Here is a 47,012-nt window from a genome sequence, read left to right on the forward strand (position 1 = left end):
CGGCTGACCCCCGCGGGCCCCGGTATGGCCGAACGCCCCACGCTCGTCCTTCTGCACGGAGGGCCGGGCGCCGACCATTCGCCGTTCAAACCGGCCTTCTCCAGGGCAACGGAGTTCGCCCAGGTCATCTACCTTGATCAGCGAGGCAGCGGCCGCTCCGACCGCAGCCACCCCGGCCTCTGGTCGTGGGAGCGATGGGCCGACGACGTCATCGACTTCTGTGACGCCCTCGACATCCCCGACCCCGTCCTGGTGGGAACGTCCGCCGGCGGCTGGGTCGCCTTGATGGCCGCCATCCGCCACCCGGACCGCGTCGCCCGGCTGGTCCTCGACAGCGTCATGCCAGGCCTGCCCGAGGAGCGGCTGGACGTCTTCGAGCGCCTCGGCGGAACCGAGGCCCGCGAGACGGCACGCCGATACTGGAGCGGCGAGAGCGCCGAGACGATCCGTGAGGCCTGGGAGCGCACCTGTCTGCCGCTTTACTCCCAGCGCCCCGGCGGCGACCCGGACGGCGAGAACCGGCTCAAGCGCATCGAGTGGAACCACGATGTCCTCGAACGGTTCCGGCACCACCTGGCCGAGAACTTCGACGGATGGACCCGGCTCGACCAGGTGACCTGCCCGACGCTCGTTCTCGCCGGCGAACACGATCCCGTGGCCACCGCCCCCGCCGCGAAGCGTCTCGCCGCCGGGCTCACCCACGCCAAGACACACCTGCACATACTCCCCGGCACCGGTCACGGAGTCTTCCGCGAGGATCCCGACCGGTCCTTCGAGCTGTTGCGTGACTTCGTGGATCCGCGCCACGCCTGACCAACACCGAAGAGGGCAACGCCGTTGCCCAACGGGCGCCGGCCCCGCTCCGGATGGGCCGCCACGGGGCGCGCGGCATCGCGGTCGGCGGAATCGGCAGCGGGGCGGGAAGGGCCGGAAGGGCTGTGGGCGCACAGCGGTCAGCCCTCGTGGCCCTCGTGGCCCTCATGGCCCTCATGGCCCTCATGGCCCTCGTGGCCCTCGTGGCCCTCGGGAAAGGTGAACTCCATGAGGAGGTTCTCCGCTTCGCACGACACCTGACGGAAGCCGGCCTTCTCCCAGGCGCGCACGGCCCGCACGTTCGCTCTCACGGGATCGACCGTCACGCGCCGCCAGCCGAGATTCCCGCCCAGGTGCGCAAGGAGCGCGCGAGCGGCATCCGGCCCCAGGGCCCGGCCCCGCGCCTCCGGTACCAACACCAGGTCGATGCCGCCTTCAGCCGCGCCGGCGTGCCAGTACTGCGCGTAGCCCACCGGTGTGCCCTGCGCCAGTACGAGGAACGACTCCACGCGCGGCCGACGCCGCCCGACGTACTTCTCGGCCACCTCGTCACGCGACAGCGGTACGCCGCCCCAGTGCTCGACGAAGTCCGGGGAAGCGAACCATGCGGCCAGCAGGTCCACATCGGCCTCGGTCGTCGGGACGAGACGGGACAGCACTCCGTCGAGAGCCGCGCCCTCGGTCATCAGCCCTGCTTCGGCAAGGTGAGGATTTCGGCTCCGTCCTCGGTGATGGCGATCGTGTGCTCACTGTGTGCGGTCCGGCAGCCCGTCGCACTGCGGAGCGTCCACCCGTCGGCGTCGGTGACGAGTTGAGCGGTGTCCGCCATGACCCACGGCTCCAGCGCCAGCAGCAACCCGGGGCGCAGGGTGTATCCACGGCCCGGCCGGCCGGTGTTCGCGACGTGCGGGTCCTGGTGCATCGTCGATCCGATGCCGTGACCTCCGAACTCGGTGTTGATCGGGTACCCCGCCTCGGTGAGGACGGTCCCGATGGCGTGGGAGATGTCGCCGATGCGAGCGCCGGGTCCGGCAGCGGCGATTCCCGCGGCCAGCGCGCGCTCGGTCGCGCTGATCATCGCGACGCTCTCCGGGGGCCGCGCGTCGCCCACGAGGAAGCTGATGGCGGCGTCGGCGGCGATTCCGCCCTGGGAGACGGCGAGGTCGAGGGTCAGCAGATCGCCGTCGGCGAGGCGGTAGTCGTGCGGCCGTCCGTGGAGCACGGCGTCGTTGACGGCCGTGCAGATGTAGTGGCCGAACGGGCCGCGCCCGAAGGACGGTGCGTAGTCGACGTAACAGGACGTGGCCCCGGCCTCGACGATCATGGCCTTGGCCCAGCGGTCGATGTCCAGGAGGTTCGTGCCGATGGTGCTGCGGCTCTTCAGCGTCTGCAGGATGTCGGCGACCAGGGCGCCTGCGTCCCTTGCCCGGGCCAGCAGGGTGGGGTTCAGAATCTCGATCACGTGGCGCCCTTCTCGCGCTTCCAATAACTATACCGGCCATACTGTACCGGTATTAGAATCGTGGTCATGGTCAGATTGCCGCTCACCCCCACAGAGATCGAACGCGGACAGCGCCTCGGCTCCCTCCTGCGACGGGCCAGAGGTGAGCGCTCGATGCTCGATATCGCGCTCGCCGCACATGTCTCACCGGAAACCCTCCGGAAGATCGAAACGGGCCGCGTGGCCACCCCCGCCTTCCCGACCATCGCGGCGATCGCCGATGTCCTCGGCCTCTCCCTCGATGCGGTGTGGGCCGAGATCAGCGGGCCCGAGCGCGCCCTGAGCCCGGCCGGCTCCGGTCACCACGCACCGGAGCGGTTGGCCTCGTAAGCCGCCCTCCCGCAGGGCGTCGTGGCCGCGGGAGAGGGGCGAGCGGGCCCGGTGCAGCAGTGCGCGTGCGCGTCCAGGACGCGTGGCCGCCCGTGGACGGCCCGGGGCAAGCAGCGACGAGGCCAGGGTGCGGGGCGTCAGCTTCGCGGCCGGGAAGCGCGGCCCAGGGCCCGGGAACACTGTGCGACGAGGTCGCCATGGGCGCCGCCGCTCCCGCCCTGGCCCGGTGCGACCACGCGCGTCGGCAACACCTCCGCCGCACCGGGACAGTTCGGCGGGAGTCTCCGGCCACCGGTCTCAGTAGCTGACGCTGACGATCTTCCAGGGGGTCTTCGCCGAGTACGTGCCCGGCTTGAGCTCGAAGGTCTCGCCGTAGCAGCCGGAGTCGCTGTAGAAGGTCGTCACGAACCTGCTCTGATTGGAGGCCGAGCGACCGCTGAAGGGGAAACAGCCGTGGTCCCCGGCGGTGCTCTCCTTGTGCATCTTGCCCTTGAGATTCGGCTTGGACCAGCCGCAGATGTAGTTCTTCGGGCACTTGGTGGCCGCATGCGCGGCGGTGGGCACGGTGAGCGGCAGCAGGGTCGTCAGCATGGCGCAGGCCAGCACCGAGAGGCGTTTCTTCACGCTGTTCCTCGTCCCGTCCGTGGTGTTTTCCCTCTTCCGCCCATGTGAGCACGGGGTGCGGGACCTGCGGGGAGGCGTTTTCCGGCCCCCGGCCGGGAGCGCAGGGCGTACGGGAGCCCGGGCGGGGAGCGGGGACAGCGGACGAGTGCGCCGGGCTCCGCCGTGCCCGGAAGCCTTCCAGGGATGGCGGAGCCGGGCGCGGCGGATCAGAACTCGTCGGCGCCGTTGCGGAGTTCCATCGTCCAGTAGCCGGTCTTCGCGACCGCGTCGTCGACGGCGATGCCGCCCCGGGGCGCCTTGACGACCTTGGAGCCCTCGGCGGGGCCCTCGGGGGCGAAGAGGTTGACGTCGAACGAGGTGACCACGTGGTTGTCCTCGTGGACGCCGCCGTTGTTGATCCGCACTGCCGCGTAGGCGGGCTCACCGGCGTTCAGGACGACGGGGGTGCCCGGCTTGCTCTTGGCCACGGCCGGGACGTCCTTGGCGGTGTGGATGTCCCCGAACGCAATCAGCGGGTACCGGAGCAGGGTGCAGGCATGGCCCGAGGTGTTGACGGCGGTCAGCGTGAGGTGCGTGGTGGGCGTGCCGTCCTGCTTCTCGGCGGTGATCTTCACATCCTCGAAGGTGCAGGCAGGCGCCTTGCCGCCGGTCGTCTTCGTGGCGCCGGTCGTCTCCGCGGCGCCGGCCGGCTTCTCGGCCCGGGCCGGGGCGACCGGGGCGTGCGCATCGCCGCTCCGGGCGGGGGAGCCTGCCGCGCCGGCCTTCTCCGCAGGGGCACCGGCGGCGGCCGGTGCGGCCGCGGCGTCTCCCTTGTCCTTGGCGCCGTCACCATCGCCACCGCAGGCGGTGAGGGTGAGGCCGAGGGTGGCGACGGCGGCCGCGGCGAGGACGGCAGGGCGGCGGATGGCGGTACGCATGTGATCTCCCGTTTCATGGTCTGCATGCCAGGCGCGGGCACCTGGTCACCCCCAGCTTGAGGCCGTGCCCTGGCGTTCCGCTGACGTGCCGCTGATGCCTTGCTGGTGTCGATCCGTGCAGCTCAGAGCGGGTGCGGTGGGTGCCGGCAGTCGGCTGCGGGACGGGCTCCGGGCCGCACGACGGATCGGCGGCCGCTCCCTGGTACTCAGAACTGCCGCAGATGGTCGCGGAGGCGGCGGGCCACCTGGCCCATGAGGGCCTCGGCGTCGGGCTGGGCGCTCGCCGGGACCAGCGACTCGGTGAGCACGGCGACCGCGAACATCTGGCCGTCGGCGTGCTCGACCACCCCCGCCTCGTGCCGGAGATTGAGCAACGTACCGGTCTTGGAGGACCAGGTGGTGGCGTCGGAGCTGAAGTCCGGGGCGAGGCGGTGGCGGAGCAAATGGTGGCTCATCAGCTCCCGGACGCGCCCGGCGGTCTCCGGCGGGATCGCCGACGGCGTCCACAGCGCCTGGAGCAGATCGACGTAGGCGCGGGCGCTGCCGGTGTTGGCGCGGGTCGTGTCGAGTTGCGGTACGCGGTGGCCGCGGCCGCTGGTGCCGGCGTCTATGGCGAGGGCGTGCGCCAGATGGGCCTGCCCGGCCTCGAACCGCTCCTCGGGGGTCTCGGACAGCTCCCGCATCCCGTGCCGGACGGTGATCCCGACGAGGCCGAACTCCTGGAGGATCGCGGCGACCCGGGTGGGCGGGGTGAGGCCGAACAGCGCGTCGGCGGCCGTCCCGTCGCTCACGCACGTACTCAGGTAGAGCAGATCGTCGAGGGCGATCCGTACGGGGTGGCGGAAGCGGCTCAGCCCGGTGGGGCCGGGCGTGGTGATCCGGCCCGGTGCCACGTCCAGCATCGTCGCGCCGTCGAGTTCGCCCCGGCGGATGCGCTCGATCGTCGCCAGCGCCAACGGCACCTTGACCAGGGAGGCCACCGGAAGTTGAGCATCCGGCTCGATCCCCAGCTCCTCGCCCGTGTGCAGGTCACGGACGAGGAGGCAGCCGTGCAACCCGCCGTCGTGCAGGTCGCGACGCAGCTCACGCAGCAGCGCTTCGGTACTCATGGACGGCTCCGGGCGGTAGGGGCGGGGACGGTGGCCACTCCGGGCGGCGGACGCCGGGTGGCCTGCGGTGGGTCGGGCGGCCTGTCTTCGCGATGAGGGTCAGGTACCGGTCGGCGCGGGGTGGTTCGAGGGGCGCGTCCGGCCGGACCGGGCTCCGTGGCCGTTCGCGGTCCCGGGCCTCATGCGTTTGCCCCGTCGCTGCCGGCCCGGTCGGCGCCGAGGCAGCGGGCGAGGGCGTCGCCGAGCCGTGCCGCCATGTGCCGGCCGGATCCCTCCGCGGCGGCGAGCGCATAGCCGCGGGCGAGCGTGATCCCGCCGAGCGGCCGCCAGTGCAGGGCCAGTTCCCTGGCCTGTGCCGGGGAGCAGAGCAGCAGGTCACCGCTGGTCAGCACCTCCGCTGCCGCCGTCGTCAGATCGGGCGCGGTGACGAGCTGGGCGGGCCGCAACCCCACCGCGTCCCGCAGGCGGGTGAGCGGATCGCGGATGTGCGGGACGTCGTCCTCCGGCTGGATCCAGACGCGCCGGACCGGGCCCGAGGCGGCGCGGCCCACCCGCAGCGTCTCCAGGTGAACGCGGCGCGGACCGGAACCGTCGGCGGCGGCAAGGCCGAGCGGCACCGTCCAGGGCGCGCCGTCCGGCGGCACGGCGAGCACTCCGGCACGTACCTGGTGGGCGTGGAGGAGTTCCTGCCGCCGCGCCGGATCCTCGGGGCGCAGGTCGAGGGTGACGCCGTGCCCGCGCGCCTCGGCGACGAGACGGGCCCGGTCGGCGGTCGGGCAGACGGCGGGGACCGCGAGCCGCCACGGCCTGCGGCGGGCGGCCTCCGCCTCGTGCAGCAACACCTCGGCGGCCTGGACGAGCTGCCGGGCGACGGGGAGCATCTCGCGGCCGAACGCGGTCAGCACGACTCGCCGCGCGGTGCGCTCGAACAGCTTCTCCCCGAAGTGCTCCTCCAGCGCGGCCACCCGCCGGCTCGCCACCGACTGGGACATCCGCGCGGCCGCCGCCCCCACGGTGAAACTGCCGCGCTCGCTGACGCTGACAAACGCACTGCACGCCCCCACCAGATCCACGACCGGACTCTATGCCAGATCCGCATGGAACCGCGCGTCGGCGTATTGGACCGCATGGCAGGCGGGGGCAAGAGTGGCTGCGCAATCCCCATCACCCACCGGGACGGGCCCGCCCGTCCCCGATGCGCCCTGCCCGCAAGGCGCCAGGAGGTCAGACCATGCAGTCGTCCCGTACCCGGGGTGCTGTTCGCGGTGCGCTCGCCGCGCTTCTCCTCGTCCCGCTCGTCGCCTGCGGCTCCGGCAGCGCCGAGGCGGAGGCGTCCACACCGTCCCCGAAGGCGACCCCGTCCGCCGCCCGGCCGTTCGCCCAGGACCTGCAGCAACTGGAGCGGAAGTTCTCGGCACGGCTGGGCGTCTACGCCATCGACACCGGCACCGGCCGCGAGGTCGCCTACCGCGACGGCGAACGCTTCCCCTTCAACTCGACGTTCAAGGCGCTGGCCGCCGGGGAGGTCCTGAAGCAGCGCACGCTGAACGGGATGAACGACGTGGTCCGGTACTCCCAAGGCGATCTCGTGCCCAACTCCCCCGTGACGGAGAAGCACGTCAAGACCGGGATGACGCTGCGGGCGCTGTGCGACGCCGCCGTCCGCTACAGCGACAACACCGCCGCGAACCTGCTGTTCGACAATCTCGGCGGCCCCAAGGGGCTCAACGCGGCGTTGAAGAAGCTGGGCGATGACGTGACGCGGATGGAGCGCATCGAGCCGCTGCTCAGCAACTGGGACCCGAGGTCCACCCGGGACACCACCACGCCCCGGGCCCTGGCCAAGGATCTGCGCGCCTACGTCCTCGGCGACGTGCTGCGCCCGGCGGAGCGCAAGCAGCTCACCACCTGGCTGCGGACCAACACCACGGGCGACACCCTCATCCGGGCCGGTGTGCCCAAGAGCTGGGTGGTCGGCGACAAGACCGGCATGGGCAGCAACTACGGGACCCGCAACGACATCGCCGTCCTGTGGCCCGAGCGCTCCGCCCCGATCGTCGTGTCGATCCTGTCGAGCCGCGACGCGGCGGACGCCACCCCCGAGGACAAGGTCATCGCCGAGGCCGCGTCGGTGGTCGCCCGCACCCTGAAGTGACCGGCGGCGGCGAACAGCTGCCACCGGGAGGGTCACACCATGAACGGGGTCGCACCGCGCCACACGGTGCGGCCCCGGCCTGCCTCCGGCCCCTGGCCCTGTCGAACGGGGCCACGCCCGGTCGGTCCTGGCTCCGTCGAACGAGCCGCCGCCCCGGGCCGCTCACCGCCACGCTGCGCCTATCCGGCAGTCGCCCAAGGGGCAGTGGCCCCTCCGCGCGCCCTACGGGTACCAGGGCGGACGCCCACCGGCGGCCCATCGGCCCAGCGTCCGGCCGTCGACGAGACGCAGCGGCTGGTCGAGTTCGGCGTTGGCCCGTTGCGCGTCCTGGGTGAAGTCGCTGGTCGTGACGATGAGCGCGATATCGCAGCGGTGGTAGGCACGGTAGGTCCCGTTGACCTCGTAGACGACGGGCGCGCCGACCCGGTTTCCCGCCGCGAACCGCTTGCACTGGACCGCGATCCGACGGCCGTCGGTGAGCTGTACGAGAACATCGAGCGCCCGGTCGTTGGCGCCGCCGGACACCGTGGCAGCGCGGACACCCGGATCGCGGCGCGCGAGATCCGCGACGGCATGCTCGAACTGGCTCCCGCTCATGTGCTGATACGCCGCGATGCTGTGCGTGCCATCCGCACGACCGCCGGCACGCGCCCGCGGCACCAGGAACCGGCCGCCGCGTACCCGGTGGACGGTCACGATCCCCCCGAGCACCAGGACCGCGAGGAGACCGCAGAGGACGGGGTACGCCCGGATCACCGCGATCATCGCGAGGAACGCGCCCACGGCGACGGCGAAGCGCCCCGGTGTCATCTCACGTATCCAGCGCCGCACGGTACGCCGCGAGGTCCGCGCAACCGGCCGACGGCGAACGGCGGAGGGCCGTCGGGCACCACCGGTCCGTCGGCCACGGGTCGAGGTACGTCGTCGTGCCGGTGCAGCCATCGGTCTCCCCGCTTCGATGGAGGCAGGTCACGTCCGGTCGCGCGCCTACCGGGCAATCTCTGCAGTGTGCTGGGCCCGCGGGCCCGACCGGTACGAAGCCCGGTACCTTGGCCGGTTGTCATGCCCGGCCGACCTGGTTGCCGTCCTTCCCCGCCCGTTCCTCACCCTGGGCAATGCCCGGGTCGTGGAGGTGCGCAATGGGCTCGGCGGACGGTCGGCTGTGCAGGGAGATGGCCATAGGGAGGTCCGCGCGTACACGTTCGTCAAAGGCCCCCTTCTGGCTCCATGACCCCTTCCCTGCACCTTTTCTTCGCGCCCCAGGAGTGGAGCCTCTGGCCGGCCTGAATTGACGTGCGTCCGCCGGAAATTCGGGAGCACCTCGCGTCGGCACGCCGTACGGTCGGCGCATGAGCGATCCCGATGGCTACTTCGGAGAGCAGGTCGCGGCCAGGTACGACGATCCGTCGTCGGAGATGTTCCAGCCGGAGACCGTGAACCGCACCATTGACTTCCTGGCAGCGCTCGCCGGCGACGGACGCGCCTTGGAGCTGGGTATCGGCACGGGACGCATCGCCCTTCCCCTGACGGAGCGGGGCGTTCCCGTCCACGGAATCGACATGTCGCGGGCGATGGTGGCCCGGATGCATGCCAAGGAAGGCGGCAGCGCGATCGGCGTGACGATCGGAGACTTCGCCACGACGACGGTGGACGGCACGTTCTCCGTCGTCTACCTGGTCTTCAACACGATCATGAATCTGACGACCCAGGCGGAGCAGGTCGCCTGCTTCCGCAATGCCGCCTCGCATCTCGCCCCCGGTGGCCGCTTCGTCATCGAGGTGTCGGTCCCGGACCTGCGCATCCTGCCGCCCGGCCAGACCACCGTGCCGTTCCGGATCGGTCCGACCCGCTGGGCGTACGACCGGTACGACGTCGCCACACAGGCGATGAGTTCGAACTATGTCGAGGTCGTCGAGGAGCACGGCCGGTTCCGGTCCATTCCCTTCCGCTACGTCTGGCCATCCGAACTGGACCTGATGGCCCAGCTCGCGGGCCTTCGCCTCCAGGAGCGCTGGGAGGACTGGACCCGTGCGCCCTTCACCCACGAAAGCCGCCATCACGTCTCGGTCTGGGAGAAGCCTCTCGCCTGAGCCTTCCGCCTGATGCTTCGGAGGACAGGGCAGCGGGAGCGGAGGAGGTCACGGCCGGATCCGCCGTGAGCCAGCCCCTCCTGCCGCGGCTCACCGTCCGCTTCCTCTCCCCGCCGGCCGTTCTCAGCCGTGCGCAGGGCCTGCGGCCGTGCTACCGGTGGGCTGCTGCGGACCTTCCCAGCACGCCAGCACGTCATCGGTCCGGGTCACCGTGGCCACCAGGGCCAGGGAGTGACGGACCAGTTCGGGGACGTACCCGGCAGGAACACCCGCGATCGCGTCCTCGGGGACCACTGCCACATATCCGGCGTTGACCGCGTCGAACACGGCATTCGGGATCGCCACGTTCGCCGACACTCCCGTGATCACCACCGTGCGGCAGCCGAGGTTGCGCAGCAGGGCGTCGGCATCCGTACCGGCCAGCGGCGACAGGCCGTGCAGCCGCCGCACCACAAGGTCGTCCTCCGACACCGCTATCGGCACGGCGACCTGGGCCGCCGGGGCGCCGATGACCTGCTGTACGGGCAGCCGCTCGGCGGCCCGGAACAGTCTGGCGTTGCGACTGGCCCCTCTACCGTCCGGGCGCCGCACCGCGAGCGCATGCATCACCTGAACTCCGGACCCGTGCGCCGCATCGACCAGCCGCGCCACGTTGTCCAGCGCCCCGGACTCCCTTGCGGCCGCCGCGAGTTCCGGCAACGCACCGTCCGGCCCCACCACGCCCTGCTGGCACTCCACCGTGAGCAGCACCGTTGTCGCCGGGTCCACTTGCGCCATGAGCCGCGCATCCACGCCCATCCCGCCCCACCCTCTCGCGCGCTCGACAGCCTTCGGACCGGTGGCGCCGGCCGGCTGAGCCCGCCCTCAGCCGCACCGGCCCCATCGGGGTCCTCACCGCATGCCCTTGCATCCGGTCTCGCGCGCCCGCATCATTCCTGACGCTGCATCAGTTTTCAATTGACAAGGTTCAAAAGATCGACGGCGCAAGAAACGCCGCGTCAGTTCCGTACGGAGTCGACGCAGGTACTTCCCGATCACCTCCCCTCAATCACTGCACCACGCGCCCCCAACCGGCGGCCGAGACGAAGGCGACTCACATGGCGGAGACCACGGAACACGACGGCATCACGGACACCCAGCGGCGCGGGCGTCGGATCATGATGACGAGCGACGAGCGCGACGCCTTCCTCGCCACCCGGCGGACCTGCCGCGTCGCCACCGTGAGCGGGGACGGCACTCCGCACGTCGGCGCGCTCTGGTTCGCCTGGGACGGCACGGCGCTCTGGCTGTATTCGCTCACCCGCAGCAAGCGCTGGCGGCAACTGCGGAACGATCCTCGGCTGTCGGTGGTGATCGATGACGGCGAGGCGTACGGAGAGCTGCGCGGCGTCGAGCTGACCGGTCGGGCCGTCTTCGTCGGGGAGGCGCCGCGTACCGGTCAGCCGTGCCCGGAACTCGACGTCCCCGAGCGGCTCTTCGCGTCCAAGTACTTCGGTATGGAGAGCATGCCGCACGACGGTCGTCATGCCTGGCTGCGCCTCGTCCCGGACTCCGCCGTCTCCTGGGACTTCCGGAAAATGCCGACCGGTTGACCACACCGGCTCCACCTCCCTCTGCGCTCCGCGCGCGCCTGTAGCTCGTGGCATCTCGGTTCTTTTCATGCCTTCACGCTAAGTTCGGCGCTGCCGCCGGAGATCCGGGAAATCCCTTATTTCTCTCGGGGGTCTCCCTGAGTCATCCCTGAGCCGGCTTCCGCGCAAGCCGCGCCGAAGAGTGCAGGTGCCGCCCTGCGCGGGCGATGTCAGTGGTCTCTGCGACAGTGGACGGGTCAGCTCGACAGGGCCGGTCGGCGCCGTCTCGGCCGCGGACCGGCAGGCGGCTGCGGCCTTCTGCGGCCGGGCGCCGACGAGGATGGAGGAGTTGCGGTGAACGTGTTCTTCCCCGCGCTGCGTGACGGTTCTTCCGCACCGGCGCTGCGCTTCGGCGACCGCGCGCTGAGTTATCGCCAACTCGGCGCAGCCGCCGTTCCGCTCGCCGAGCGGCTCGGCGGCCGGACGCGCGTCGCGGTGTGGGCGACTCCGACGCTGGAGACATCAGTGGCCGTGGTCGCGGCGCTGCTGGCCGGGGTGCCCGCGATCCCGGTGAACCCCAAGATCGGCGCGAGCGAGTTGGCGCACATCGTGGCGGACAGTTCCCCCGACCTCGTCCTCACCGAACCGGGCGCCCTGCTGCCCGATGCGCTCGCCGCGCTTCCTCGCCTCGACATCAGGATCGGCGCCACCGAGCAAGCCGCCGCGCGGGAGACGGACGACCGGAACGCCGTCGGCAGCGGGGCGGAGAGTGAGTCGGATCCCACGACGGAACCAAATGTGCCGGCGCCCCACAAGGTGCCGGTGCTCCCGCACGAACCAGGAGACGAAGCTCCCGCACTGATCGTCTACACCTCCGGCACCACGGGACCGCCCAAGGGCGTCGTACTCCCCCGTCGCGCCCTCGCCCACACCCTCGACGCCTTGGAGGACGCCTGGCAGTGGACGGCCGACGATGTGCTCGTCCACGCCCTTCCGCTCTTCCATGTCCACGGCCTCATCCTCGGCGTCCTGGGGCCGCTGCGACGCGGCGGCAGCCTCCATCACCTGGGCCGGTTCACCCCGGAAGGGGTGTCCCGCGGTCTGTCCGGCGGCGGGACGATGTTCTTCGGTGTGCCGACGATGTATCACCGTCTCGCTGCGGAGGTCGGTGACGATCCGGCGCTCGCCGAGGCGCTGGGCGCCGCTCGTTTGCTGGTCTCCGGGTCGGCGGCACTGCCGCTGACCGACCACGCACGCATCACCGCGGCGTGCGGTCGCCGGGTGATCGAGCGGTACGGCATGTCGGAAACGCTGATGAACACCAGCGTGCGGGCGGACGGCCCCCCGGCCACCGGTTCGGTCGGAGTGCCGCTCCCCGGCGTCTACCTCCGCCTGGTCGACGAGGCGGGCCAAGTCATCGAGAGCGACGACGGCGACACGGTGGGCGAGATCCAGGTGTGCGGCCCGAACCTCTTCGTCGAGTACCTCAACCGCCCGGACGCGACCGCCGAGGCGTTCGACGGCGGGTGGTTCCGCACCGGCGACATGGCGGTGCGGGACTCCGACGGCAATTACCGCATCGTCGGCCGGAAGGCGACCGACCTCATCAAGAGCGGCGGATACAAGATCGGCGCCGGCGAGATCGAGAATGCCCTGTTGGCACACCCTGCGGTGGCGGAGGCGGCTGTCACCGGTGAGCCGGATGAGGACCTCGGCGAGCGGATCGTCGCCTGGGTGGTCCTGGCACCCGAGGCCGCGTCCCCCTCCGCCGACGAACTGTCGGACCATGTCGCCCACCAACTGGCCCCGCACAAACGCCCCCGCACCGTGCATTTCCTTGACGCGCTCCCGCGCAACGACATGGGGAAGGTCCTCAAACGCCAACTGGGTGGGTGACGGCTCGGACCGAAGCTCCCCCGCCCTGCATCGCTCGGTGTGGGGTGGCCCAGATCCGGCATCGTGGTGCCCACGACACCACGGCCGTTCACCCAGTGGCGCTGCCCGGACGAAGCGTCGAGGACGGATCGGCCGCGCCTTCCAGCTCCTGGCCCGCCGTCTGCAAGGCGTTGACGGCGGCGCGGATGGAAGGGCGGCGGTCCGCATCCGCGCGCCAGATCGCATACACGTGGCGGCGCATGGCGTGGCCCACCGGCACCACGCTCACCCCTTCCGGCACCGGACCGCGCCCCAGACGCGGCGCGACCGCCACCCCCAGACCGGCGGCGATCAGGGCGAGTTGAGTGTGGTGCTCCTCGGCCATGTGCGCGATGCGCGGCTCGATGCCCTTGCTGCGCAGGGTGAACATCAGCCAGTCGTGACAGAACTCCCCCTGCGGCCAGGAGATCCAGGCGTCATCGGAGAAATCCTCCAGTTCGACGGTGCGGCGGCCGGCCAGCGCATGGTTCGAGGGCATGGCCACATCCGCCGGATCGTCCAGCAGCGGAGCCTTGGCGAGACCGTCGGGCAGGGAGAGCGGGCGGTTGTACCAGTCCAGCACGACCGCGAGGTCGATGTCTCCCCGCACCACTCCCCGCACCGACTCGTCCGGCTCCATCTCCGTCAGCCGGGAGCGGAGTTGCGGATGGGCTCGGCCCAGCCTCACCAACGCGGACGGAAAGAGTCCCCGGGCAGCGGTCGGAAAAGCGCCGAGCCGAAGCTCTCCGACGGCTTGACCACGACGTGCCTCCAGCTCCGCCTCCGCCAGCTCGACCTGGGACAGAATGCGGGCCGCATGGTCGGCGAGAAGCCGGCCCGCATCGGTCAGGCGGACACCGCGGCCGTTCTTCGCCAGCAGCTGCTGCCCGGTCTCCCGCTCCAGCTTGGCGATCTGCTGGGAGACGGCCGATGTCGTCACATGCAGCCCGTCGGCCGCGGCGCTCACCGATCCGTGCCGCGCCACCGCGCTCAGCGTCCGAAGGCGATCCAGGTTCAACATGTAAGCAATGCTAAGCGATACCTCCCATATTTTTTCGCTTGTGCTACGAAGTTGCACCGCCCATCGTGGTGCGCATGAGCACCACCGCCTCCCGCGCGACGCACGCCGCCGCCCCTGCTTCCTCAGCCGCCTCCTCACCCGCCGGCCCGCCGCCCGCCACCGGCTGGCGGCTGCGTTTCGCCGTCCTGGCCTTGATCTGGGGCTTCAGCTTTCTCTTCATCAAGGTCGGCACCGAGGGCTTCGCGCCGCTCCAGGTGACGCTCGGCAGGGTGGCGTGCGGCGCCGCGGTGCTGCTGGCCGTACTCGCCGTGAAGCGCCAGCGCCTGCCGCGCTCGGCACGCACCTGGGCGCATCTGACGGTGGCAGCGCTCTTCCTGAACGCACTCCCCTTCTCGCTCTTCGCCTTCGCCGAGCTGACCATTCCCTCCACGCTGGCCGGCATCTGCAACGCCACCTCACCGCTGTGGGGCATGGCCCTGTCGGTGGTCGCGCTGTCGGAGGATCGCCCCACGCGCCGCCGGGTGGCCGGTCTGGGCGTGGGATTCCTGGGCGTCCTGACCGTGCTGGGTGCATGGCAGGGCTTCACGGGCACGGATCTGACGGGCACCGCCATGGCGCTCGGCGCTTCCCTGTGCTATCCGATCGGCTGGATCTACGTACGCCGCACGCTGGGCGGCTCCCAGGATTCCCATCTGTCCGTCTCCAGCGCACAACTGCTCCTCGCGACCGCGCAGCTCGCGGTGGTCACACCGCTGTTCACCAGCGCACCGACCTCCTTTCCCCTCTGGCCCGTGCTCTCCGTGATCGCCTTGGGCGCCCTCGGTACCGGCATCGCCTTCCTGCTGCAGTACGGACTGGTCGCCGAGATCGGGCCCACCACCGCGCAGATGGTCACCTACTTCATCCCCGTGATCGCCACGGCCGCAGGGGTGGCACTGCTGGGTGAGCGGCTCAGCTGGAACACGCCGGTCGGCGCCCTGATCGTGCTCGCCGGCGCCGCCCTCACCCAGAGCAAGCCGCGCCGCTCCACCCCGTCATCCGTCGTGGCCTCCGGCCCGGGCCGCTCGGCAACGCCTCCGCACGCGACGGAACGGTCCGACGCCGCCGTACACACCGCCGCCGCCCCCACCGACATGCCCCTCGCACCGCGATCCGGCCCCTCCACACCTCTCCCCGATGCGGCTTTGGCAGGCGGGGCGCCGGAAGAACGCTGACCTGGGAATCGATGACCGGCCGGCGTCCGCCCGGCCACCTCGTCCGCCCCCGAGGGGCCGCCCACGCGCGGCCCCTCATTCATTCGTAGCGCCGCGCCTCCCCGGAACCGATGGCGGCCACGACCGCCTCGGCCAGCGACTCGATGTCGGCAGAGGCCAGTCCCGAGATCGTGATGCGGATCGCAGGCGGAGACTGCATACGGAAGCGCGCACCGGGCGCCACCGCCCAACCGGCATGCAGCAGGCGGGCGACCGCTCCCGTCTCGTCGGGTACCGGCACCCAGACGTTCATGCCGCTCCGGCCATGGGCGGGCACCCCGCGCACGGCCAGCGCGCGTATCAGGGAGTCCCGCCGCTCGGCATACGCGGCGGCCACCACCGCCGGGTCGACAGCGGAGCTGCGCCACAGGTGGGCGACGGTGTCCTGCAGAAGATGGCTCACCCACCCCGGCCCGAGACGCTGCCTGCCCCGGACCCGGTCCACGGTCGCCGGATCGCCGGTCATGACGGCCAGGCGCAGGTCCGGGCCGTATGCCTTGGCCGTCGAGCGCACCAGCATCCAGTGGTCGGTGACGCCCGCGAGCGGGTGGAGAGGGAGATCGACGATGCCATGGCCGTGGTCGTCCTCGATCAGCAGGACTCCGGGATGCGCCGCCAGCAGACTCCGCAGCTCGGCGGAGCGCGCCCGGCTCACGGCCGCTCCGGTGGGGTTCTGTGCCCGGTCCGTGACGACGACGGCCCGCGCCCCCTGGTCGAGCGCCTGCGCCAACTCCGCCGCCAGCGGCCCCTCGTCATCGACGGCAACCGGGGCGGGCCGGAGGCCGAGTGCCGGGATGAGGTCCAGCAGGCTGCCCCAGCCCGGGTCCTCCACCGCCACCGTGTCCCCCGGTCGTAGGTGCACGGCGAGCGTGCGCTCGATGGCGTCGAGCGAACCGCTGGTCAGCGCTATCGGCCCGGCCGGAACGCCGTCCGCGGCCAACGCGGCGAGCGCCATCTCCTCAAGGGCGCCGTCGACCGGCGGCGCACCGTAGAGCACCGGCCGCTCCGCGCTGCGCACGGCGGCGGCCGCCACCGCCTCCCCCCAGGACGGAAGAAGCGCCGCGTCGGGGTTTCCGGCGGAGGCGTCCCGGACGCCCGGAGGCGCCTCGACCCGGATCGCGTCGCGCGCCGTGCTCGCGGGACGCGGGCGCACCCGGCTGCCACGCCGCCCGGCCGTCTCGATCACCCCGCGGTCCCGCAGCGTGCGGTACGCGGCAGCGACCGTATTCGGATTCACCTCCAGATAGACGGCCAACTCCCGGAGCGGAGGGAGGACTTCGCCCGGTTGGAACTCACCGGCACCGACGGCTCGCTCGACGCTGGCGGCAATTTCCGATGCGCGCCGCCCTTCGATCCGATACTCTTCTAGCACAAAGTTGATTATGCACTAGTGCAATGGAGTTGGCAATGTCCCAGACCCCGTCGCGCCACCGTCCGCAAATCCCGTCGCCGGGCGAGAACGTCTCCCCTTCCGGCGACACCCCTTTGGAGTACGTGCCGACCGAGCGGACCGTTCCCACCCGGTCCGCCGACCGCGCCGCCTACGACCGGGAAACCGTCCACGCGATCCTCGACGAGGGATACGTCTGCCATCTGGGATTCGTACGGGACGGCGCGCCGGTCGTCCTGCCCACGCTCTACGGCCGGGTCGGCGACCGTCTCTATCTGCACGGTTCGACGGGTTCGCGACCGCTACGGGCAGCCGGGCAGCCGGATCCCGGGCTCGCGGTCTGCGTCACGGTGACGCATGTGGACGGTCTGGTGCTGGCGAAGTCTGCCTTCCACCACTCCATCAACTACCGCAGCGTGGTCGTGCACGGCACCGCCCATCAGGTCACCGACCCGCAGGAAAAGGCCGCGGCCCTCGACGCCCTCGTCGACCACGTCCTCCCCGGCAGGTCCGCCGATTCCCGCCCGGGCAACACCAAGGAGCTGGCCGCCACCGCCGTCATCCGGCTCGATCTGCGCGAGGTCTCGGCGAAGATCCGCGCTGGTGGCCCCAACGACGAGCCCGAGGACCTGGCGCTCCCCCACTGGGCAGGCGTGCTTCCCGTGGCCCCCGTGTACGGCACGCCCATACCGGCGGACTCCCAGGACGCCGGCATTCCCGAGCCGGCGTATCTCACCGCGCGATGAGGAGGCTTCCGTGCTGATCCACCCCTGGGACGCCCCGACCGACGACGGCGAATGGCAGCACTGGCTCGCCGGGCACGACTTCGGCCAGCTGGCGGTCAACGGCCCGCCGGGCGCACCGCCGTTCGTACAGCCGATGCACTTCGCATACGCGCCCGGAAGCGGTGAGGTCGTGGCCCATCTCGCACGGCCGAATCCGGTCTGGCCCGCGCTGGAAGCGGCACCGGTCGTGCTGCTGAGCGTGGTCGACGACTACACCTTCATTCCCGGCCCGTGGCAGGCAGCTGAGGATGAGCCACCCGAGCACGGCGTCCCCACCAGCTTCTACGCAGCCGTGCAACTCACCTGTCACGCCCGCATCGTGGACGACCCGGAGGACAAGGCCGTGCTGCTGCAGCGGCAGCTGGATCACTTCCAGCCTGCGGGCGGTTCCGCACCGGTCGCCGCCGGCCAGGCGCCGTACGGCCGTCAGCTGGCGGGCATCCGAGGGCTGCTCCTGGAGGTGCGGGAGGTCCGGGCCAAGTTCAAGTACGCCGGCAAGCGGTCCGAGGCGGTGCAGCAGCGGATATCCGATCGGCTGGCGGAGCGGAACGCGCCCGGGGACGCCGCTGCCCGCGTCCACCAGCAACGCCGTCTCGCTGCCGCTCGTCAGGACCGCGCCCGGACGTCGTGAGGGGCCTGCGCCCCGCGCTGAGGGCAGGCGGGCCGGCGCGCGGCATTCGGCGCGGCCGGATGGTCGCCGTCCCCGGCGATGCCTGGCTTCACCGGCGAGCGGCCGACCCACCGAGCACGCCAGGGCCTCCTACAGGCTGCCGCGCTCCTGCCGACCGGCGCCCGCCCGCGCCGTTTCAGCCGGAGAGCCGATCCCCGTGCCCGCGCTCGCCCGCCACGTCTGCGTTGCCGGCGGTCACGGCTCCGGACGCCCCGGTGACCACGGTGGTCCCGTCCTCGCGTCCGGCCGCGGGTGTCGACGATTGCGCGATGAAGGCGCCGACCAGCACCACGACACCGCCGAAGATCTGCGGAGGGGAGAGATGTTCGCCCAGCAGCACCCAGGCCAGAACCGTCGCGATCACCGCTTCCAGACAGGCCACGACACCGGCGACCTGGGGCGACAAGCGACGGACCGCCACCACACCGGTCAGGTACGCGAGCACGGTCGCGATCAACACGATCCAGGCGAGCAGCACCACGGCAGGGACACGGGCGCCGTTCATCGAGGTCATTCCGCCGAGCACCGACCACTCCATGCCCCAAGGGCGGGCGATCACGGTGAGGATGACGGTGCCGATCAGCAGTCCGTAAGCGACGACGCCGAGCGGGTCGGCGGTTTCCTCGCCATCGGTTCCGTGATCGGAAAGAACGAAGTAGCCGACCTGGCAGCAGGCCGCGCCGAGGGCGAGAACGAGCCCGAGCGCATCGATGCTGAGACCGGACCACACCTCGACCACACACGCCAGGCCACCGACGGCCAGGACCACACCGATCGCGGCGGCACGGGTGACCGGCCGTTTCTGGATGAAGCGGACCCAGCCGAGCACCAGAGCAGGTGCCAGATACTCGATGAGGAGCGCGACACCGACGGGGATACGGGAGAGGGCGGCGAAGTAGCACGCCTGGACACCTGCTACGGCGAGCAGCCCGAAGCCGACGAGCAACCCGGGCCGCTGCCGCACCAGAGAACGGTGACGCCAGGCGACGGGAAGCAGCACCAAGGTGGCGCCCGCGACACGGAGCCAGGTGACGTGCAAAGGCTCAAGCCCCGCCTCGATCAGGGGTTTGGCAGCGACGCCGGAGCCACCGAAGGCAACGGCGGAAAGCAGCGCCAGCGCCAGACTCATTCCCCGGCCCGAGCCGGCTACGGGCCCTTCCTTCCCAGGGGCGGGAGAATGCGCGGATGCTCCCCCGGCACCATGTGTACCCTGCCCCGGCCGGGCGTTCGTGGCGGCGGGACTCCCCGAAGACGCGTGCATCTGATCATCATGACAGCCGCCATCAACAGAGTCACCCCTTACCAGGCCCCCGCCTCCCGGCCCGGCGGGCGACCGTCAAGCGGCCATCACTCCAGGTCGGCGGTTTCTCCGTCCAAGCGGGCCGCGAGCCACGCGGTGTCGACGGAAGCACGGTGCAGCACCTCGACAGCACGGGACTCGGGATCGTCCACCAAGGCGGCGAGCAGATCCAGGCACCCCGCGCGGAGGGCGTAGCGGGCGTGCGCGCGGTCGAGGGCACCGTCCATGGCGGCAGCCGCGGCGGGCGACCACCCCGGTACACCGCCCTCGGCCACCACGGGCACGGCGCCGGAATCCTCGACGGTGCCATGCCACTGGAGCCCGTAGCCGATGCTGCGCTGGACGAGGTAGCCGAGGAGCCGGGCGATCTGATGCGGCCCGCCGTCGAAGGCGTCCCGTACGGCCGGATCCCACTCCAGCAGACCGTGCAGCAGGTGCGCGGTGTCGACCTGACGATCGCCGTCCCGCGTGGCCCGTCGGCGGGCAGCGGATATCACCGACGCCAGCTCAACGGTGAGCTGTGCGTCCATATCCACCCGCGCGGGGACCTCCCCGCCGCTGTACGCAGCACGGTTTTGCACACCTACCACCCCACCAGCCACGAAAGGTCCGGGCATCCCCGGCGGGAAGCATTTGCGCATCCCACCATGGTTGGGGAGAAGCTCGCCCCTTCTCCTCCTTACGGAGGAGAAGGGGGCACCGCGAGGGTGAAATATCCCCGCTCATCCCTCTATGCCGGAAAGCCCCTGCCGTCGCATTCCGGCATTCCCCGCGACTACTCCCAAGGTGGCGCCGTCCACGGCAGCACCCGCCGCGGCGTAGGGACGCGCACATCAGGCGGACGGCCGCTACGCCGCGCCCCTCGGAGACGCAAAAGGCAACTCATCCGCTCGCAGCAATTGACGAGCCATCAGCCTTGAAGGTTGCGGCCGGCGCGGATACGTTCCGCGGATCCATCAGGCAGGTCGTGATCTATAAGGGGTGGCCCCATGGCCGCAGTCACCGCACAGGCCCGCATCGAGGCTCCCGCCGGGCGGATCTGGGAGCGGCTCACCGACTTCGACAACTACAGCCGGTGGAACGCCACGCATACCGACTTTCCCCAGGGCGGACCGGACCCCTTGAGGACTGGTGCGGAGTACGACGAGAACATGAAGCTGATGGGCTTCCCGGCAGAGGTCCGCTGGACGGTGCGGCAGCTACTGCCGGAGCGACTGCTGGAGATCTACGGCAAGGGCCCGATGGGCGTGGCGCTGGCGATGCGGTACGCGCTGGAGCCTGATGGCGAGGCGACGGCGGTCCGCATCGACGGCGAGTTCACCGGCGCCGCGGTGTCCTTGATGGCCGGAAAACTCAAGGCCTCCGCGAGCGCAGCGCTGCAGACATCGCTCCACGACCTCGCGGCACTGGTCGCCTGACACACCCCGAGAGTCACGCCGCACAGTGCACGGCGAAGCCCCGGCGCACAGCCATCCGGCATGCGCCGGGGCCTCATGTCCGCGCGCCGGGGCAGGAACCCCAGCCGTCAGTCCTCTTCGGCGAGGATCAGGTAAAGCTCCTTCCGCGCCTTGTTGACCACCGCCATCGCCTTTTCCCGCTGCTCAGGGGTACCGGTGGCCCAGACCTGCCGGAAGGCGTCGACGAGACCGCCGCCCGCCTTGCGGATCTCGTTCATGGCCTCCCAGTCGACGCCGCGCCCCGCATCCTCCCAGGGGGCGTCGGGGCCACCGTCAGCCTCCGCGCGCCCCTCCTCCGTCAGGGAGAAGAGCTTCTTGCCCCCTTCGGAGGCACTGGAGATCAGGCCCTCGTCCTCCAGGAGCTGGAGGGTCGGGTAGACCGAGCCGGGGCTGGGCTTCCAGGCGCCGCCGCTGCGCTCGGCGATCTCCTGGATCATTTCGTAGCCGTGCATCGGACGGTCCTTGAGCAGCGCGAGGATCGAGGCGCGCACATCACCGCGCCGCGCGCGACCACGCGGTCCGCCACGCCCCCGGCCGCCGAATTGCGGCCCGCCGAAGGGTGGCCCGAAGGGGCCGAAGGCGCGACGGCCCTCGAACCGTTCACCGAAGCCGCCGAAGCCACCCGGTTCACCGGGGCCGCGACCACCGGGAACACCAGGTCGCCCGGCGCCCCAGGGGCCACGACCGAAGCCGTGTTCCTGTCCGTGTCCATGTCCATGGGATCGCATGAGGGTGTCCTTTCGCCGACCGGTGGCCCAGCGGCCAACCGGAAATCACTCAACCCTGTCGTCGACTGTTCGCGATGCGTCAACGATATATCGGTAGCGCTTGTTCGACAAGACTCCTCCCGGTGCTCGCCGCTCAGCTCGATTACCTGCCACAACGAAGGCCACACAGATCTCGCTCAAGGCGTTGGGAAGGAGGTGTGCCTCCCGCCAATCGCTCGCCATCGACGCCGAGGGACTCACCTCCGCGCCCGCGCCGGCCTCTGATCTCGGCTTCGCCTGGTTGTGCTCAGAACTACTTGGCCGCCGACAGCGTTCGCCCCCTACAGTGCAGATCCCATGACGGCACTTGCCTCCTTCGCCTTCGTGCGCCATATCGACGGGCTCCGCTACCGCTTCACCTACGACAGCGACCACTACGGCCGCCCCGCCTACCGCCGAACGGACGGGAATGTGTCGTGCCTCTGGTCACCGTCCGACGGCTGGCACTGTGAGATCGCCGGCGGCCTCGTCACCGCCTATCCCCTCAGCGGACGCGCTGACGGCCCCGAGCCCCCAGCCACTGTCTGGCGCAGCTTCAAGAACGACCGCTCCTACCTCTACGACCTTCAGCCCCTCGACCCCGATGAATGATCCGCCGGACGGGGTCCAGCCGCCCCGAGCCGGACGGGCACGCGAAGCCAAGCAGCTGCTCAGCCTTGGGTGAGACCAACGGGCGTCCGCGCCATCGCCAAGGTGCACGGACTCCTCATGGAGACGGACGGATCAAGGCCCTCCGAGGGCAGACCAATTCCTCGGAATTGGACCTGACCTGTGTCGTTACAGGTGTCCTAGGGTCCCCGGCATGAGGATTCGTATCGTCGACGCATTCAGCACTCGCCCGTTCACCGGCAATCCTGCGGGAGTCGTCGTACTGGACGCGGACGGCTTCCCGTCCGTCCGCTGGATGCAGGACGTCGCCCGGGAGGCGAACCAGTCGGAAACCGCTTTCGCCCATCCCCTGCCGCCCGGCGGCGAGGCGGACTGGGCGCTGCGATGGTTCACCCCGACCACCGAGGTGGCCATGTGCGGGCACGCCACTCTGGCCACCGCACATGTCCTGCACACCACCGGGAAAGCCACCGGAACGGTCCGCTTCGCCACCCGCAGCGGTGTCCTGACCACGACTGCGAACGACGACGCCACGTTCACCATGGACTTCCCGACCGCCCGGCTCACGCCCGTGAAGGTTCCACTGTCGGTCACCCGCGGGCTGGACAGCGCCCCGATCCGCTGCGCGTACGACACCGGGCCGCAGGTCGGCGACCTGCTCGTCGAGCTGGCCGACGAAGAGTCCGTGGACTGCCTGTCGCCGGATTTCGCGGCGCTCGCCGGCCAGGACGGCAGGGGCGTGATCGTCACCGCACGCGCCGACGCGGCCGACGGCAGTTACGACGTCCGGACCCGCTGCTTCTTCCCCGACGTCGGTATCGACGAGGACCCGGTGACGGGCAGCGCACACACCGCGCTCGCGCCGTTCTGGGCCGCCCGGCTCGGCCGGTCCACGCTCACCAGCCTGCAAGGGGGTGACCGTACCGGGCTCGTCCACATCCAGCTGCGTGGCGACCGCACCCTGCTGACCGGTTCCGCCGTGACCGTGATCGACGGAGAACTGCTCGACACACTCTGAGCTGTACGGATGCGGCGCCCAAGGACGCGGAACCGTTCCGGGGCACCGCGCGATGGCGCTGCGTCCGGGCATGCCCGGACGCCCGTCAGGTCGCCTCTCACACCGACTCCCGACGCTCACGGTGACTCTCTGCAACCAACGGCGGAACAGTGGTGTTTCTCTTCGTGAAAGATGCGGTCGACGTCGGGTACGGCGGCCGGCACGGGGAGCTGACGGGGGAAAGAGGTACCTGCGATGTTGCACCACAGGCCGCCAATCTGTTCAGGTACCGGGCAAACGGAGCTCGTGGGGAGGGAACCGCCCAGCGAGCCGGAGCCCAGGGCCCGTAACGCGAAACAAAGCCACGGGCCGTTCGGCGCCGCCTCAGTGGGAGTCGAGGGAGTGGAGCACTTCCCGGGCCGCGCGATGCCCGGATTCGACGGCGCCTTCGAAGTACCCGTTCCCGTGCACGGCCGTCTCCGTGCCGGCCCAGTGGAGCGTCCCCTCGGGCAGACGCAGCGCGCTGCCGAAAGCCGTCCACCCGCCAGGCGTGAAGTGCCCGGAGAAACATCCCCGGGTCCACTCCTGCCCGAGCCAGTCGAACTCGATGAACTCTTCCGGCTCCGCCGCCCGTTCGGTGAACAGTTCGCCGAGGCGACGAGTGATGCTCTCCCGGCGTTCCCCGGGCGGGCGGGTCCGCAGGTGGGCTGCGTCATCGCCGTAGACAAACGCGGTCAGCACCGCCCTCGGCGCCTCTGGCGGCGTGTTGTCAACAGTCTCCGTGAGCACGCCCGTCACCGACGTCGACACTCCCGACAGCCCCTCGTCCCGCCAGAAGGGCTCGGGGTAGACGGCATGGACCTTCAGCGCGGTGCCGGCCGTCATGTGCTGGAGGACACCTGCCCGCACGGCGCTCAGCGGCGGATCGTAGCCAAGGCTCCCGGCGAGTACGGGCGGCAGCGCGATCACGGCGCGCGCCGCGCAGTGCTCCCCCAGCAGCGTGGTGACGCGGACACCGGAGTGGTCGTGGGCGATGCCGGTGACCGGCTCGGACAGCCGGACGGTGCCGTCGGGCAGATCGGCGGCCATCCGCTCGGCGATCTCCTGCGCCCCGCCGACGACACGGGTCTCCTGTGCCCCGCCCCGGAAGCCGAGCAGCGCCGCGGTCCCGCCACCGCTGGCCAGGTAGAAGAGCGTTTCGAGCAGCGAGGTCTCCGAAGGGCTCCCGGCGAGGAGTCCGCCGGAGATGACCCGGCCGACGTAGCGCTTGGCTGCATCCGGAGCGTCGGTCTCATCGAGCCAGGTGGCAAAGGTCTGCCGGTCCCAGGCCACCGCATCGGCAGCGGTCCAGGGGCTCTTCACGGGGACGTGCCCGCAGAGCGTGTCGAGGTCCCGGAAAAGTGCGGTCACCTCGTCGGGGAGTGCGGTCAGGTGCTCCCCGTCGTAGTCGATCACCGAGGAGCCGTATTGAGAGGTCGGGTAGGTAGCGATGCCATGGTGGCGGACGAGTTCGCTGATCCGGATCTGACCGGAGGAGATCCACTGCCCACCCAGGTCGAGTTGGGTACCGTCGGGCAGAAAGCGGGTGAGGGCACGCCCGCCGACCCGGCCACGGGCTTCCAGTACGAGGACGCTGCAGCCCGCCCGGTGCAGCTCCTGCGCGGCGCTGAGGCCCGCAAATCCTGCGCCGACAACCACCACATCGTGCTCGTTCACCCCGGTCACCGCTTCCCTGTCTCTGTCCGCCCGGCCTGCGCCGTACGGGCCGACGGTGCCTTCAGGATCATGGCCGGGCGGCGGGGGCAGAGAACGCGCCACACCACTCACGGCCCGGTTCACCCGGTATGGGCTATCAGCCGCGCAGGGCCCCTGTCGCGGAAGCACACCGCTGTCGGCCTATCTCCGCACGCCGGTCCCCGCGGGTCCGACCCTCCGACGCCAAACGCGCACCCCACGCGCCGGGCCGGCGCACCGTCTTCCTCGGACAAGCCGCGGATCATGCAGAGCCGCTCGCCCGCACCACTCCCATATGGCTCACCCCGCATGCCGCACCTACAGCGTCGGCAGCCAGTCCACCCGTCCCGCCAGCAGCGCGTATCCCAGGAAGGCCACGATGTCGATCAGGGCATGTGCGGCGATCAGCGGGCCGACGCGGCCCCACCGCCGGTAGAGAAGGACGAAGATCACGCCCATCACCATGTTGCCGACGAAGCCGCCGATGCCCTGGTAGAGGTGGTACGAACCACGCAGCACGGAGCTGGCGGCGAGCGCAGCCGACGGCGTCCACCCCAACTGCCCCAGACGGCGCAGCAGGTAGCCGACGACGATCACTTCCTCCAGGACGGCGTTCTGCACGGCAGAGGCAATCAGCACCGGGAATTTCCACCACACGTCCGGCAGCGCCTCGGGCACCACCGTGAGGTTGAAACCCGCCGCCCGCGCGCCCAGGTACAGCAGCAGTCCGCTGCCGCCGATCACCACGGCGAGTGCCGTACCGCGCCCCAGGTCGAACCCCGGACGGCGCCGGTCGCACCCCAGCGCGCGGAGCCCGCCCACCCGCTCCCGCAGCAGCAGGTGTGCCACCAGGGCCACCGGGACCAGCGCCGTCGCGATCCCGAAGAGTTGCCAGGCGAGGTCCAGCCACGGACGGCCGGGCGCATGGGAGCCGTTCAATGTCGCCGCCTGCGCCTTGAGGCCTTCCGGGCGGGTCAGCGCGCCGAGGAAGCTGATCAGCGCGGACACACCGCTGGCCCCCAGCGAGAGGGCCAGCACCAGAAGCGTCTCGTTCCGCAGCATCTTCCGGGACAGGCGCTCCCCCGACCGACCGTCACCGGCTACGCCGGCCTCGCCCCGGGCATCCGCATCAGACCCCACAGTCTTCTCCTCTTCCACCTCTTCCACCGCTTTCTCCGCTCCCGCCCGTGCCTGCGCGTCCATCACTTCCACCACTTCCGCGATACCGCCTCCCGCGCCAGGTCTGCCCGGCTAGGGTCGCCGCAGCAGGTACGAAGATCGCGCGACAGGCCGGGGAAGGCGCCGTCCACGTGGTGTGACCCGCCTCCGCCGAGTCCCGAGCGAGTTCCGAGACGCAGGAGAGGCGCTACCGCGATGGGACGTCACAGCTTGCCCGACAGCTCCGCACCGGACGGCGCGGGGGTCCGGCCCGGCGCGCGTCGCCGCACCGTCGTTCTCGCCACCGCGCTGGTCCTCACCCTCGCGGCGGGCACGGTGGTGATGCTCCACAGCGAGCTGCTGCAGTTCGGCAAGCCGTGCGGCGGCGACTCCGTCCGGCTCGATGTCGTCGCCTCGCCCGACATCGCTCCCGCTCTCGACGACGTGGCGGTCCAGGCGCAACGCAATGAGGTGCGTACCGACGGGAAGTGCCTGGACGTCAAGGTGACGGCGCGCTCCGGGGCGGAGGTCGCCGATTCGCTCGCCCAGCGGCCGGCGCACTCCGAATTCCAGGTGTGGATACCGGACTCCACCCTCTGGGCGGACCGCGTGGACGCGGCCAGCGGCACGCCGTTGACCACCAGCGGAACGATCGCGGCCTCCCCTCTCGCGCTGGGCGCCGTGCCCACCGTCGCGGAGAAGCTGGGCTGGCCGAAGAAGACGTGCAGCTGGGCCGCGTTGGAGAAGGCCGCCGATGGTGGCACGTTGCCGCTCGGGGTGGCCGATCCCGCGCGCAGCGCCACGGGGCTCCTCGCCCTCTCGCGCATCGATGCCGCCTACCGGAAGGAGGCGGCGGGCGAGGACACCGACGCCGCGCAGAGCCGGACGGCCGCCGCCGCGAAGGTGCTCCATCGACGCCTCGCCGACAGCGACGAGAAGCTCATCGCGACGCTGCCGCGTGACGCCGCCGAAGCCGAGAAGGCCGATCCGCACCGCAATCAGGCGGTGCTCCTCTCGGAACAGGCCGCGTTCGCGCACAACCGCGCCGCGTCCGGGCCAGGGCTGGAGCTCTTCTACCCCCAGGACGGCACCGCGCAGCTCGACTACCCGTACACCCTCGTGGACGAGAACCAACTCGGCGCCGATCAGTCGCGCGCCGCCAGCCGCTTCATGACGTTGCTGGCCACGCCCGAGGGCCAGCGGGTGCTGCGCTCCCACGGATTCCGGGCGGGCCACGGCAGAGCCGATGAGAAGGTGACCCGCGCAGCGGGTGGACGCGCACCCCAGCCGTACACCCAGGACACCGCCCCGCTCCCCTCCGTCAAGGAGATCCAGGCGCTACTCGGCGTGTGGACGGTCACCGTCCAGAACGCTCGGCTCACCACGGTGGTCGACGCCTCGTCGTCCATGGCGGTCGCCGTGCCGGGCAGTGGTGGTCGGTCCCGGATGGCGCTGGCCAGGGATTCACTGCTCCGGGCGCTGACGACGTTCACGCCCGACGACGAGATAGGGCTGTGGAAGTTCGCCACACTGCTCGACGGCGACCGCGACTACCTGGCGCTGTCACCCACCGCCCGGCTCGGCGGCCGGGACTCCGGCGCCACCCATCGTGACAGCCTCGCCTCCGCCTTGCAGACGCTCGCTCCCGTCCCCGGCGGTGGCACGGGACTGTACGACACCACGCTCGCCGCGTACCGCGAGGCACGGTCGTCGTATGCGGAGGGAAAGTTCAATGCGGTCGTGGTGGTCACCGACGGCGCGGACGACGACGCCGACAGCATCGGGTTGGAAGGCCTGGTGCAGCAGTTGAAGAAGCTGACGGACTCGGGGCGGCCGATACCCCTGATCGCCCTCGCACTCGGCCCGGAGGCGGACAGGCCGGCACTGGATCGCATGGTTGCCCCGACCGGCGGTTCCGCCCATGAGGTCCGGGACCCGTCGCAGATCGACGAGGTGATCCGGCAGGCCATCGTCGCGGCGGGCAGCACGAAGCCGAGGTAACGCGGTCGACCGATCCGCATCCGGTTCCCGAGCTCCGCCGGCTCGCCCCTCTTCGCGCCTGTTTCAGCGCGTCGACCAGCGGCCGGGCGGCTTCCCGGACACGGCGACGGATCCCTCGGCACGCGGGATCGTCATCGAGTCGGCGGCACCACCGCAGTTCGTGATCGGCCGCGGGCAGCTCCAGCGGCACCTGGTGCCACCGCAACGGAACCGACGTTCAGCGAGGTGGTCCACCACGCCCCGGAAGCGGAAGCAGACGACGTCCCCCTCCAAGACCATCAACGCGGCCACGGCGAAGGAATGAACGGGGGCGACCATGCGAGGGAGGGAGGAGCGGCGACGCACCGCAGCCGGACAAGCGGCACCTCAGCGGCAACCCGGTGGGTAAGGCGGCCTGCGAGCACAGGGCCGAGGCCCTCGTTGACGCAGATGGCAAAGAGCCGCCGCCACGATCGCGCATCTGCTCGTCGCCGAACACGCTCTCCCCCACCTGAACCCGGCGCCCCTACCGGACCCGGACGTCACGGCCATCAGCCTCGGCGCCTGCGCCTGCGCCACCACGATCGTGATCGCCATCCCGGACGGATGCACCGGCGCTGGCTCTCCGGCATGGGGGCATCCCTGCCGTCGTCCGCCCCGACCACCACATCCACGCGGTCGGGCCGGACGCGGGCAAGGTGGCACGACAGCCACTGGCGCACCGCACCCCGTACGCCTGACCCGCCGGCCGCCCTCGATATGCCGGGCGAGACTGCCGGCGCACACGCCGCCCGCCGCCTCAGCCCTCGCCCGCCGCCTCCCCGCTCCCCCATCCGCTCGTCTCCACGCGGCGCGGTGACGGAACGGTCCGGCGGACGGCGGACCAGGCGACGGGCCAGGTGTGCACCGGCTCGCCGGACCGCATGAGTTCGCCGTAGCGGCGGGTCATCTCGGCCAGCGCGGCCCCGCGGTCCAGACCCTGCTCCCGCGCGTGGTGGTAGGCGGCGGTCTGCCAGGAGGCACCGTTGGCGCGGCGGGCGCAGCGTTCCTCGATGATGCCGAGGTAGCGGTCCCGGTCGGCGGGTTCGACACCCCAGGCGTCCAGACCGGCGGCGGCCAGCGGCAGCAGCTCCTGCCGGACCAGCCGCGTCACCGGAATCTCGGCGACCCCGCCCCGTCCCGGACGCGGCCAGCGCAGCGTGGTGTCGATGCCGTGGCGGCAGGCGGCGGCGAAGTTCTCCGCGGCGGCGGCGAACGGCAGCCGGGTCCACACCGGACGCGGCTCCTCCGCCAGCGCGCGCACCAGCCCGTAGTAGAAGGCGGTGTTGGCGAGGACGTCGGCGACGGTGGGACCGGCCGGCAGGACGCGGTTCTCGACCCGCAGATGCGGTACGCCGTCGACGACCGCGTACACCGGCCGGTTCCAGCGGTAGACAGTGCCGTTGTGCAGCACCAGCTCGGCCAGGTCGGGCACGCCGCCCGCGTCGAGGACACGCAGCGGCTGCTGCGGTCCGCAGAGCGGCAGCAGGGGCGGGAAGTACCGCACGTTCTCGGCGAAGAGGTCGTATGCCGAATCGATCCAGCGCTCCCCGAACCACGTGCGCGGACGCACGCCCTGTGCCTGGAGTTCCGGCGGCCGGGTGTCGGTGGCCTGCTGGAAGACCGGCGGCCTCGATTCGCGCCACAGCTCACGGCCGAAGAAGAACGGCGAGTTGGCACCGACGGCCACCTGGACGGCGGCGAGGGCCTGGGCCGCGTTCCACACCGCGGCGAACCGGCCGGGCGTCACCTGGAGATGCAGCTGTACGGAGGTGCAGGCCGCCTCCGGGGCGATCGACGGTGAGCGGGCGACGAGCCGTTCGACGCCCTGGATATCGAGCGCGAAGTCCTCGCCGCGCGCCGCCCGCATTTCGTCGTTGAGCAGGAAATAGCGGTCGTTCTCGGAGAGGCTGGCGGCGGTGAGATCGGTGGTGTCCAGCGTCGGAAGAATGCCGATCATCACGATCCGGGCGGCCACTTCACGGGCTTTGCGGTCGGCATAGGCGAGTGCGGTACGGAGTTCCTCGGCGAGCTGCTCGAAGACCTGCCCGTGCAGCCGGTGCGGGGTGATGTTCACTTCAAGATTGCAGCGGGCGAGTTCGGTCTGGAAATCTTGGCTCGCAATACGCTCCAACACCTGGGAGTTCATCATCCGGGGCAGTCCGTCGGCCCCGGCAAGATTGAGTTCGATCTCCAGGCCGACCAGATTCTTCGGCCGGTCGAACCGTTTCTCCCCCAACAGCCTCGCCAACCCCTCAAGACACTCCTGAAGCTTTCTTCGATAACGCTCCCGGTCCGCCAGGCCGATGCCGTCCGCGGCGACCTTCTCCCCCATCGAAGGGTCCTTCCTCCAGTGGACGGCCCGCAGCCACGGGCCGTCCGGGGCCTCCCCGGCACCACCGGGGCACGCGTCACGGTCGATGATGCCCCGGTGATCTGATCTATAACGCCTCAAGGGCGTTCGGCTGCCGATAGGCTCGAAGTGACGGAGAGCCGGGCACGTACCTGTGGCATATTGCAGCGACAACCGCCGCCGACAATTATCCCGGAAATCCACCGGGAAGATTCGGCCTACCGCCCGGCGAGAGAATATCGAGGCGGTTTGCCCGCCCTCCGAGCAAAGAAGGAGGAAACGTCTCAACAATGGGTCCGGATTACCCCTTGCCGGAAATCACGGGAGCGATTACCGGAAACACCGTGGGAACATACGTCGTATAAACTCCGTTCACGAGGCGGAGACTTGGGCCCCGTGTCGCGTTGCGCGCCCCTGCGCGGAGATACGCGCCCGGCTCCGACCCCGCACGCTGACAACGCCGTCCGCGTCTGCCGTGCCGCACCGTGTCTCCCAAGTGAGAGGCGACCACCATGCCGCTGCATGTACCCGCTGCCCCCGCGCCCGCCCTGCGCAGCGTACTCACCGCCCTCGGCTCGCCCACCGCCGTCCGCGAGGCCCGCCCCGCCGCGCTCCGCGCGCATCAGGGCCCGCTCAGCGCCGACCACCCGCTCCCCGTCCACGTCCTGGACGGCATCGGCCGCACCGGCGCCCCGCCCCGCACTCGGCTGGCCGGCTGGCGCTTCCTGGTGGTCGGCGGCGAGCGGCCCGTGGCGGCGGCCGAGGCGCGGCTGACGGCGGACGGCTGGGCGTTCGCCCACTTCTGCGGCGGCCCGTACGTCACGGCGACCGAACAGGCCCTGCACCAGGCCGAATCGCTCAGCGCCGGGTACCAGCCGCGGCTGCTGTCCGTACCGGAGCTGTACATGCTGACGCTGTGGCTGCATCACGACATCGCCTCCGACGGCACCTCGGGGTTGCCGGCCGCGGGCGATCTCCTGGTGCCGCTCGCCCCCGCGCCGCCCGGGATCGCCGCGCACCTCCCGCAGCGGGTGGCCGATCTGCTGCCCCGGCTCAGCGACCGCCTCGCCCCGCCGCCGCTCCTCGGCTCCACCGCCTGACCAGGTACGCAGGCGCCCGGCGGACGGGTACCGGCCGGCCGCACCAGCACCTCCGCACGGCGTACGCGCCGGTGCGGACGAGCGCCCCGTGAGCCCCCGAGGCCACGGGGCGCCCGGCTGTGCGACCCCGTGTGCCACCGTCCGCCGCCGCTCCCCCAACCCCCCTGGCACGCTGCTCATTTGGGAGCAACCGCCCGCACGGGTGACACGTCCGTATCGAGTGCGTACCACTGCGGCGAAATCCCTGCGGAAATCCGTCCGCGGGGCAACACTGAGTCCAACCGAAGGAAACGGGGGAAGCGGCCATGACCACTTCACGCTCATCGAGCCGCACGACGACGTTCACCCATCCGCAGCGAAAGACAATGCCCATGTGTCAGCACCAGCCGCCCTGCCCGTCAGCCGACTCCAGCGACCGGGAAGCCGCACATCCCGTGGCACACCACCCGGAGCAGGGCTGGAGCCTGTTGTGCAACGGCGTCCTCCTCTTCGAGGACACCGGTGAGCTTCTGCCGGACGGTCAGGTCATCGCCCCGCACCGTCCGGACGGCACGCCCCGGGTCGCCACCACCGTCTGACCCGTCGCACGTCAAAGGGCCCCCGGCGAGATCGCCGAGGGCCCTCATCGCTGCGCGGACGTCAGCCGTCGTACTCCGCCAGGGGCGGGCAGGAGCAGACGAGGTTGCGGTCGCCGAAGGCGCCGTCGATGCGGCGGACCGGCGGCCAGTACTTCTCCGCCGCCACGACACCTGCCGGGAAGACGGCCTCTTCGCGGGTGTACGGGTGGGTCCACTCCCCGCCGAGCGCACCCGCGGTGTGCGGGGCGTTGCGCAGCGGGTTGTCGTCCTTGTCCCACTCGCCGCTGCCGACCTTCTCGATCTCCGCGCGGATGGCGATCATCGCGTCGCAGAAGCGGTCCAGCTCGGTGAGGTCCTCGCTCTCGGTCGGCTCGATCATCAGCGTGCCGGCCACCGGGAACGACATGGTCGGGGCGTGGAAGCCGTAGTCGATGAGCCGCTTGGCGACGTCGTCGATGCTCACGCCCGTGGCCTTGGTCAGCGGCCGGACGTCGATGATGCACTCGTGCGCGACCAGCCCGCCGGGACCGGTGTAGAGCACCGGGTAGTGCGGCTCCAGACGCTTGGCGATGTAGTTGGCCGAAAGCACCGCGGTCTGCGTGGCGCGCTTGAGGCCCTCGCCGCCCATGAGGCGGACGTACGCCCAGGAGATCGGCAGGATGCCGGCCGAGCCCCAGGGGGCGGCGGAGATCGGACCGACGCCGGTCTCCGGGCCCGCGGTGGGCTGCAGCGGGTGGTTGGGGAGGTACGGCGCGAGGTGCGCGCGGACGCCGACCGGGCCGACGCCGGGGCCACCGCCGCCGTGCGGGATGCAGAAGGTCTTGTGGAGGTTCAGGTGTGAGACGTCGCCGCCGAACTTGCCGGGCTCGGCGAGCCCGACCAGCGCGTTGAGGTTGGCGCCGTCCACGTAGACCTGGCCGCCCGCGTCGTGCACCGCGGCGCAGATCTCGGTGATGTGCTCCTCGAAGACACCGTGGGTCGACGGGTAGGTGACCATCAGGACGGCCAGCTCGTCGCGGTGCTTGTCGATCTTGGCGCGCAGGTCCTCGGTGTCGACCTCGCCGTCCTCGCCGGTCTTGACGACGACGACCTTCATCCCGGCCATCACGGCGCTGGCGGCGTTGGTGCCGTGCGCCGAGGAGGGGATGAGGCAGACGGTGCGCTGCTCGTCGCCGTTGGCGCGGTGGTACGCGCGCACCGCCAGCAGACCGGCCAGCTCACCCTGGGAGCCGGCGTTCGGCTGGATGGAGACCTTGTCGTAGCCGGTGACGGCGGCCAGCCGCTCCTCCAGCTCCTGGATCAGCGTGAGGTAGCCCTGTGCCTGCTCGGCGGGGGCAAAGGGGTGCAGCTGCCCGAACTCCGGCCAGGTGACCGGCTCCATCTCCGTCGTCGCGTTCAGCTTCATCGTGCAGGAGCCGAGCGGGATCATGCCGCGGTCGAGCGCGTAGTCCTTGTCGGACAGGCGGCGCAGGTAGCGCAGCATGGCGGTCTCGGAACGGTGCTGGTGGAAGACCGGGTGGGTGAGGTAGCTGCTGGTGCGCAGCAGGCCCTCGGGCAGCGCGTCGGCGGCCGCCGCGTCCAGCTGCTCGACGTCGCCGGAGACACCGAAGGCGCGCCAGACGGCGGCGAGCTGCGTCCGGCCGGTGGTCTCGTCGCAGGCGATGCCGACGTGGTCCGCATCGACCTGGCGGAGGTTGACACCGGCGTCCCGGGCGGCGCCGACGATCTCCGCGGCCCGTCCCGGCACCCGGGCGGTCACGGTGTCGAAGTACGCGCCGTGCAGCAGCTCCACGCCACCGGCCGTCAGGCCCTCGGCGAGGACCGCGGCGTAGCGGTGAGTGCGGCGAGCGATGGCGGCCAGCCCGTCCGGGCCGTGGTAGACCGCATACATTCCGGCCATGACGGCGAGCAGCACCTGCGCGGTGCAGATGTTGCTGGTGGCCTTCTCGCGGCGGATGTGCTGCTCACGGGTCTGCAGGGCCAGGCGGTAGGCCTTGGTGCCGTCGGCGTCGACGGAGACGCCGACCAGGCGGCCGGGCAGGCTGCGGGCGAACTTCTCGCGGACGGCCATGAAGCCGGCGTGCGGGCCGCCGAAGCCCATCGGGACACCGAAGCGCTGGGTGGTGCCCACCGCGATGTCGGCGCCCAGCTCCCCCGGCGAGGTGAGAAGGGTCAGGGCCAGCAGGTCGGCGGCGACGGTGACGACGGCGCCCAGCTCCTGGGCCTGCGCGATGACCGCACGGGGGTCGCGGACCGCACCGGACGCACCCGGGTACTGCAGCAGCACACCGAAGACGCCGCGCTCGGCGATCTCGGCCGGAATGCCGCCGGTGAGATCGGCGACGACGACCTCGACACCGGTGGGTTCGGCGCGCGTCCGGATGACGGCGACGGTCTGCGGCAGGCAGTCGGCGTCGACGAGGAAGACGCCCTGCTTGACCTTGCCGACCCGGCGGGAGAGCGCCATCGCCTCGGCGGCGGCGGTGCCCTCGTCGAGCAGCGACGCGCCCGAGGTGGGCAGGCCGGTGAGGTCGGCGACCATCGTCTGGAAGTTCAGCAGCGCCTCCAGCCGGCCCTGCGAGATCTCCGGCTGGTAGGGGGTGTACGCCGTGTACCAGGCGGGGTTCTCCATGACGTTGCGCAGGATCACCGGCGGCGTGAAGGTGCCGTGGTAGCCGAGGCCGATCATCGACGACAGGACCTCGTTGCGCTGGGCGAGTGCGCGCAGCTCGGCGAGGACCTCCGCCTCCGAGCGGCCCTGCGGCAGCCCGAGCGCCTCGGCGCTCTTGATCACATCGGGTACGGCGGCCGCGGTCAGCTCGTCCAGCGAACCGAATCCGACCTGCGCGAGCATCTTCGCCTGCGCCTCGTGGTCCGTGCCGATGTGCCGGCGCTCGAATGGCGTACCGCGCTCCAGCTCGGTCAAGGGGATGCGATGGGTGGTCATCTGCGGGGGCCTCCTGGTCTCAACGACCTACGAGGGGCACCACGGCGCTGGTGCCCGGACGGCCTCCCCCTCTGTCATCTCAACCTGAGAGCTTCACCGGCCCGCAGCCGCGGCCCGGCTTTCACCGTCGGTGAGGAGGGGTTCCGGCGCTGCGTCGTCCGTGGCCCGCCCTGCTTTCCAGAGTGACCTCGTCCGAGCGGTACGTGTGCCTGAGAGTTTCCGGGGAGGATTTGCTCCTTCGGCGTCCGCGCCGCGAACGACGTGGACTCTCCCGCACGGGGTCAGCGGCCATTTGCCAGCCTACCAGCGCGTCATCTGGGGGATCCTTCGAGTGGCCGACATGAGAAATGTGCCGTTTGGTAGGTGTCACAAGGCAGTTGCGACCAGTTGGAGGGGCCGTGCAAACCGATATCGACCCGCGGAGCCTGATCGGCCGCAAGGCGTACGACCGCCAGGGCGCCAAGATCGGCACCGTGGACGAGGTCTACCTCGACGACGCGACCGGCGAACCCGAATGGGCGGCGGTGCGCACCGGACTTTTCAGCCGCGACGCCTTCGTCCCCCTGGAGCCGAGCCGCCTGGTCGACGACGCCCTGCACATCCCCTACGACCGCAAGCTGATCAAGGACGCCCCCGATTTCGGCGTCGGCCGCCACCTCTCCCCCGAGCAGGAACTCCAGCTCTACCACCACTACCGGCTGGACATCACCTCCCCGGCGGACCTCGACCGGCCTCCCGCCGACAAGAACTTCGGCACCATCGCGGGCCCGGACGACTGACCGCAACCCCTGTGACGGACGACCCGCAGCCCCACCCCAGGTCAACGCGTCAGGAACCGCGACAGGCCTCTCCCGGAGCAGAGATCTCCGACGGGCCGGACGAACCCCTCCCCTCTACGGGCTCGCCCTCGCCCGACGCTCCTGCCCAGCCGGATTCCGGGCGCACCAGGTCCTGACGATGTGCCTCCGGGCGGTCGGGCCCCGGACGCTCCGCCTTCTGGCTTCCGGGCTCACGGCATATCGCCTCCGTCCGGCGCGGCTCCACCCGGCCCGCACCCGGCCCGTCCGATTCCAGGGCATCCGGATCCGGACCACCGGCTCCGGACATCGGGCCACCAGCCATCGCGCTCGCCTCGCCCTCCCCGCCCGTGGCCGGCCCCGCTCCGCCCCGTACGGGATCCGGCTCCGGCGCACCGCCCACCAGCGGCAGCGGCTCCCCGGGCCGTAGCGCCGGATCGTCGACCGCGAAGGTCCGCACCCGCCCCGGCGCCGACCAGGGCTGCTCGAACCGCACCGTCACCCGCCCCACCCCGCTGCCCTGCACCCACCCGGCGCCGTACTCGTCATGGACGACGTCCAGCCCTGGATGCCAGCGGCGCGGCCGTTCCTCCTCCGGCTCGGCCCCGCCCTGCTCCTCGCCCGCCACGGCCGCTCCCCGGGCCTGCTGGGCCGCTTCGGCGGCCTCCTGCTCCGTGGCCAACTGGGCGAAGAGATCCTCCTGGGTGAAGTCGGCCAGCCCGCTCACCCCGACCCCCAGCAGCCGCACCCCGCCCGTGGTGTCGACCAGATCCAGCAGCCGGACCGCCGCCTCCCGCACCACCGCGGGGTCGTCGGTGGGCCCGCGCAGCGTCTCCGAGCGCGTCAGGGTCGAGAAGTCGTAGTTCCTGACCTTGATCACGACCGTGCGGCCGGAGCGGCCGGCGGCCCGCAACCGCTGCACACACCGCTCGGCCAACCGCACCAGTTCGTTGCGCACCCGGGTGCGGTCGGTGAGATCGACCTCGAAGGTGTCCTCCACCGACACCGACTTCGCGTCCCGCTCGGCGACGACCGGCCGGTCGTCGCGGCCCAGCGCCATCGCGTACAGCCCCGCCCCGTGCGCCCGCCCCAGCAGCCGTACCAGCTCCGCCTCCCCCGCCTCCGCGGTCTCCGCGACGGTCGTGATCCCCGCCCGGCGCAGCGCCTCGGCCGTCGCCGGTCCGACGCCCGGCAGGGTGCGGACGGTCATCGGGGCCAGCAGCTCCCGCTCGGTGCCCGGCTCGATGATCCGCAGACCGTCCGGTTTGGCCGCCTCCGACGCGATCTTGGCCAGCATCTTGGCCCCGGCCAGCCCCACCGAGCCCGTCAGGCCCGTGACCGCCCTGATGTCGCGCCGCAGCTGCTCACCGACCGCGCGGGCGGCGGCGGAGTCGGCCGCGACGCCCCCGGCCTCCAGATCGACGAACGCCTCGTCCAGGCTCAACGGCTCGACCAGCGGCGACAGCGCGTGCAGCAGCTGCATGACGCTGTCGCTGACCTGCCGGTAGACGGAGAAGCGGGGGCTGAGATAGGCGGCGTTGGGGCACAGTCGGCGCGCCTGGGCGGTGGGCATCGCCGACCGCACCCCGAAGACCCGCGCCTCGTACGACGCGGTCGAGACGACGCCGCGCGGCCCGATCCCGCCCACGACCACCGGCTTGCCGCGCAGGCTGGGCTTGGCCGCCTGCTCGGCGGCCGCGAAGAACGCATCCATGTCGAGATGCAGAATCGTCGGCGCTCGTCTCACACGACCGATGCTGCCGCATACCACTGACAATCGGCCCCGAGCAGGGCCGGAACACCCGGCGAAGGCTGCCCGCAGGCGGCCGGGCCCTCAGCCCGCGCGGTTGCGCCGCCGGGCCAGCTCGTCGTGCGGGTTCTGCCCGACCAGGGTCTCGCCGGTGTCCACCCGCTCACCGTGCAGCTGGGAGAGCGCACTCTCCACGTCCCGCCAGACCACGCCGATGGCGATCCCGAAGACGCCCTGACCGCCCTGCAGAAGATCGACGACCTGATCCGGCGAGGTGCACTCGTAGACCGTCGCACCGTCGCTCATCAGCGTCATCCGGGTCAGATCGGCCAGCCCCCGGGAGCGCAGATGCTGCACCGCGGTGCGGATGTTCTGGAGCGACACCCCGGTGTCCAGCAGCCGCTTGACGATCTTCAGGACGACGACATCCCGGAAGCTGTAGAGCCGCTGCGTGCCCGAGCCGTACGCCGGGCGGACGCTCGGCTCCACCAGGCCGGTGCGGGCCCAGTAGTCGAGCTGCCGGTAGGTGATGCCCGCGGCGGCACACGCGGTCGGTCCGCGGTAGCCGATGACCGCCGCCGCGCGCTCCGCCGGCACCGCGGTGGGCTGTACCGGGGTCCGGTCCGCCACCACGTTCGAAGGGAGCGGCAACGCCCCCTCCGCCGTACCGTCACCGGTGATTGCCACGCCGCCCTCCGTCCTCCACGTCCCGGACGGGACCTGCCATATCGACGGTATGCAGTCACTCGGGGTGCGTCAACGATCGCCGCGCTCGCCACGCCGAGTGATAATCACCCCACGAGTGGTTTCTCGTGACCCGAGACGGGGAAGGTCTGGCCGGTTGGCCGAAAAGATTCAGCCGGTGGCCGGTTCTCACGGAAACCCGTGAGCGCACCGCCACCGGCCGCTGTCACTGACTGTTCGTGCCGAAGTCCTCGGGCGAGATCTGGTCGAGGAACTCGCGGAACTTCTCCACCTCGTCCTCCTGCTCGTCCGGAATGGCGATACCCGCGTCGTCCAGCACACCGTCGGTGCCGAAGATCGGCGTACCGGTGCGCAACGCCAGCGCTATCGCATCGGACGGCCGTGCGCTGACCTCCACCCCGCTGGCGAAGACCAGCTCGGCGTAGAACACCCCCTCGCGCAGATCCGTGATGCGGACCTGCGTCAGCTCCTGGCCCACCGCTTCCAGCACGTCCTTGAAAAGGTCATGCGTCAGCGGCCTGGCAGGGACCATGCCCTGCTGGGCAAAGGCGATGGCGGTGGCCTCCCCCGGCCCGATCCAAATGGGCAGGTAACGATCGCCTCCCACCTCCCGCAGGAGCACGATCGGTTGGCTGGAAGGCATTTCCACCCGGACACCCACGACGTCGAGCTCGTTCACACAGCAACCCTAGGACGTGCCCGGCAGGTTTGGGTAGTCGGGCAGGTATTTGCTCACTGGAGATGGGCCCGCAGCGCGCTCTCGACGAGCGCCGCGTGCAGCCGCACGGAGAGGGTGGCCAGCTCCCTGGCCGTGGCCTCCGCATGCGCCCTGGTCTGCGGATTACGGTGCCGCCGCAGCGGCGCCACGACCTGTTCCACCAGGCCGGCCTCGCGCTCGGCAGCCGCCTTCACGGCCCGCAGATGACGCGGTTCGAGCCCGAAACGGCCGAGATCCGCGACGAGCCGGGCGATCCCGACGGCCTCGCCGCCGAAACTGCCCCCCGCATCGGCGGCGAGCAGGCCGTACGACTCCCACTCGGCCAGCTCCGCCTCGTCCACCTCGGCGGCGGCGAGCAGCTCGGCGCGGCCGATGCGGGCCGATGCTGGCCGCTCCTCGCCCAGCTCGGGGACGCCCTCCACCAGGTCCCTGGAGGGCGCCGGTGCGGGCAGCGGCAGCTCCTCACCGCGCTCCTGGGCTTCGAGGTGCTCCCTGATGACCTTCAGCGGGAGGTAGTGGTCCCGCTGCATCCGCAGCACGCTCGCGAGACGCTGGACATCCGCGGTGGTGAATTTGCGGTACCCGGAAGGCGTACGCGTCGGCTCGACGAGTCCCTCGGCCTCCAGGAAACGGATCTTGGAGATCGTGACCTCGGGGAACTCCTCGCGCAGCAGGCCGAGCACCGCACCGATGCTCACCGGCTTGCCGTCCGAGGAGGTGGTGCCGGACGGACCGGCACCACCTGTCGGTGTATGACGCATATGCCTTCCCTGGCCGGTCAGATCCCCGCGCCCCGCTGGCTCGGGTAGAAGACCAGGCGGTACTTGCCGATCTGGACCTCGTCGCCCCCGGCGAGAGCGACGGAGTCGATCCGCTCGCGGTTGACGTAGGTGCCGTTGAGGCTGCCGACATCGGCGACCGTGAAGACGCCGTCCTGACCGCGGCGGAACTCCACATGGCTGCGGGAGACCGTCACATCGTCCAGGAAGATGTCGCTCTGCGGATGCCGACCCGCCGTCGTCAGCTCGCCGTCCAGCAGGAAGCGGCTGCCGGAGTTGGGCCCCCGGCGGACGATCAGCAGGGCGGAGCCCAGCGGCAGGGCGTCGACCGCCGCCTGCGCCTCGGGCGACAGCGACGGGCTCAGGTTCTGCCCCGTGGACTCCCCGTCGTACGCCTCGATACCCGAAATCGAGATCGTCGACGTCGTCTCGGACGCGCGCTCGGGCTGCGCGCCCGCACGCAGCGGCGCACCGCACTGCGAGCAGAACTTGCCCGCCTCGGCGTTGCGGTGACCACACCTCGGGCAGGTCGAGGCCGCCCCTATGGGACCGGCACCGGACGGGTCACCAGCACCCGCCCCGGAACCACCGGCGACCTCGTCACGGAAGAGCGGACGATCCGCTCCGGCGCCGCTCTCCTCGGGCTGACGCGGTGCGCGGTGCCGCGCCGTGCCGCTGTCGCCCTCCTGGCGTGCGCTCTTGCCGAACAGCTTTCCAAACAACTTCACGGGCGATTCCCCTTGTACGAAACAGACCCGCCCGTGGGGCAGGACGAACCCTCGATGCACACACCGGCCGATCCGGACGTCATGTGAACGTCCGCGGCCTCCAGACAGTTTCCCTCACACGCCCCATACACGGTGCGTCGACCCCCCGCTACCTCATGCCCTTCCCGGGCCATCCCCATACGCGTCTCTCTCACTGCGATGACGACCGAGCGTAGTCAGGACGCTTCGCCTCTCGCAAGGCGTCCACGATGATCTTCTGTTCACCCGCGACACCCACCGTGGCCTGCTCCTTTTCCAGAGTCTGCACCACGCCACCGGGGATGTTGAGCGCCGGCTCCAGATCCTGCGGCTTCCCGATGACCTTGAAACGGTACGGCTCCGTGACCCTCTTGCCGTCGATCTCCACTCCGCCGCGGACATCAGAGAGGTAACTGTTCGCAACGATACGGACGTCGTTCACCTGAATCGCCTCGGCACCCGCGGCGCGCAGCTCCTGGATCGTGTCGAGCAGCTTGTCCGCCTCCACGGAGTGCGTCGGATCGCTGATGGTCAGGTTGATGCCGGGCCCCTGGGCCACGACGGTCCCGGCCAGCACGCCCAGCTGCTGTTCCTTCTCCACGGTCTGCTTACGCGCCTCCTCGGCCTGGTCCGAACTGTTCTCCAGCTCGGCCTTCTGTCCTTCCAGGCGCCGCTGCTCGTCCGTCAACCGCTGCGAACGGTTGTCCAGTTCATCCAGGATGCGCACCAGATCCTCCTGGCGCGCGCCCCGCAGCGCACTGCTGTCACTCGTGGAACGTACCTGAATCGCCAGGCCCAGGCCGAGAATGAACAGCAGCACCGCGACGATCAGTTGAGCGCGGGTCAGCCGCGGCGGCCACAGACCGGCGCGCAGCCGCTGCCGGCCGGTCAACGGCGGCTCCCCGCCGTCGCCATCCGGCGCCGTCCCGCCGGGCCGCCCGCCGGTGCCGCTTCCGCCACCCGAGGCGCCCCCGGCACCGGCGCTGCCGTCCGCCGGTTCACCGGCCCCGGCCTCGCCGCCCTGACCTGCACGTCCCGCACCGTCCTCCGGCCGCACACGGCTCTCGGGCGGCATCGGCCGCCGGTCCGCCGGCCGCCCATGCCCTTCGCCCGCCCGTACCACGCCTGCGGCCTCGGGAAGCTCACGACGCGCAGGGGCCTCATCGGCCTCCGGAAGCTCACGACGCGCCGGCTTCTCGGACTGCGGGCGTCTCACGGGAGGCTCGGTCCGGGGGCGGCGCTCGACCTCCCCGCCGGGCTTCCGCTCCGGACGCGGCCCGGGCTCAAGGGACGCGTCCCGGCCCGGACGCGGCGTCCCGTCGGTGGCCGAACGTTCCGGCTCGGGTGTCTCGTCGTTCGCCATCCGCCTCACGCCCTGAAGATGTGCCGGCGGATCGCGGCGGCGTTGGAGAAGATCCGGATGCCGAGGACCACGACCACGCCCGTGGAGAGCTGGGCGCCGACGCCGAGCTTGTCCCCGAGGAACACGATCAGAGCGGCGACCACGACGTTCGACAGGAACGACACGACGAAGACCTTGTCGTCGAAGATGCCGTCCAGCATCGCGCGCAGACCGCCGAAGACGGCGTCCAGCGCGGCCACCACAGCAATCGGCAAGTAGGGCTCGACCACCGTCGGCACCACGGGCCGGACCACGAGCCCGACCACGACCCCCACGATGAGCCCCAATACGGCGATCACGATGTGCCCTTCCCTGTGTCGGCGCCGTCCGCCTTCGTGGCGCCGGTCTGCGGCTGTGCTGTGCGTACGATCAAACTGGGCGCGGGCGGCAGGGTGACCTCGCCCTCCACGGAAATCCTGGTGCGCACGCCGTAGTTCTCCTGCAACACGTGCAGATAGCGGCCGTCGACGCTGTCCTGGAATGCGGTGCCGAGCCGCTGCCCGTCCCCCACCGCCAGCACCGTGTACGGCGGTACCAGCGGTTTGTTGTCGACCAGTATGGCGTCTCCCGCGGCTCTGATCGCCGAGAGGGACGTCAGCCGCTGGCCGTTCACGGAGATCGCCTCCGCCCCGGACTGCCACAGGCCGTTGACCACCCGCTGCATGTCCCGGTCGCGTACCCGCCCGGTGTCGGAGAAACCATTGCTCTCCCGGGGGCCGCCGCCGTTCCCGGACTCCGCGTCCTTGGCGTCGTCGATCACGAGTTTCACGCCGGGGCCGGTGACCTGCGTCGATCCGGCCAGCAGCGCCAGCAGCTCCGCCTTGTCGCCGCCGTGGCGGCGCAGCGCCTCACGCTGCATGGCATCGACGGAGTGACGCAGGGCATCGACCCTGCGCTGCTGCGCGTCGGCCTCGTCGGTGCCCTTCTGGATGCGGTTGATCAGCTCTTCGCGCTCTTTCGCCAGCGTCGGCGCGGATATCCGTGCCTGTGCGGCGCCCACGGTGACCACCACCGCGGCCAGCACGAGTCCGGCGGCGAGCCCCAACTTCGCCCGCAACGTGCGCGGCAGGCCGCCGCCGACGCCCGCGGCGGTCTTGCGTGCGGCGGCCTCCGCGTATCCGTCGTCGAGGCTGTGGTCCATCACGTTGGTCAGCAGCGACATGGACGCGTCGGGGCGCGCCGCCGGTCTCCTGGTGGTGCTCCGTTCGGGGCGCTGCTGCGACATGCCGCACATCGTCGCACGTCACCCGTGTGGTCGCCCAATGGCCCCACCGGCGCGCCGAATGGCGGCACACCGGTGGGGTGCAGGTCAGCGGCCCGCGCCGTCAACCACCGTTGACCATTCGTCCAACAGCCGGTCCGCGGAGGCCTCATCGGGCCCCTCCGCCCACAGATGCGTGACCGCCTCCGCGGGGTCGGGCAGCACGAGCACCCACCGGCCGTCCGTCTCCACCACCCGCACGCCGTCGGTGGTGTCCACGGACCGGTCCCCGGCGGCCTCGACGACGTTCCGCATGACCAGGCCCTTGACCGCCCAGGGCGTCGCCACGTCCCGGCGCCGTACGTGCGCCCGCGGGATGCGCGCGTCGATCTGGCTGAGCGTGATCTGCGACCGCGCGATCAGCCCGAGCAGACGCACGAACGCGGCGGAGCCGTCGAAGACGCTGCTGAACTCCGGAATGATGAACCCGCCGCGGCCGTCACCGCCGAAGACCGTGCCGTCCTCCCGCCCGACCCGCGTCAGATCATCCGGCGACGTCGTCGTCCACTCGACCTGCGTGCCGTGGTACGCGGCGACCTGCTCGGCGATACGGGTCGTGGTCACGGGCAGCGCCACCCGGCCGCTGCGGCGCTCCGCGGCGATCAGGTCGAGCATCACCAGCAGCGCACGGTCGTCCTCGATGATCCGGCCCCGCTCGTCCACCAGCGACAGCCGCTCACCGACCGGGTCGAAGCGGACCCCGAACGCCGCCCGCGCCGAGGCGACGATCTCGCCGAGGCGCACGAGCCCCTTGCGCCGGGCCTCGCCCGTCTCCGTCGGCCGCCCTTCGTTCAGGCCGGGATTGATCGTGAGGGCGTCCACCCCGAGACGGCCCAGCAGGCTCGGCAGAACCAGTCCGGCGCTGCCGTTGGACGCGTCGACGACGACCTTCAGCCCGGCTTCCGCGAGCCCTTCGGTGTCGACGGCCCGCAGCAGCGATCCGGTGTACGAATCGAAAACGCTGGACGGGAAGCGCAGATCGCCGATTTCCCCGGGAAAGGCGCGGCGGTATTCCTGGCGGGCGTAGACCCGGTCGAGTTTCCGCTGCCCGGCCTGGGAGAGGTCGGCGCCGCGGGCGTCGAAGAACATGATGTCGACGGAGTCGGGAACACCGGGCGTCGTACGGACCATGATGCCGCCGGCACTGCCCCGCGCGGTCTGCTGCCGGGCCACCGGCAACGGCACATTCTCCAGGTCCCGTACGTCTATGGCGCTGGCCTGGAGCGCGGAGATCACGGCGCGTTTGAGCGCACGGGCGCCCCGGGAATGGTCGCGTGCCGTGGTGACCGTCGCACCCTTCTTGAGCGTGGTCGCATAGGCGCCGGCGAGCCGCACGGCCAGCTCCGGAGTGATCTCCACGTTGAGAATTCCGGAGACCCCGCGGGCGCCGAACAGATGCGCCTGTCCCTTCGACTCCCAGATCACCGACGTGTTGACGAAGGCACCGGCCTCGATCGTCTTGAACGGGTAGACCCGCACATTGCCCTGCACGATCGATTCCTCGCCGACGAGACATTCGTCGCCGATGACCGCGCCGTCCTCGATCCGGGCGGCGCTCATGATGTCGGTGTTCTTTCCGATGACGCACCCGCGGAGGTTGGTCCGGGGCCCGATGAAGACGTTGTCGTGCACGACGGCCTTGTGCAGGAACGCGCCGCTCTTCACCACGACATTGGAGCCGACGACCGTGTGTTCACGGATCTCCACATCCGCCTCGACCTTGGCGTAGTCGCCGATGTACAGCGGGCCGCGCAGTACGGCGTCGGGATGGACATCGGCGCCTTCGGCCACCCAGACGCCCGGCGAGATCTCGAAGCCGTCGATGTCGACGTCGACCTTGCCGTCCAGGACGTCGGCCTGCGCCTTCACATAGCTCTCGTGGGTGCCGACATCTTCCCAGTAGCCCTCCGCGACATAGCCGTAGATCGGCTTGCCTTCCTTCATCAGCTGGGGGAAGACATCGCCCGACCAGTCGACGGAGACATCGGGCTGCACGTAGTCGAAAACCTCGGGCTCCATGACGTAGATGCCCGTGTTGACGGTGTCCGAGAAGACCTGGCCCCAGGTGGGCTTCTCCAGGAACCGCTCCACCTTGCCGGCCTCGTCGACGATGGTGATGCCGAATTCGAGGGGGTTGGGGACCCTCGTCAGGCAGACGGTGACGAGGGCACCCTTCTCCTTGTGGAAGCGGATGAGGTCGGTGAGGTCGAAATCGGTGAGCGCGTCACCGGAAATCACCAGGAAGGCATCGTCCCGCAGGGCCTCTTCCGCGTTCTTCACGCTGCCCGCGGTACCGAGGGGCTTTTCCTCATTGGCATAGGTGAGTTCCATGCCCAGCTCTTCGCCGTCGCCGAAGTAGTTCCGGACGAGTGAGGCGAGGAATTGCACGGTTACCACGGTCTCGGTGAGACCGTGCCGCTTCAGCAGCCGCAGCACGTGCTCCATGATCGGCCTATTGGCCACGGGGAGCAGGGGTTTGGGCATGCTGGACGTCATGGGGCGAAGGCGTGTGCCTTCACCACCAGCCATCACAACGGCCTTCATGTCGGAAGCGTCCTCCTCTAAGAGACGACGGTCTTGCCGACTTCACCCGTCTGGATCGCCCACTGTTCTCACGTACGGGCGCCAGAGTGGCACTGGTATTGCCTGTTCGGCGAGCTCAGTCGGCTGTGGCGTCCGCCCTGATGATCCTGCGGACCTGAACCACGTAGAGGATTCCTGCCCACCAGTACAGCGCCGTACCCCATCCGGCGAAAGCCCATCCGAAAACAGCAGCGAGCGTATGAAGCCAGCCACTTCCCTCACTGAGAAGGAGCAACGGGAAGGCGTACATGAGGTTGAACGTCGCGGCCTTACCGAGGAAGTTCACCTGGGGCGGGCCGTATCCGTGCCGCCCCAGGAATCCGACGGCGACCAGCAGCATGAGTTCCCGCGCCACCAGCGCAGCGGTGAGCCACAGTGGCAGGATCTCCCGCCAGGTGAGCCCCACGAGCGTGGAAAGGATGTACAGCCGGTCCGCGGCCGGGTCGAGGATGCGCCCCAGGCTGCTGATCTGGTTCCAGCGACGGGCGAGCTTACCGTCGAGATAGTCGCTGACTCCGCTCAGGGCCAGGACGAGCAGTGCCCAGCCATCGGCCTTGGGTCCGCCGAATTCCGGCCACAGAATCAACCACAGGAACACCGGCACGCCAACCAGGCGCGCCATGCTCAGAATGTTCGGGATGGTGAGGACGCGATCCGTCTGGACCCGCGTCTCCTGGACCTCCACGCGGGGGCCTCCTGTGGGAAATGTGCCGACAATGCCCCCTGACCTTACCTGCCGGCCCGATCGGGCCGTGCCTTGGGTCCGAAGGCCACTCCTGAAACGCAAAAAAGCTCCGGTCCCCGGGAACCATCACTGATTCCCGGAGACCGGAGCTGAAAAATTGTTCGGCGGCGTCCTACTCTCCCACAGAGTCCCCTCTGCAGTACCATCGGCGCTGAAAGGCTTAGCTTCCGGGTTCGGAATGTAACCGGGCGTTTCCCTAACGCAATGACCACCGAAACACTATGAAGTTAACCAACCCGGCACAATCACAGGTCGTTACTTCAGAACCTACACAGTGGACGCGAGCAACTGAGGACAAGCCCTCGGCCTATTAGTACCAGTCAACTCCAACCGTTACCGGTCTTCCATATCTGGCCTATCAACC

44 protein-coding genes, 1 rRNA gene and 1 riboswitch (1 of these 46 only partly in view) are annotated in these 47,012 nt (G+C 70.7%); of the genes, 16 read left to right on the plus strand and 29 right to left on the minus strand.

Annotation, left to right across the window (positions count from 1 at the left end):
• On the plus strand, positions 1-813 hold the 3' portion of the coding sequence (locus tag ABT345_RS05565; RefSeq protein ID WP_345082371.1) for an alpha/beta fold hydrolase. 51 nt of this gene lie to the left of the window's left edge; only the last 813 of its 864 coding nucleotides appear in the window; the start codon falls outside the window, past its left edge; the stop codon is at positions 811-813.
• On the opposite strand, the gene ABT345_RS33225 is transcribed toward ABT345_RS05565, so the two are convergent.
• The 3 genes from ABT345_RS33225 to map are packed head-to-tail and all read right to left on the minus strand — an operon-like array spanning position 738 to position 2,275.
• Positions 738-950, minus strand: coding sequence for a DUF5999 family protein (locus tag ABT345_RS33225; RefSeq protein ID WP_386458631.1), 213 nt, complete (start codon positions 948-950; stop codon positions 738-740). The two genes, ABT345_RS05565 and ABT345_RS33225, sit on opposite strands and share 76 nt — an antisense overlap.
• Before the next feature lie 3 nt (positions 951-953).
• Positions 954-1,499 (minus strand): GNAT family N-acetyltransferase, encoded by a 546-nt coding sequence (locus tag ABT345_RS05575; protein ID WP_345082373.1) that lies wholly within the window; start codon positions 1,497-1,499, stop codon positions 954-956.
• On the minus strand, positions 1,499-2,275 hold the full coding sequence (gene map, locus ABT345_RS05580; RefSeq protein WP_345082375.1) for a type I methionyl aminopeptidase: 777 nt from the start codon (positions 2,273-2,275) through the stop codon (positions 1,499-1,501). The genes ABT345_RS05575 and map overlap by 1 nt, the downstream gene beginning before the upstream one ends.
• A gap of 66 nt (positions 2,276-2,341) precedes the next feature.
• Between map and ABT345_RS05585 the strand changes: the two genes are divergently transcribed.
• Positions 2,342-2,644: a helix-turn-helix domain-containing protein gene (locus tag ABT345_RS05585; RefSeq protein WP_345082379.1), complete on the plus strand. Its 303-nt coding sequence runs from the start codon at positions 2,342-2,344 to the stop codon at positions 2,642-2,644.
• A gap of 297 nt (positions 2,645-2,941) precedes the next feature.
• Here the strand turns inward: ABT345_RS05585 and ABT345_RS05590 are convergent, their stop codons facing one another.
• From ABT345_RS05590 to ABT345_RS05605, 4 genes are all read right to left on the minus strand, one after another.
• Positions 2,942-3,268, minus strand: a complete 327-nt coding sequence (locus tag ABT345_RS05590) for a peptidase inhibitor family I36 protein (RefSeq protein ID WP_345082382.1) — start codon at positions 3,266-3,268, stop codon at positions 2,942-2,944.
• A gap of 206 nt (positions 3,269-3,474) precedes the next feature.
• The gene (locus ABT345_RS05595) at positions 3,475-4,185 is read right to left on the minus strand and encodes a DUF4232 domain-containing protein (RefSeq protein WP_345082385.1); all 711 of its coding nucleotides are present in this window, start codon (positions 4,183-4,185) and stop codon (positions 3,475-3,477) included.
• A 206-nt stretch (positions 4,186-4,391) separates the two neighbouring features.
• The gene (locus tag ABT345_RS05600) at positions 4,392-5,294 is read right to left on the minus strand and encodes a serine hydrolase (RefSeq protein ID WP_345082388.1); all 903 of its coding nucleotides are present in this window, start codon (positions 5,292-5,294) and stop codon (positions 4,392-4,394) included.
• Between the two features lie 179 nt (positions 5,295-5,473).
• Positions 5,474-6,367, minus strand: coding sequence for a LysR family transcriptional regulator (locus ABT345_RS05605; protein WP_345082391.1), 894 nt, complete (start codon positions 6,365-6,367; stop codon positions 5,474-5,476).
• A 158-nt stretch (positions 6,368-6,525) separates the two neighbouring features.
• On the opposite strand from ABT345_RS05605, the gene bla reads away from it, so the two are divergent.
• Positions 6,526-7,449 (plus strand): class A beta-lactamase, encoded by a 924-nt coding sequence (bla, locus tag ABT345_RS05610; protein ID WP_345082394.1) that lies wholly within the window; start codon positions 6,526-6,528, stop codon positions 7,447-7,449.
• A 222-nt stretch (positions 7,450-7,671) separates the two neighbouring features.
• Here bla and ABT345_RS05615 read toward each other — a convergent pair whose 3' ends face one another.
• Positions 7,672-8,259 carry a restriction endonuclease gene (locus ABT345_RS05615; RefSeq protein WP_345082397.1) on the minus strand — a complete coding sequence of 196 codons (588 nt, stop codon included), beginning with the start codon at positions 8,257-8,259 and terminating at the stop codon, positions 7,672-7,674.
• A 539-nt stretch (positions 8,260-8,798) separates the two neighbouring features.
• On the opposite strand from ABT345_RS05615, the gene ABT345_RS05620 reads away from it, so the two are divergent.
• Complete coding sequence (locus ABT345_RS05620) at positions 8,799-9,539, plus strand: class I SAM-dependent methyltransferase (RefSeq protein ID WP_345082400.1); 741 nt, start codon at positions 8,799-8,801, stop codon at positions 9,537-9,539.
• Between the two features lie 123 nt (positions 9,540-9,662).
• Here ABT345_RS05620 and ABT345_RS05625 read toward each other — a convergent pair whose 3' ends face one another.
• Positions 9,663-10,337 (minus strand): cysteine hydrolase family protein, encoded by a 675-nt coding sequence (locus tag ABT345_RS05625; protein WP_345082403.1) that lies wholly within the window; start codon positions 10,335-10,337, stop codon positions 9,663-9,665.
• A 326-nt stretch (positions 10,338-10,663) separates the two neighbouring features.
• Here ABT345_RS05625 and ABT345_RS05630 point away from each other — a divergent pair, with 326 nt between their 5' ends.
• On the plus strand, positions 10,664-11,131 hold the full coding sequence (locus ABT345_RS05630; protein ID WP_345082559.1) for a pyridoxamine 5'-phosphate oxidase family protein: 468 nt from the start codon (positions 10,664-10,666) through the stop codon (positions 11,129-11,131).
• A 333-nt stretch (positions 11,132-11,464) separates the two neighbouring features.
• Positions 11,465-13,006 (plus strand): acyl-CoA synthetase, encoded by a 1,542-nt coding sequence (locus ABT345_RS05635; protein ID WP_345082406.1) that lies wholly within the window; start codon positions 11,465-11,467, stop codon positions 13,004-13,006.
• An 88-nt stretch (positions 13,007-13,094) separates the two neighbouring features.
• On the opposite strand, the gene ABT345_RS05640 is transcribed toward ABT345_RS05635, so the two are convergent.
• The gene (locus ABT345_RS05640) at positions 13,095-14,045 is read right to left on the minus strand and encodes a LysR family transcriptional regulator (RefSeq protein WP_345082409.1); all 951 of its coding nucleotides are present in this window, start codon (positions 14,043-14,045) and stop codon (positions 13,095-13,097) included.
• Between the two features lie 74 nt (positions 14,046-14,119).
• On the opposite strand from ABT345_RS05640, the gene ABT345_RS05645 reads away from it, so the two are divergent.
• On the plus strand, positions 14,120-15,259 hold the full coding sequence (locus tag ABT345_RS05645) for a DMT family transporter (RefSeq protein WP_345082412.1): 1,140 nt from the start codon (positions 14,120-14,122) through the stop codon (positions 15,257-15,259).
• 79 nt (positions 15,260-15,338) lie between these two features.
• Here ABT345_RS05645 and ABT345_RS05650 read toward each other — a convergent pair whose 3' ends face one another.
• Positions 15,339-16,670 carry an aminotransferase class I/II-fold pyridoxal phosphate-dependent enzyme gene (locus tag ABT345_RS05650; protein WP_386458218.1) on the minus strand — a complete coding sequence of 444 codons (1,332 nt, stop codon included), beginning with the start codon at positions 16,668-16,670 and terminating at the stop codon, positions 15,339-15,341.
• A 35-nt stretch (positions 16,671-16,705) separates the two neighbouring features.
• Between ABT345_RS05650 and ABT345_RS05655 the strand changes: the two genes are divergently transcribed.
• Positions 16,706-17,434 carry a pyridoxamine 5'-phosphate oxidase family protein gene (locus ABT345_RS05655; protein ID WP_345082415.1) on the plus strand — a complete coding sequence of 243 codons (729 nt, stop codon included), beginning with the start codon at positions 16,706-16,708 and terminating at the stop codon, positions 17,432-17,434.
• A 10-nt stretch (positions 17,435-17,444) separates the two neighbouring features.
• A complete protein-coding gene (locus tag ABT345_RS05660; protein ID WP_345082418.1) occupies positions 17,445-18,104 on the plus strand; it encodes an FMN-binding negative transcriptional regulator in 660 nt (219 codons plus the stop codon).
• 175 nt (positions 18,105-18,279) lie between these two features.
• Here the strand turns inward: ABT345_RS05660 and ABT345_RS05665 are convergent, their stop codons facing one another.
• Together ABT345_RS05665 and ABT345_RS05670 are read right to left on the minus strand one after the other, a co-directional pair.
• Positions 18,280-19,272, minus strand: a complete 993-nt coding sequence (locus ABT345_RS05665) for an EamA family transporter (RefSeq protein WP_345082421.1) — start codon at positions 19,270-19,272, stop codon at positions 18,280-18,282.
• Between the two features lie 218 nt (positions 19,273-19,490).
• Positions 19,491-20,024, minus strand: coding sequence for a Clp protease N-terminal domain-containing protein (locus ABT345_RS05670; RefSeq protein WP_386458213.1), 534 nt, complete (start codon positions 20,022-20,024; stop codon positions 19,491-19,493).
• 408 nt (positions 20,025-20,432) lie between these two features.
• Here ABT345_RS05670 and ABT345_RS05675 point away from each other — a divergent pair, with 408 nt between their 5' ends.
• Positions 20,433-20,861 (plus strand): type II toxin-antitoxin system Rv0910 family toxin, encoded by a 429-nt coding sequence (locus ABT345_RS05675; RefSeq protein ID WP_345082424.1) that lies wholly within the window; start codon positions 20,433-20,435, stop codon positions 20,859-20,861.
• Positions 20,862-20,968: 107 nt separating this feature from the next.
• Here ABT345_RS05675 and ABT345_RS05680 read toward each other — a convergent pair whose 3' ends face one another.
• Complete coding sequence (locus ABT345_RS05680; protein ID WP_345082427.1) at positions 20,969-21,628, minus strand: PadR family transcriptional regulator; 660 nt, start codon at positions 21,626-21,628, stop codon at positions 20,969-20,971.
• A 336-nt stretch (positions 21,629-21,964) separates the two neighbouring features.
• Between ABT345_RS05680 and ABT345_RS05685 the strand changes: the two genes are divergently transcribed.
• Together ABT345_RS05685 and ABT345_RS05690 are read left to right on the plus strand one after the other, a co-directional pair.
• The gene (locus ABT345_RS05685; protein ID WP_345082430.1) at positions 21,965-22,258 is read left to right on the plus strand and encodes a hypothetical protein; all 294 of its coding nucleotides are present in this window, start codon (positions 21,965-21,967) and stop codon (positions 22,256-22,258) included.
• Between the two features lie 211 nt (positions 22,259-22,469).
• The gene (locus ABT345_RS05690) at positions 22,470-23,294 is read left to right on the plus strand and encodes a PhzF family phenazine biosynthesis protein (protein ID WP_345082433.1); all 825 of its coding nucleotides are present in this window, start codon (positions 22,470-22,472) and stop codon (positions 23,292-23,294) included.
• 363 nt (positions 23,295-23,657) lie between these two features.
• On the opposite strand, the gene ABT345_RS05695 is transcribed toward ABT345_RS05690, so the two are convergent.
• Together ABT345_RS05695 and ABT345_RS05700 are read right to left on the minus strand one after the other, a co-directional pair.
• Positions 23,658-24,989 (minus strand): flavin monoamine oxidase family protein, encoded by a 1,332-nt coding sequence (locus ABT345_RS05695; RefSeq protein WP_345082436.1) that lies wholly within the window; start codon positions 24,987-24,989, stop codon positions 23,658-23,660.
• Between the two features lie 336 nt (positions 24,990-25,325).
• Positions 25,326-26,069 carry a CPBP family intramembrane glutamic endopeptidase gene (locus ABT345_RS05700; protein ID WP_345082568.1) on the minus strand — a complete coding sequence of 248 codons (744 nt, stop codon included), beginning with the start codon at positions 26,067-26,069 and terminating at the stop codon, positions 25,326-25,328.
• Between the two features lie 312 nt (positions 26,070-26,381).
• Between ABT345_RS05700 and ABT345_RS05705 the strand changes: the two genes are divergently transcribed.
• Positions 26,382-28,166: a substrate-binding and VWA domain-containing protein gene (locus ABT345_RS05705; RefSeq protein WP_345082439.1), complete on the plus strand. Its 1,785-nt coding sequence runs from the start codon at positions 26,382-26,384 to the stop codon at positions 28,164-28,166.
• 778 nt (positions 28,167-28,944) lie between these two features.
• On the opposite strand, the gene ABT345_RS05710 is transcribed toward ABT345_RS05705, so the two are convergent.
• Positions 28,945-30,519 carry a glutamate-cysteine ligase family protein gene (locus ABT345_RS05710; RefSeq protein WP_345082442.1) on the minus strand — a complete coding sequence of 525 codons (1,575 nt, stop codon included), beginning with the start codon at positions 30,517-30,519 and terminating at the stop codon, positions 28,945-28,947.
• A 530-nt stretch (positions 30,520-31,049) separates the two neighbouring features.
• Here ABT345_RS05710 and ABT345_RS05715 point away from each other — a divergent pair.
• Positions 31,050-31,637, plus strand: a complete 588-nt coding sequence (locus ABT345_RS05715; RefSeq protein ID WP_345082444.1) for a hypothetical protein — start codon at positions 31,050-31,052, stop codon at positions 31,635-31,637.
• A gap of 371 nt (positions 31,638-32,008) precedes the next feature.
• Positions 32,009-32,215 carry a DUF5999 family protein gene (locus tag ABT345_RS05720; RefSeq protein ID WP_345082447.1) on the plus strand — a complete coding sequence of 69 codons (207 nt, stop codon included), beginning with the start codon at positions 32,009-32,011 and terminating at the stop codon, positions 32,213-32,215.
• 61 nt (positions 32,216-32,276) lie between these two features.
• On the opposite strand, the gene gcvP is transcribed toward ABT345_RS05720, so the two are convergent.
• Positions 32,277-35,162 carry an aminomethyl-transferring glycine dehydrogenase gene (gene gcvP, locus ABT345_RS05725; RefSeq protein ID WP_345082450.1) on the minus strand — a complete coding sequence of 962 codons (2,886 nt, stop codon included), beginning with the start codon at positions 35,160-35,162 and terminating at the stop codon, positions 32,277-32,279.
• A gap of 187 nt (positions 35,163-35,349) precedes the next feature.
• Positions 35,350-35,446: riboswitch (glycine riboswitch) on the minus strand.
• 114 nt (positions 35,447-35,560) lie between these two features.
• Between gcvP and ABT345_RS05730 the strand changes: the two genes are divergently transcribed.
• Positions 35,561-35,941: a PRC-barrel domain-containing protein gene (locus ABT345_RS05730; protein WP_345082453.1), complete on the plus strand. Its 381-nt coding sequence runs from the start codon at positions 35,561-35,563 to the stop codon at positions 35,939-35,941.
• 49 nt (positions 35,942-35,990) lie between these two features.
• On the opposite strand, the gene ABT345_RS05735 is transcribed toward ABT345_RS05730, so the two are convergent.
• From ABT345_RS05735 to rrf, 11 genes are all read right to left on the minus strand, one after another.
• Entirely contained in the window at positions 35,991-37,706 is a 1,716-nt protein-coding gene (locus ABT345_RS05735; protein WP_386458205.1) for a DNA polymerase IV, read from the minus strand.
• Positions 37,707-37,793: 87 nt separating this feature from the next.
• On the minus strand, positions 37,794-38,396 hold the full coding sequence (locus tag ABT345_RS05740) for a MerR family transcriptional regulator (protein ID WP_386458203.1): 603 nt from the start codon (positions 38,394-38,396) through the stop codon (positions 37,794-37,796).
• Positions 38,397-38,619: 223 nt separating this feature from the next.
• Positions 38,620-39,093 carry a bifunctional nuclease family protein gene (locus ABT345_RS05745; RefSeq protein ID WP_006606439.1) on the minus strand — a complete coding sequence of 158 codons (474 nt, stop codon included), beginning with the start codon at positions 39,091-39,093 and terminating at the stop codon, positions 38,620-38,622.
• Between the two features lie 53 nt (positions 39,094-39,146).
• Entirely contained in the window at positions 39,147-39,893 is a 747-nt protein-coding gene (ftsR, locus tag ABT345_RS05750; RefSeq protein WP_345082457.1) for a transcriptional regulator FtsR, read from the minus strand.
• Positions 39,894-39,910: 17 nt separating this feature from the next.
• Complete coding sequence (locus tag ABT345_RS05755; protein WP_345082460.1) at positions 39,911-40,699, minus strand: double zinc ribbon and FHA domain-containing protein; 789 nt, start codon at positions 40,697-40,699, stop codon at positions 39,911-39,913.
• Positions 40,700-40,829: 130 nt separating this feature from the next.
• Positions 40,830-41,732 carry a DUF881 domain-containing protein gene (locus ABT345_RS05760; protein WP_345082463.1) on the minus strand — a complete coding sequence of 301 codons (903 nt, stop codon included), beginning with the start codon at positions 41,730-41,732 and terminating at the stop codon, positions 40,830-40,832.
• Positions 41,733-42,025: 293 nt separating this feature from the next.
• A complete protein-coding gene (locus ABT345_RS05765) occupies positions 42,026-42,358 on the minus strand; it encodes a small basic family protein (protein ID WP_030282870.1) in 333 nt (110 codons plus the stop codon).
• Positions 42,355-43,293 (minus strand): DUF881 domain-containing protein, encoded by a 939-nt coding sequence (locus ABT345_RS05770; RefSeq protein ID WP_345082468.1) that lies wholly within the window; start codon positions 43,291-43,293, stop codon positions 42,355-42,357. Before ABT345_RS05770 ends, ABT345_RS05765 begins: the two co-directional genes overlap by 4 nt.
• A gap of 75 nt (positions 43,294-43,368) precedes the next feature.
• A complete protein-coding gene (locus ABT345_RS05775; RefSeq protein ID WP_345082471.1) occupies positions 43,369-45,864 on the minus strand; it encodes a sugar phosphate nucleotidyltransferase in 2,496 nt (831 codons plus the stop codon).
• A 115-nt stretch (positions 45,865-45,979) separates the two neighbouring features.
• On the minus strand, positions 45,980-46,588 hold the full coding sequence (gene clsA / locus ABT345_RS05780; protein ID WP_345082474.1) for a cardiolipin synthase ClsA: 609 nt from the start codon (positions 46,586-46,588) through the stop codon (positions 45,980-45,982).
• A gap of 159 nt (positions 46,589-46,747) precedes the next feature.
• Positions 46,748-46,864, minus strand: a 5S ribosomal RNA gene (gene rrf, locus ABT345_RS05785).
• Positions 46,865-47,012 lie beyond the last annotated feature (148 nt).

Source organism: Streptomyces sp. NPDC000404 (genome assembly GCF_040300365.1).
Taxonomy (GTDB): Bacteria; Actinomycetota; Actinomycetes; order Streptomycetales; family Streptomycetaceae; genus Streptomyces; species Streptomyces ramulosus.

Coding starts and splice junctions, on each gene's coding strand:
- ABT345_RS05625 (WP_345082403.1), bottom strand. CDS start 10,337: ATGGGCGTGGATGCGCGGCTCATGGCGCAAGTGGACCCGGCGACAACG.
- ABT345_RS05690 (WP_345082433.1), top strand. CDS start 22,470: ATGAGGATTCGTATCGTCGACGCATTCAGCACTCGCCCGTTCACCGGC.
- ABT345_RS05640 (WP_345082409.1), bottom strand. CDS start 14,045: ATGTTGAACCTGGATCGCCTTCGGACGCTGAGCGCGGTGGCGCGGCAC.
- ABT345_RS05770 (WP_345082468.1), bottom strand. CDS start 43,293: ATGTGCGGCATGTCGCAGCAGCGCCCCGAACGGAGCACCACCAGGAGA.
- ABT345_RS05760 (WP_345082463.1), bottom strand. CDS start 41,732: ATGCCGCCCGAGAGCCGTGTGCGGCCGGAGGACGGTGCGGGACGTGCA.
- ABT345_RS05665 (WP_345082421.1), bottom strand. CDS start 19,272: ATGAGTCTGGCGCTGGCGCTGCTTTCCGCCGTTGCCTTCGGTGGCTCC.
- ABT345_RS05585 (WP_345082379.1), top strand. CDS start 2,342: ATGGTCAGATTGCCGCTCACCCCCACAGAGATCGAACGCGGACAGCGC.
- ABT345_RS05615 (WP_345082397.1), bottom strand. CDS start 8,259: ATGACACCGGGGCGCTTCGCCGTCGCCGTGGGCGCGTTCCTCGCGATG.
- ABT345_RS05675 (WP_345082424.1), top strand. CDS start 20,433: ATGGCCGCAGTCACCGCACAGGCCCGCATCGAGGCTCCCGCCGGGCGG.
- ABT345_RS05700 (WP_345082568.1), bottom strand. CDS start 26,069: ATGCTGCGGAACGAGACGCTTCTGGTGCTGGCCCTCTCGCTGGGGGCC.
- bla (WP_345082394.1), top strand. CDS start 6,526: ATGCAGTCGTCCCGTACCCGGGGTGCTGTTCGCGGTGCGCTCGCCGCG.
- ABT345_RS05680 (WP_345082427.1), bottom strand. CDS start 21,628: ATGCGATCCCATGGACATGGACACGGACAGGAACACGGCTTCGGTCGT.
- ABT345_RS05720 (WP_345082447.1), top strand. CDS start 32,009: ATGTGTCAGCACCAGCCGCCCTGCCCGTCAGCCGACTCCAGCGACCGG.
- ABT345_RS05685 (WP_345082430.1), top strand. CDS start 21,965: ATGACGGCACTTGCCTCCTTCGCCTTCGTGCGCCATATCGACGGGCTC.
- ABT345_RS05775 (WP_345082471.1), bottom strand. CDS start 45,864: ATGAAGGCCGTTGTGATGGCTGGTGGTGAAGGCACACGCCTTCGCCCC.
- ABT345_RS05715 (WP_345082444.1), top strand. CDS start 31,050: ATGCCGCTGCATGTACCCGCTGCCCCCGCGCCCGCCCTGCGCAGCGTA.
- gcvP (WP_345082450.1), bottom strand. CDS start 35,162: ATGACCACCCATCGCATCCCCTTGACCGAGCTGGAGCGCGGTACGCCA.
- ABT345_RS05595 (WP_345082385.1), bottom strand. CDS start 4,185: ATGCGTACCGCCATCCGCCGCCCTGCCGTCCTCGCCGCGGCCGCCGTC.
- ABT345_RS05575 (WP_345082373.1), bottom strand. CDS start 1,499: ATGACCGAGGGCGCGGCTCTCGACGGAGTGCTGTCCCGTCTCGTCCCG.
- ABT345_RS05655 (WP_345082415.1), top strand. CDS start 16,706: ATGTCCCAGACCCCGTCGCGCCACCGTCCGCAAATCCCGTCGCCGGGC.
- ABT345_RS05600 (WP_345082388.1), bottom strand. CDS start 5,294: ATGAGTACCGAAGCGCTGCTGCGTGAGCTGCGTCGCGACCTGCACGAC.
- ABT345_RS05620 (WP_345082400.1), top strand. CDS start 8,799: ATGAGCGATCCCGATGGCTACTTCGGAGAGCAGGTCGCGGCCAGGTAC.
- ABT345_RS05710 (WP_345082442.1), bottom strand. CDS start 30,519: ATGGGGGAGAAGGTCGCCGCGGACGGCATCGGCCTGGCGGACCGGGAG.
- ABT345_RS05645 (WP_345082412.1), top strand. CDS start 14,120: ATGAGCACCACCGCCTCCCGCGCGACGCACGCCGCCGCCCCTGCTTCC.
- ABT345_RS05705 (WP_345082439.1), top strand. CDS start 26,382: ATGGGACGTCACAGCTTGCCCGACAGCTCCGCACCGGACGGCGCGGGG.
- ftsR (WP_345082457.1), bottom strand. CDS start 39,893: ATGCGTCATACACCGACAGGTGGTGCCGGTCCGTCCGGCACCACCTCC.